The sequence below is a fragment of the Parabacteroides sp. CAG:2 genome (assembly GCF_000436315.1).
Taxonomy (GTDB): Bacteria; Bacteroidota; Bacteroidia; order Bacteroidales; family Tannerellaceae; genus Parabacteroides; species Parabacteroides distasonis.
On record NZ_FR885283.1, the window covers coordinates 1 to 57,671 of the forward strand.

Consider the following 57,671-nt stretch of genomic DNA (forward strand, 5'->3'; position numbering starts at 1 on the left):
GGGCTTTAATTTACGTATTCCCATTTCTCTTTTTAGATATTACTAAAGAAATCAATTGTTTCTCCTTCTTTCAACGTTACGATCGCTTTCTTGAAAGCAGCTTGCTTGCCGTTGATGATACCTGATTTTGTATAACGGCTTTTACGCTTTCCAGAGTAGTTGATGGTGTTAACATCAACTACTGTAACACTGTACATATCCTCTACAGCTTTCTTAATCTCCAATTTGTTGGCATCAGGAGAAACACGAAAACCATAGCGATTCGGAAATTTCTCTGTGATCGCTGTTTGTTTCTCAGTTACTATAGGCTTAATAATAATTCCCATTATTCTACTCCTTATGCTTTAAAATTTTGTTCAACAACAGCGACTGAACTTTCCGTTAAAACCAAATTAACAGCGTTTAACACAGCGTATGTATTTAGTTCAGAAGCAGTTATTACACTTGCCTTCTCTAAATTTCGAGCGGACAAATATACTAAATTATTCTTCTCCGGTAAAACCATAAGTAACTTTTTATCAGCCACTTTCAAGTTTTTAGCAATTGTTATAAATTCTTTAGTCTTAGGAGCTTCCATTGTGAAATCCTCTACGACAACAATCGCATTGTTCTTTGCCTTGTAGCTCAATGCTGACTTACGAGCCAAAGATTTTACTTTCTTGTTCAGCTTGAACTCATAATCACGAGGCTTCGGACCGAATACACGGCCACCACCAACCAACACCGGAGAGTTGATATCACCACGACGTGCGCCACCACCACCTTTCTGACGGATCAGCTTACGTGTACTACCAGATACTTCGCTTCTCTCTTTAGACTTATGCGTTCCCTGACGTTGATTTGCCAAATACTGCTTTACGTCCAAGTAAATAGCATGATCGTTGGGTTCAATGCCGAAGATCGCATCGTTCAAAGTTACCTTTCTTCCGGTATCTTCACCTTTAATATTAAATACGCTCAGTTCCATTACTTTTCAATTAATAAGATTGAACCTTTTGCTCCTGGAACAGATCCCTTTACCAATAAAAGGTTGTGTTCCGGCATTACCTTGATCACTTGAAGATTCTGAACGGTTACACGTTCGTTACCCATCTGGCCGCCCATTCGCATGCCCTTAAATACCTTTGCGGGGTAAGAACAAGCACCGATAGAACCCGGCTTACGAGCACGGTTATGCTGACCGTGAGTAGTCTGACCTACACCACCAAAACCATGACGTTTTACTACACCTTGGAAACCTTTACCTTTTGATGTACCCACTACATCCACGAAACCTGCGTCTTCCAAGAAATCTACAGTGATCACGTCACCCAACTTGTACTCAGTTTCGAAATTCTTGAACTCGGCCAAGTGTCTTTGAGGTGCTACACCGGCTTTCTTGAAGTGACCCATCTCAGGCTGTGTCGTGTGCTTCTCTTTCTTCTCTTGGAAACCCAACTGTACAGCTTCGTAGCCATCTTTCTCCAAAGTCTTGATCTGTGTAACCACACAAGGACCCACTTCGATAACAGTGCATGGAAGATTTTTTCCCTCGGCACTGAAAACGGATGTCATTCCGATTTTTTTTCCTAATAATCCTGGCATTTCACTAATTGTTAAAAACTTACACTTTAATTTCTACTTCTACACCGCTAGGTAATTCTAGCTTCATCAAAGCGTCAACTGTCTTCGCAGTTGAGCTATAGATATCGATTAATCTCTTATAAGAAGAGAGTTCGAACTGCTCACGAGATTTCTTGTTAACGAAAGTAGAGCGGTTCACTGTAAAGATACGTTTGTGCGTAGGAAGAGGTATAGGACCGCTAACGATAGCACCTGTAGCCTTTACCGTCTTTACGATCTTCTCGGCAGACTTGTCTACCAGAGAATAATCGTAAGACTTCAATTTAATTCTGATCTTTTGGCTCATATTTATTATATGTTTCTAAATATTATTTGATCAAATCAACGCGACCTTGCACCTCTGTCAATACTTGCTTAGCGATAGAAGAGGATACTTGAGCGTAGTGTGAGAACTGCATTGAAGATGTAGCGCGACCTGAAGTAATCGTACGCAAAGCTGTCACATAACCGAATGTCTCAGCCAATGGAACCTTAGCCTTCACGATACGGGCTCCCGTACGGCTAGTCTCCATACCCTCAACTTGTCCACGACGCTTGTTCAAGTCACCGATAACGTCACCCATGCTCTCTTCTGGAGTAACAACCTCCATCTGCATGATCGGCTCCATCAATACAGGACCTGCCTTGGCGGAAGCGTTCTTGAACGCTTGGATAGCGGCGATCTCGAAAGACAACTGGTCTGAGTCTACCGGGTGGAAAGAACCATCGATCAAAGTCACTTTCAGCTTGTCAAGCGGATAACCTGCCAACACACCGTTCTTCATAGCCTTCTCGAAACCTTTCTGTACGGACGGGATAAATTCCTTAGGAATGTTACCACCCTTCACCTCATCGATGAATTGCAAAGTACCCTCGAAGCTCTCGTCAGCCGGCTCCATACGAACGATGATATCAGCGAACTTACCACGACCTCCAGATTGCTTTTTGTAAACCTCGCGAAGCTCAACCGGCTGCGTGATAGCCTCCTTATAAGTAACCTGCGGACGGCCTTGGTTACATTCAACCTTGAACTCACGACGCAAACGGTCGATGATGATATCCAAGTGAAGCTCACCCATACCGCTAATAACGGTCTGACCTGTCTCCTCGTTTGTCTGTACGCGGAAAGTAGGATCCTCCTCGGCCAACTTAGCCAAGCCCATACCCAACTTATCCATGTCTTTCTGAGTCTTAGGCTCTACAGCGATACCGATAACCGGTTCCGGGAATTCCATAGACTCCAATGTGATCGGATGGTTTTCGTCGCAAAGCGTATCACCTGTACGGATATCCTTGAAACCAACACCTGCTCCGATATCACCACAACCAATCACCTCCATCGGGTTCTGTTTGTTAGAGTGCATCTGGAACAAACGGGAGATACGCTCTTTCTTTCCGGAACGAGTGTTCAACACATAAGAACCAGCGTTGATAGAACCTGCGTATACACGGAAGAAGCACAAACGACCTACATACGGGTCGGTAGCGATCTTAAATGCCAACGCCGTCAATGGCTCCTCGAACAAAGGTTTACGAGTGATTATTTTATCAGGATCTGAAGGATCCGTACCCTCGATAGCCGGAGTATCTTCAGGAGAAGGCAAAAACGCGCAAACTGCATCCAATAAAGTCTGTACACCTTTGTTCTTGAAAGAAGAACCACAAGTCATCGGGTTGATCTGCATAGCCAACGTACCCTTGCGGATAGCAACCATGATCTCCTCTTCCGTGATCGTAGAAGGATCATCGAAGTATTTCTCCATGATAGCGTCGTCGCACTCAGCCAAAGCCTCAAGCATCTTGTCGCGCCACTCCTCAGCCTCAGCTTGCAAGTCTGCCGGGATCTCCTCTACGCTATACTCGGCACCCATAGTCTCATCGTGCCAGAAGATAGCCTTCATCTTGATCAAGTCGACAACACCCTTGAAAGTCTCCTCAGCTCCGATAGGGATCTGGATCGGACAAGGATTAGCTCCTAATACGTCCTTCAATTGGCGTACTACCTCATAGTAGTTAGCACCCGAGCGGTCCATCTTGTTAACGTAACCGATACGAGGTACATTATATTTATCAGCCTGACGCCATACAGTCTCAGACTGGGGCTCAACACCACCTACGGCACAGAATGTAGCAACAGCACCATCCAATACACGAAGAGAACGTTCAACCTCAACCGTGAAGTCAACGTGTCCCGGAGTGTCAATCAAGTTGATTTTATAACGGTTGCCCAAATAGTTCCAGAATGTAGTCGTAGCAGCGGAAGTAATCGTGATACCACGCTCCTGCTCCTGCGCCATCCAGTCCATTGTAGCAGTACCATCATGAGTCTCACCGATCTTGTGTGTCAAACCTGTGTAAAACAAGATACGTTCAGAAGTCGTTGTCTTACCAGCGTCAATGTGAGCCATGATACCGATGTTCCTAGTGAACATCAATTGCTTATCGTTGTTTGCCATATTCTTTTTATTGCCTTAAAAATTAAAATCTGAAGTGAGCGAACGCACGGTTAGCCTCAGCCATACGGTGCATATCTTCTTTTCTTTTGAATGCGCCACCTTGGTTATTGAAAGCATCTACAATCTCTGCAGACAACTTGTCAGCCATAGTCTTACCTCCACGTTTACGAGCGAAGATAATAAGGTTCTTCATAGAAATTGACTCTTTACGATCCGGGCGGATTTCAGTAGGGACTTGGAATGTAGCACCACCTACACGGCGTGACTTAACTTCGACTTGAGGAGTAATGTTATCAAGCGCAGCTTTCCAAATTTCGAGAGCGGACTTTTCCTCGTTAGGCAATTTGCCCTTAACGGTTTCCAAAGCGGAATAGAAAATTTCGAAGGCAGTATTTTTCTTGCCATCATACATCAAATGGTTAACGAATCTCGTAACCTTTACATCACCGAAAACAGGATCCGGAAGGATCTGTCTTTTCTTTGGTTTTGCTTTTCTCATTTTGTTTTCAAAAATTTGTTCTTGTCGTTGGTTGCCTTTAATTTGTCTTCAACGGTTCCGCTGAACCATTTACTCAACCTTATAGCCTATCCAAATAACTCAAACCTGTTTTAATACTTAAATTTAAATCTCAGTTTGAAGGCATGTAATTAATTACTTCTTCTTACCTTTTGCGGCAGCTGCTGCTTGACCCGGTTTCGGACGCTTAGCTCCATATTTGGAACGTCTTTGCGTACGGCCGTTAACACCCGCTGTATCCAACGTACCACGTACGATGTGATAACGCACACCCGGAAGGTCCTTTACACGACCACCACGTACCAATACGATAGAGTGCTCTTGCAAGTTGTGTCCTTCTCCCGGAATATAGGAGTTAACTTCCTTACCATTTGTCAAACGTACTCTCGCTACTTTACGCATTGCAGAGTTAGGTTTCTTCGGAGTCGTAGTGTAAACACGTACGCAAACGCCACGTCTTTGAGGACAAGCGTCCAATGCGGGTGATTTACCCTTCTCCACCAAAGTTTCCCTTCCTTTTCTAACTAATTGCTGAATTGTAGGCATTTCTTTCTTTTTTTAAACTTTGAATGTGTTATTATTATTTATCTAATCTTTTCCTATTTCGAGCCGCAAAGTTACGCATTATTTTCGGACAATCAATAAGTTGTGCCTGTTTTTTTCGTATACTCCGCACTAAAAACGGTGCAAAGGTACATATTTGTTCCCGTTTGGCAAGGTAGGCCCTAGCCGTATTTATTAATATTTAACATTCACTGTCTCTATTTACCTCACTGGCACGTAAAGCGACTGGTGGCGGGTGCCGATATCACGCAATTTACCCGCCTCGACAAATTGATGCAGGCGGCGGCTGGCCGTACTGCTCGTCAGGCCGCAAAGCCGCTGGAAGGCGACACGGGTCATATATTCATGCTCGGCAAAATAACTCGCGAGCAATTGGTCGATACGATCAGGCTCCAATTGGCGGGAATGGGATTTGTACTTGGCTCGTTCCAGCGTCATCGTCTTCAAGCTATCTTTCAGCTCTACCTCGGGACGGAAAGCCACGGACTTGAAACGGATGGACTCCGCACGTATCTCGTGCGTGGATTGTACGGCCGGGCATTGCAACGTGACTTACAAATACCCCAACCCATCGATATGTACACGTTTTCCTTCACGCAAATATTCCGCTGTCACCTCGCTTAAAGAGATAAGCACGGCGGCTACGTCTGCCGGCGTGACGGTACACCGTCCATGGATACGTTTGGCCAGATCATCCGTATCGATCGTGCCGGATGATACGATACGTGCGTGAAAACGAGGACGCTTCGTGCTGTCCTTCGATACCGGAGTCTTGTAAAAGTCATATTTTGCTGCCATATATCTAGTATGAGATTAAAAGGTTATTCATCGAAACATCGTATGCTATTAGTCATTTCACAAGGGTGATATGATCTTTTCACCTATGTGAAACGATCGTTTCATGATTGTGATACGTTCTTTTCACATAGGTGAAAAGATTATAAGCACTTAACAAAGGTACTACATCCATACCACTTAAACAATAGTTTTCCCTAGTATTTCGCACAGATTACTTTTATTTCAAATGACAATATAAACATTTGGAAAACCGCAAGTTAACAGCTTATATCCGCAAAATGAAACAGTAAAAACAACCTCTAAAACATAGCGTCATGAAAACTGTATTGGATTTTTTAGGCCAATTATGGCTTCGCTTCTTAAAACCGGACGGGTCGATCACCGTACCACACCCAAACGAAGGTAAAGCGAAACGATCGAGCAACAGCAACTCTATCCTTCAAAAGAGTCTGGAGACTTTCCTCCAAGAACGGATCGAATTCCACTTCAACTTGTTGAGCGAGGAGACTGAATATCGATACAAACAATTGGAAACGGATCGCTTCTATCCGGTGACGCAACGTGACCTAAATAGCATTTGCATGGAGGCAAGACGGACGGGGATCGATTGCAGGGATCGGGATGTGAATCGTTTCGTATATTCAAAAGAAGTAAAAGAGTATCATCCTTTCCGGCAATATATGGAGTGGTTACCCGAATGGGACGGGAAAGACCGGGTAAGTGATCTGGCACGACGGGTCTCCTCAGAACCGTTATGGGTGGAGGGGTTTCATCGCTGGATGCTCGCCTTGGCCTCGCAATGGATGGGTTCGGACCGAATGCACGCAAATAGCTTGGCTCCCATTTTAGTCAGCGAGCGTCAAGGATGTCAGAAGTCTACCTTTTGCAAGTCGCTGATGCCTTCTTCGCTAGTCCGCTATTACACGGATAGCGTAGACCTTAGCGGCTCGACGCAAATGGAGCAGAAGCTTGGATTGTTCGGACTCATCAACCTCGATGAGTTCGACCGGTTGTCCGACCGTAAAATGGCTTTACTGAAAAATTGGATGCAGATGGCCGGAATGAACGTACGCAAGGCACACGCCAAGCATTTCCCCCCTACCCCGCCTAGCCTCATTTATTGGCACTACGAACCAGAAGAACCTATTAAGCGACCCCACTGGAAGCCTCCGTTTCCTATGCGTGGAGGTGCAAAGCAAGATTAATTGCGAAGGTATCGAGCATGATCAAATCTACGCCCAGCTGAAAAACGAGTTACAAAAAGGAGAGCGCCATTGGTTCACCTCCGCAGAGGAGGAGGCGATCATGCGATCGAATGAGGCTTTCTATAAACGTCCGATCGAGGAAGATGTGTTCCACGCCTGCTTCCGGGCCGCATGTCCGGGAGACCTAAATGTAAATGCAGCCGTGAAACCTATGTCATCGAAATCATCCCTAGCACTTAAATCTTCTCTCCAGCTCCTCATCTGTCAGCATGGAGATAATCGTCTTTCCATCCGGGGTCAGGTTCGAGTCCGAACAAGAGAACAGGGAGGCGATCAGATGATCCATCTCTTCCAAGGATAAGGATTTGCCGGGACGGATAGCGGCGGCTTTGGCTAAAGACAAGGCGATGGCCTCGCAGATTTTCTCATGCACTGCGCATCCGGTCTCGATCGCCCGGTCCACGATATCCTTTACCAAATTTACCGGATCAAGGTTCTCTATACCGGCGGGCAGGCCATTGATCGCGTAATTGTCATTTCCCAGATTGCTCAGATCAAAGCCGACGAAGCACAAATCCTCCAATAAGGAAGGCAGTACAGCCGCCTCGGCAGCGGTAAACTCTACGATCTCCGGGAATAAGACTTGTTGGGATACACCTTGTTGCTGACGGATATTCGACAGGTATTGGTCAAACAAGATACGCACATGCGCACGATGCTGGTCAATAATCGCCAGACCCGATTTCAAGGATGTCACGATATATCGCCCTTTATATTGATAGCAAGGATTGCTTACCTCCGTAAACAGTTTTTCCGGATCCGAAGCCTCGGCCGGCAATTCCTCGATCGGGGCATCCTCGAAAGTCTCGGACTCCCGTTGGACAGCCACTCGGTCGTTCTCAAACCCTTGATATAATTTAGACCAATCGAATTCCGGTTTTTTATAGGAAGTAGTGTCAAACGGATTATAACTGGAATCCACTTGCACTTTCGGGGCCTTATAAGTACTAGGCTCACTTTTCTTGACCGGGTTGTAAACAGGAATATCGATCGCGTCCTCCACATCGAAATCAATCGTAGGGATAGCGCTCGATTTAGCCAACGCCTCCCGGGTAGCGGCCATCAAGATCTGCCAGATCGGTTGCTCGTTCTCAAACTTAATCTCCGTCTTTGTCGGATGGATATTGACATCGATCGAGGAGGGATCCAACGTGAAATAAACAAAATAATTCGGCATATCCCCGGCAGGAATCAATTGCTCATAAGCCTGCATGATCGCCTTATGGAAATAAGGATGCTTCATATAACGACCATTCACAAAAAAAAACTGCAATGCCCCTCGCTTCTTCGCCGAGTCCGGACGCCCCACGAAACCGGAAATAGTCACCATGGAACTTTGGGCATCCAGAGAGAGCAACTTCTGGTTTAAACTCTTACCATATATATTAATGATGCGCTGACGTAACCCCGACTCGGGCAGATTGAATATCTCCGCATCATTATGATAAAGAGACATACCCACCTGCGGATTCACCAAGGCGATTCGCTCGAACTCATTGATGATATTCCGGAATTCCGTCTCATTCGACTTCAAGAATTTCCGGCGGGCGGGAACATTAAAGAAAAGATTCTTTACCGAGAAGATACTTCCCTCGTTACAAGCCTCCGGCTCGATACTCTCCAGATTGGAACCCGCGATGGATAGGCAAGTGCCAAGCTCGGTCCCTCTAGCCCGGGTACGCAACTCTATATGGGCGACAGCGGCGATAGAGGCCAATGCCTCACCTCGGAAACCCATCGTATGCAAAGAGAATAAATCCTCGGCCGTAGAAATCTTAGAAGTAGCGTGCCGCTCAAAAGCCATGCGAGCATCCGTCTCGGACATACCTTTCCCGTCATCGATCACCTGTATCAATGTCTTACCCGCATCCTTAATGTTCACTTGGATATTGGAAGCGCCAGCGTCCACCGCATTCTCGACCAACTCTTTAACGACAGAGGCCGGACGTTGAATCACCTCTCCCGCCGCGATTTGATTGGCGATATGGTCCGGAAGTAAATGAATGATATCGCTCATTACCAGAACAAATACCAAAAGAAAGCAGCCAAGACCGCCAAGGCCACCGCCAGTTTCACATTCTTATACCTACGAGCCCGGGAATCCTCGCCTCGCCCCACGCTTTTCTTCAGATGCGAGGTACCTTCAATGAAAGTTCCCTTGATATGCGGCTTATATTCCTCCAACGGCTCCTCTACACCCATTTCACGTTTGACCTTGCTTATACGTTCCTCCAAGGCTTCCTTATGGGGGTCCCAATAAATAGGCTTATGATCAAATTGACGCGGCTTGCGCATGTTATAAAACGAGAAAAGTGCCATAGCTTTACCTATTAATTATGAATACGACGCTAATGTACGAATTTATTGCTTCTTTTCGGAGCATCTTGAGCTTTTCTTTTCACGACCTGATAAATATCATCCTTGTCTTTAGGACGGATATAATCAAACCAATAAAAGTCTTTCAAGTATTTCTGGTCGGGCTTCAAATCAGGAATAGGGGTCATCGTACCTGTTGGAGTCGGCCAGATTTTCAGTTTATCCAACTTATTGTCTTTTAGCCAGATCGTAAGGAAACCGCTTTTGGTCTCGTTCATGCCGACCATCGAACCGTCCTTCTCCAAGGGGAAAAATATAGATTCGGCGTTGCCCGACACATCGATCTGATTCACGACCTGTCCCTCGAAATAAGCCTTCAAGTCATTTCCCTTTAATTGATTGAATGCGGTAGAATCGATTTGCTGTATTGCGAAAGCGAATTGCTTCACGTGAGCGAAATCGATCGAGCTATCATTCATAAATATCAAGATCGTATCCCCATAGATCTGATACTGTTCATTCCAAACGATAGGGTCCGTATACATATATAATATAGAGTCTCTTGTATTAAACTGCATCGAATCGCAAACACCTTGCATATCCGTCCGATAGAAACGGACGCCGTAATAAGCTTTTACTTCCCGGTAAAGGGAGTCCACCGTAGTCATCTTCAAGGTATCACCATGCAGAAACAATGTATCCCCTTGGCTGAATTCCAAGAAACGGGCGCTATCCGTAGCGAAAGCATACTCGCTCTTCTCATTGTAAAAGCCATATTGGCCTTCCAGCATGACATGCTGCGCCGTGTCTTGCAGACTCATATTACCGAACGCTTCCCCAAAACCCAGTTCCCGGTTGTAGGCGATAGAGTCGCCCGTCAAGATACGGTCGCCGGAAACCACCTGAGAACGATCCAATAGCAAAGAGGTATTATTCACGGTATCGTACCAACCTCTGGAAGAATAGATCGTGCCGCTATCCGAGACGATTATGGATGGTCCGAGGATCGTGGCGATCTTCGAGTCCGTATTATAATGCAAGGTATCGGAATACAACGTGAATTGCTCATTCTCCAGACGGACGCTATCATTGAAGATAGCCAATTTCGTACTAGGCGAATATTGCCCATAAAAAGAAGAGAGCTGATTCAAGGAATCGACAATCAGACCTCCGTCGAAATAATATCCGATATCCGGGATTCGCTCATAGTTCAAGCTATCCGTAAACAGGGTAACCTGCCCATTCTCCATGCGGACATTCTCCCGCAAATAAGCGATCTGGGTATTTCCATCGTAAAACAGGTAATTTCCATACACGAACAAGGTATCCCCTTGTTCCATCCGGACATTACTAAACGCTTCCAAGGAATTGGTCTGCTCAAAGAAATATGCGCTATCGCAATACATATACGAACTATCATGGCGAAAACAAACATCACCATTCAGTACTTGAGCCTCGGCGTTCCTCTCCTTATCGAACGAAAGCGTATTCGCATGCTCCAAAAAGACCTTCGTCTTCTTGGGAGCGACACTATCTTTGGCGGCTACCACCGTGCTATCTTGCGTTTGCGCAAATACGCCAACCGATAAAGCACACGATAAGAGCGCTAGAAATAACCTGTTAATTAGTCTCATTCCTTAATCCAACCCGGATATTTGAAATCACAATTCCTCCAACCGTCACTAATACGCACGTAGGTTGATTTTTGTTTCTTCGTGATCCAGTCGTTCAATAATTCCTCACGTTTCTTAGCCTCTACGATCGCTTTCAAAGCTTGGAAGTCATCGGCCAAATTCGCCTTATGTCCTTCCGTCCGAGCTTTCAGCTTAACAATAGCTACTACCTCTTTCTGCTTGTTCGTCAACATGGTAAAAGGCTTGGAGATCTCTCCGACTTTCATGCCATATACCACCTTACCGATTTCCTGCGGAAGTTCTTGCATCTCGAACTTAGGGGTTCCCATATTGCTGCTCTCGTAATCTTGGTTTACCATCAAACCCTTATTATTACGTGTATCCTTGTCATAAGAGACGAATGTAGCGGCTTCCTCAAACGTGAACTTATTCGCCTGCAAATCATTGTACAATGAATCCAGACGAGTGGTAGCATCCGCCAACTCCTTATCGGAAACCTTCGGTTTCAATAAGATATGGCGGCAGTTGATACGGTCTCCACGCTTCTCGATCAATTGGATGATATGGTAACCATACTCCGTCTGTACGATCTGGGAGACACGTTTCGGGTCTTTCAAGTTGAACGCAACGTTCGCGAACTCCGGCAACAGCTGTGTCTTGCTCATGAAACCTAACTCCCCTCCTCGAGACGCCGAACCCGGATCTTCCGAGTACAAACGAGCCAACGTAGAGAATTCCATCTTACCGGAATTAACTTGCTCCGTGAAATCACGTAAGCGGGCCTTGATGGCGTCTGTTTCCTCAAACGGAATCTTCGGTTCCAAGGTAACGATTTGCACCTCTACAGTCGTAGGGATGTTCGGCAGGCTATCCTGAGACAACTGGCTGAAATATTTACGCACCTCGGAAGGTGTCAGCTTGATCTCGCCGATCAATTGATGCTGCATCTGTTGCACTACCTGCTGCTCCCGCACCATCTCCTTACGCTCATCCTTGATCTGGGAAAATTTCTTACCGAAATATTCCTCCAATTTCTCGCGAGACCCGATTTGGTTCACAGCCATGTTCATCCATTGATCCACGCTCTGGATCACTTGGTTCTCGTTCACGGTAATACTATCGATCTTAGCTTGATTCAGATATAGTTTCTGTATCGCCATCTGCTCCGGGATCACGCAATACGGGTCGCCATCCAAACGGACCCCCTCGTTTTGATTATACAAACGCTGCGTCTCAATATCCGAACGTAAAATAGCGTCATCTCCTACCACCCACACAATTTCATCGATCACATTGTCTTGCGCCATTACAATGCAAGAACAACAGGCAAGAAAGAATACACTTAAAATCTTTTTCATCATGTCTACCCATTTATAAAATTAGAGATCACGGCTCGGAATGGAATTCCACGTCACCGCTCCGGATCGCATCGTTATATAACTCGTCTTCAAATTTTTTCAAGAATTCAACTTTTCGTTGGTTGACCAGCATTTCCGTGACGTGCGAACTGGCATAATCATATGGCTCCACACTGCCGGAAGGTAAATATTCCTTGATATTCAACAGATAACAATAACTGCTATCCGCCACCTCAACATACTTATTCGCCTTCAGAAACGCATTCGGATTCGACACATGGATCGGTATATTATCCATTACCTCATCGAAATCAACCCATTTGTCGTAAAAGTACTCATAAATCGTGGCATTTTGCACACTATACTTCTCAATTTTTTCTAAAGAGGCCACATCTGTGGATTTGTACCACTTTTTGACATCGGTAAGTCCCGGGGCATCAACCGGGATTTTCAAGAATAATCCCTTGATCAAGCCTTTATCCAAGATAAACTTTTTCTGGTTTTCCTCGTAATAGTTTAATTTATCACTTTCCCGGATATCAGTTTTCAGCTTCTCCTCCACCAATCGTTCCTGATAACGGTAACGAACCAAGGAACGCCTGTACTCCTCTACCAATTTATCGACCTCCTCTTTCTCATCCCCTAAGTTACGCAAAGCCACATCGTACACCAATACATCCTTTACCCATTTCTTGGTAAAGCCCTCGGCCAGCAACAGACTATCTGCGGAGGAAATCCCCCGGGGTATTAGCTTATTCACCTCCGAACGATTTAGGGTACGTCCTTTCACGCTAACCAAGACATCCGTAGTATCAGCTGGCTGAGAACCTTTACAGGCACCCAACAACACAACGAACGTTAGGAACATGAAGACTATCCTCATATCTATCTTTATTTTATTTCTTTAGTTTCTTCAATAATTTCCAGTTGACAGTCACCGGATATTTTTTATTCAAATCCGCAATCCACTTCGCTTCCAACACCTTCTGCTGGGCGGAGGGTTTGCTCCAGATCTCCCGGTTGCTGACCTCAAACAACAGAATCCCATCCCGGTACTCCTGCATCAAATGAGGGATCTCCGGATGTTTTGTCTCCAGATTCTTACGCTCGGCGGTCGTTACGATATCGCGGATAAACAAATCATAGATCTCTTGCATAAAATCACCCGCATACGTTTTTGTCGAGAACGGACAACGTTGGATATAATAAGCGAACTCCGCTTGCGGGAAATCCTTTCCATCCAATTGCATAAGCGTCTTGTTCATATCCTTCGCTTTCTCATAAAACGCCTCGTCCGTGGGGAAACAATCATTACATAACGCTTGCAGCTCCGCATAGGCTTCCGGATAGAAAACGTATCCGTATTCTTTTTTCATACGATCGTCGAAAGCTTTATATAACTCGAAGTTACGTTCACCCTGCCCCATACGTCTCGACAAAGCTTTTTCCTCTTCCTCAAACGAAGGGCGTCCCTTCTTATCGATCAACTTAATGATATGGTAACCAAAACGAGTTTCCACCACCTCGGATAAATCACCCGGCTTGCTCAACGCAAAAGCGGCTTGCTCAAAAGGCTGGACCATCTCGCCTACCCCAAACCAAGGTAATACTCCCTCTTTCTTAGCGGAAGCAGCATCCCCAGAATATTCTTTCGCTAACTCGCCAAAATCAGCTCCCTCTTGTACTTGCTTATAGATAGCTTGCGCTTTTGCCAGAAAAGCCGATGAGTCCTGAATAGCGGAATCTTTCGGGAAGGCGATCAAGATATGAGCGACATGTATCCGCCCCGGATTGGGTTTACGACTATGGACTTTTATCAAATGAAATCCTAATTTCGTGCGAACCGGTTCAGACACCACGCCAATCGGCAAGGAATAGGCGGCATCCTCAAACACTTTTAGGGATTGCATCGGGAGCAAGCAACGTACATATTCGCAAGCGACATGCTCCTTATCCTTCTCGGCCAAAGCTTTTCCGACTGTTTCCATATCCTCTCCTTTCTGGAGACGTTCGTATACTCGCATGGCTTCTTGATATACAGCTACCGTATCTTTGGAGACCGTCTTCTCCGGCAAACGGAATAAGATGTGGGTCAACTCTACCGAGTGATCCCCACGGTCATATACCGCACGGGCAGCCGCTTTCTCACCCTCCTTATCCGACATATAGCTATCGATCAACTGAGCCCGGTATCCATCCAGCTCACTTTTGAATGAGGATGTCTGGTCGATCCCTAAAGATTCCGCCTCCGCTACTTTTAGCTTAAAATTTTTAAATAGCTCGACATAGTTTTTGACGGACTTTGTATTCGATAAATCCACCTCTCCATTCTTCTCCGCGATAAAAATAAATTCAGATAAAGGCACTTGTTTTCCAGCGACCGTCATAACGACCGAATCGGATGCGGTTTGAGCGTTAACTGTCACACAAGCGAATACCCCTAATGAAATAAGTAACTTTTTCATCAAAAATTCTTTTACCATAGCACGAATATACATTACAAAAATAACACTAATCTAACGGAGAGCCGACAAGAAAAGTATGCTATCCCATTAAATTAGTGTTTTTTATAAAACGTAAAACTTGTATTACTATTCACCGCGGCTATAATTCGGAGCCTCTTGCGTGATCGCTACGTCATGCGGATGGCTCTCTTGCACACCTGCGTTGGTGATTCGAGTAAAACGAGCTTTATGCAACTCCTCGATATTATGAGCCCCGCAATAACCCATTCCCGCACGTAAACCACCTACCATTTGGTAAATGACCTCATACAAAGAACCCTTAAACGGAACACGGGCAGCGATTCCCTCCGGAACCAGCTTCTTCACGTCGTCCTCCACATCTTGGAAATACCGATCCTTGGACCCCTTTTGCATAGCTTCCAACGACCCCATTCCACGGTAAGACTTAAACTTTCGGCCATTGAAGATAATCGTATCGCCCGGCGACTCCTCTACACCCGCCAACAGAGATCCCATCATCACGGAAGATCCACCAGCGGCGATCGCCTTCACGATATCACCGGAGTAACGCAAGCCACCGTCGGCGATCAAAGGCACACCAGTTCCTTCCAACGCCTTCGCCACATCGTAAATAGCCGACAACTGGGGAACACCCACACCAGCGATCACACGAGTTGTACAAATCGAACCCGGACCGATACCTACCTTCACGGCGTCCGCCCCGGCTTCCACTAAATATTTAGCAGCCTCGCCCGTAGCGATATTACCGACCACACAATCAATATGCGGATATTGCGCCTTAATCTGTTTCAAGACATCCACCACACCTTTTGAGTGACCATGTGCCGTGTCGATCACCAAAGCATCCACCCCGGCATCCACCAAAGCGGCTACACGCTCGAAGGTATTGAACGTAACGCCTACACCGGCAGCTACACGCAAACGACCTTTCGAATCCTTGCAAGCCTTCGGTTTATCTTTCGCTTTCGTTATATCTTTATAGGTAATCAAGCCGATCAACTTATTATGGCTATCGACCACCGGTAACTTCTCGATCTTATGTTCCTGAAGGATCTGAGCGGCGGCCTCCATATCCGTAGATTGTCCGGTTACGACCAAATTCTCTTTCGTCATCACCTCGTCGATAGAACGGTTCATGTCCTTCTCGAAACGCAAGTCACGGTTTGTCACGATACCTACCAAATACCCGCCTTCATCCACCACGGGAATACCGCCAATCTTATATTCAGCCATCATTGCCAAGGCATCCGCCACACGCTTGCCCTTCGTGATAGTCACCGGATCATAGATCATTCCATTCTCCGCACGTTTAACGGTCTGGACCTGCTTTGCCTGCTCGGCGATCGTCATGTTTTTATGAATCACACCAATACCTCCCTCACGGGCGATAGCGATAGCCAACTTGGCCTCGGTAACCGTATCCATAGCGGCCGACACCATCGGTATATTCAATGTGATATTACGTGAAAACTTTGTCGTGAGATCGACATTACGAGGAAGAACTTCCGAATAAGCTGGGATTAACAATACATCGTCAAACGTTAACCCATCCATAACTACCCTGTCTGCAATAAATGACATAGAACTTATGCTTTAAAAATTATTGCGCGCAAATATACGACTTTTCACGCAATAAATCGATACGGGAGAAATTAAAAATTCGATTCGGAAGAAAATAAACTTTCATCCGAACGAAAACAAAATTCCTTCCGAAGGAAAAATAAATCTCTTTCGGAAGGAACAATAAGCTTCTTTATTTGTTTTTTCTTTAGAGTGGAACCGGGCCACCCTCCCATTAGTTTGCCATTTCAGACAAGAACTTGATACGGACCAAGCGAATCTCCTCTTCCGTATAGTCACCGCCTAATTCCTCAATGGCGTCTTCCAGACCGTCGGTCTCCGAATCCTTGAAATACTCGTAAATATCCTCGATATGATCCTCATCCATCACATCATTCAAGAAATAATCGATATTGATACGTGTACCGGAATATACGATCGCCTCGATCTCATCCAAAAGCTCGGTGAACTCAAGTCCGTTAGTCAACGCGATCTCGTCCAGCGCCACCTTACGGTCGATCCGCTGAATGATTGAGACCTTCAACTTGGACTTATTAGCGACCGTACGTACGCGCAAATCCTCCGGACGCTCAATCTCGTTCTCCTCTACATGTTTCTTGATCAACTCAATGAACTCCTTGCCATAACGTTTCGCCTTACCAGCGCCCACTCCCGGGATATTCTGCAACTCGTCCAACGTGATCGGATAAGTAGTAGCCATAGCCTCCAAAGAGGGATCTTGGAAAATCACGAAAGGCGGAACTTCCAACCGCTTGGATAATTTCTTACGCAAATCCTTCATCATGGAATAAAGAACCGGGTCTACCGCACAAGAGGCGCCCCCACGAACCGGAACTTCCTCTTCCTCTTCCTCGAATTCATTGTCCTCGGTAATCTTGAACGATACCGGCTTCTTCATGAACTCCTTACCTTTTTCCGTGATTTTCAGCAAACCATAATTCTCAATATCCTTCGCTAAATAGCCAGCGATTAAAGCCTGACGAATAACGGCGTTCCAAGTTTTATCATCCTCGTCCTGTCCGGAACCGAAGACCTCTAATTCATTGTGCTTGTAATTTTGGATTTCGGAGGTTTCGTTACCTACCAAAATATTTACGATATAATCTGCCTTAAACTTTTCTTTCAACGTACTGATAACCTCCAGTACCGCGCTTAACAATTCCTTCGCTTCCACCTGCTTCTTTGGGTTCAAACAATTATCACAATTACCACAATTATCTTCCAGGTATTCCTCACCGAAATAATGCAATAGCACTTTTCTCCGGCAGACGGAAGTCTCGGCATAGGCTGCAGTCTCTAAAAGCAACTGTTTGCCGATTTCCTGTTCGGCCACGGGCTTTCCTTGCATGAATTTCTCCAATTTTTGCAAGTCCTTATAAGCATAGAAAGCGATACATTGGCCTTCTCCGCCATCCCTACCGGCACGACCGGTTTCCTGGTAATAACCTTCTAGGCTCTTCGGGATATCGTAATGAATCACATAACGGACATCCGGCTTGTCGATACCCATACCGAAAGCGATCGTAGCCACGATCACATCCGCCTGTTCCATCAGGAAGGCATCCTGATTGGCGGAACGTACTTGCGAATCCATTCCCGCATGGTAAGGCAACGCCTTTATCCCGTTGGCTTTCAAGATGTCGGCAAATTCCTCCACCTTTTTACGGCTCAAACAATATACGATACCCGATTTACCCTCGTTGGCTTTAATATACTTAATGATCTCGCGGTCTATATTCGTTCCTTTCGGACGAACCTCATAATACAAATTAGAGCGGTTGAAGGATGATTTAAAGACTGTAGCGTCTATCATACCCAGATTCTTCTGGATATCGTGCTGCACCTTAGGTGTAGCGGTAGCGGTCAGAGCGATTAACGGACGTTTACCGATCTCATTGATAATCGGACGGATTCTTCGATATTCCGGACGGAAATCATGTCCCCATTCCGAGATACAATGCGCCTCGTCCACCGCATAGAAAGAGATCTTTACCTGACGCAGAAAATCCACGTTCTCTTCCTTGGTCAAGGACTCCGGTGCTACATACAGCAACTTGGTACGTCCTGATAATATATCCGATTTCACCTGGTCGATAGCCGACTTATTCAAAGAGGAATTGATAAAATGGGCGACCCCATCTTCCTCACTGAAATTCCGCATCGCGTCCACCTGATTCTTCATCAAAGCGATCAACGGAGATATCACGATCGCGGTTCCTTCCATTAGTATGGATGGTAATTGATAACAAAGAGATTTACCTCCCCCCGTCGGCATTAATACAAAAGTATCCTTCCCGGCCAGCACGTTCTCAATAATAGCCTTCTGGTTCCCCTTAAAGGTACCGAAGCCAAAGTGCCGATTTAGCTCTTCTGTTAAATGATCCTTCTTTGCCATACTTCGTATTATTTATAGTAAACCGCCTACGTTTACGCGACCTGTAAACGGTTCACGTCCGATTTTTCAAATTTCTCTTTCGCATACTCCAACGTTACATGGAGTTCCTTTACTTTTTGAGATGGCATACTGTACATAGCGTCCATCATCACGGCTTCTACGATTGAACGTAACCCACGGGCACCCAGCTTAAACTCAAGCGCCTTATCCACGATAAACTCATAGACTTTCTCATCGAACGTCAGCTTAATGCCATCCATCTCGAACAATTTGACGTATTGCTTGATAATGGAGTTCTTCGGCTCGGTCAAGATGTTACGAAGCGTATCACGATCCAGCGGATTCAGATACGTGAGGATAGGTAAACGACCGATAATCTCCGGGATCAAGCCAAACGACTTCAAATCAGTCGGGGTGATGTATTTCAGTAAATTATTCCGGTCTACGGTAGCCGTATCCAAACTAGCCGAATAACCGACCACACGGGTATTTAAGCGTTGAGCGATCTTCTTCTCGATTCCATCGAAAGCACCACCGCAAACGAACAGGATATTCTTCGTATCCACCGCAATCATCTTTTGCTCCGGATGCTTACGTCCCCCCTGAGGAGGCACATTCACGATCGATCCTTCTAGAAGTTTCAGCAAACCTTGCTGTACACCCTCACCGCTGACATCCCGAGTGATAGACGGATTATCGCTCTTACGTGCGATCTTATCGATCTCATCGATGAAGACGATACCCCGTTGGGCCGCCTCCACATCATAATCCGCCGCTTGCAATAGCCGGGTCAAGATACTCTCAATATCCTCCCCCACGTAACCTGCCTCGGTAAGTACCGTAGCGTCCACGATAGCGAACGGGACATGCAATAACTTAGCGATCGTACGGGCTAACAAAGTCTTGCCCGTACCGGTAGCGCCCACCATGATAATATTAGATTTCTCAATCTCTACATCATCGGCGGTAACCTTTTGAAGTAAACGCTTGTAATGGTTGTACACCGATACCGACAGATAACGCTTCGCGTCATCCTGCCCGATCACGTACTGATCCAAGAAAGTCTTGATATCTTCCGGTTTAGGCAGATCTTTCTGCTTCAAACCAAAAGAAGTTTTCTTACCTCCTGTCTGCTCCTTTACGATCTCATACGCCTGCCGGGCACAATCATCGCAAATACAACCAGAGATCCCATTGATAAGCAAATTAACATCACGGCTACTCCTGCCGCAAAACGTACATGTATCGCCTGTTGTTTTGGCCATAGTTTCTTATTGTTGTTTTTGTTATTTACGTGTTAAAACATCGTCGATCATGCCATACTTTTTCGCTTCCTCCGCGGTCATCCAGAAATCACGGTCGCCATCGCGCTCGATCTCCTCATAGGGTCTACCTGAATGATCCGAGATTATGGTGTACAGTTCTTTCTTAACCTTCAAGATCTCGCGAGCGGTAATCTCGATGTCTGAAGCCTGTCCTTGTACGCCGCCAAGCGGTTGATGGATCATTACACGGGAGTGCTTCAAGCCGAAACGTTTTCCCTTGGTTCCCGCCACCAATAAGACAGACGCCATAGAGGCGGCCATACCCGTACAAATCGTAGATACGTCGCTGGAGATAAACTGCATCGTGTCATAAATGCCGTAGCCCGCATATACAGAGCCACCCGGCGAATTGATATAAATAGAGATATCCTTTCCGGGATCACTGGAATCCAGATACAACAACTGCGCTTGAATCACGTTAGCGGTATAATCATCCACTTGCGTGCCCAAGAAAATAATACGGTCCATCATCAACCGAGAGAAGACATCCATTTGAGCGACATTCAGCTGTCGTTCCTCTATAATTGTCGGGGAGATATAGCTACTGGAGATGTTCATATAACTATCCAGAGCCGTACCACTCATACCTAAATGCTTTGTAGCATACTTTCTAAAATCTTCCATATTTTCTCCTATCTTTTATTTACCGAGAAGACGTAAAAAGGGATTTCCCTCTGTGACTTAACGGAAAAACAAAGTTATAAATAAATTTCTGAAAGAAACAATTTATTTCGCTATCCGCTAAGATATTTTTAGAGAGAAATCCCTTTTTTGATATAAAACAACCTCCTAAGAGGCCGAGTAAAGATCTTTTTATTCAAAAAGTTTGTTGAACTCGTCAGCGGTTACCTCCTTAACATCAAGTTCCACTTGCTCTTTCAACCAAGCAGCCAATTTCTCCTCAACCGCACGGTCGATGATGTTCTGAAGTGTTTGCTTATTTTTCAACATGTCTTTAGCGTAGTTGTCAAGTACATCCTCAGGTACAGACAACATGCCGTATTGAGCGAACTGAGCCTTAGCCACACGTTTAGCGAAGTTCTCGATGTCAGCGTCCTCAACCTTCAAGCCGTTCTTCTTAACCAAGTTCTCCTTGATCAACTGATATTTCAAATCCTGAAGGATCTGAGGGAAGTCCTCGTCGATCTTCTCTTTCGTATTCTTCTCGTTAGCGGCAAGCAACCAACGTTTCAATAAATCGTCAGCGAAATTCAACTCGCCAGCTCTCTCAACCAACATATCACGAGTATCTGTCAAGAACTTGAAGTCACTCTGAGGAGCGAATTGCTCTGCCAAAGCTTCCTTGATCTTGTTCTTGAATTCTTCCTCGCTGGTAACCACGTTCTCGCCAAATACCTTGTCGAACAACTCTTGGTTCATCTCTGCGTCTTTATGACGGGTGATCTCCTTGATCTCAAAGCTAAAGTCGCCTGTAGTCTCAGCCACTTTCTCTTTATCGATCTTCAAGAAAGAAGCGATCTCAGCCTCAGCACCCTCGTAAGCCTTATTCGGGTTGAATACCACTACGGCATTTACTTTAGCACCGATAAATTTAGCTTTTTCTTCCTCATCCTTGATATACATAGGCATCAAGACAGCATCCTCAACAACGATACCACCTTCTTTCGGGGCACCATTCTCAAGCTCGGCTACCGTACCTTTTACCATATCTTTTTCCTCAACCTCGTCTACCTTGTCGTAAGAACCGAAGTTTGAGCGATAAGCGTTTACTTGGTTATTTAGCATTTCTTCATCGATAGCGACTTGATAGAACGGAAGTTTATCGTTCTTGCTCAACTCGATATTGATCTCCGGAGCCAAAGCCACGTCAAAACAGAATTCGAAATCCTCTTCCTTATCGAAATCCAACGGCTTTTGCTCAGTCTCGTTAGGCATCGGCTCGCCTAAGATATGCAAATCGTTCTCACGGATATACTTGAACAGATTCTCAGAAACTAATTTGTTTATCTCCTCTACCAGCACGTGCTTTCCGTACATTTTTTTAACCATGCCCATAGGAACCATGCCCTTACGGAAACCCGGTACATTGGCTTTCTGACGAAGGCTACGCAGGCTCTTGTCTACCTGATCAGCATAGTCAGCTTTCACTATTTCTAATTTCACGATACCGCTTACGGCATCATTGTTTTTAAGCGAAACGTTCATTCTGAATGATTTATTTAATTAATAGTCGTATCGAATTTTAGGTCGCAAAATTAGACTTATTCTTTTAATCGTGCAAATTTTGATCTGTTTTTATTCTTTTGTTTATATTTGGCGGCAATTATTTACCCTTTGAATGAATCATTATGAGAATAAAAGGAATATATGCTACCCGTCCGGCGATAATCCAACTTTTGATCCTCTTGCTATTCTTATTGGCTGGAGCCGTTTTATCATCTATTATATCCACGGGCTTATTACTTGCGACCCACGGTTTACAGGCTGATATAACCCAAGACGCTAATTTAATGAGGCTCATTCAGTTCATCTCGGCGATCTGTACCTTTTTGCTACCATCTATCGCCATGGCTTGGATATGTAGTGACAATCCCCGCCATTATCTATCAGTCAAGAAAATCACAGACGGCAGGATCTGGATTCTCACCTTAGTTTGCGTGTTCTTATTTTCTCCGGTTATCAATTTGCTAGGATTGCTCAACAAGCAGATGGAGTTACCCGCGTTTATGGCTCCTATCGAGGAATGGATGCGGGCGCAAGAAACCCTCGCCGAACAACTGACGACGATCCTGTTATCCAGCGATAGCGTTTGGGTAATCCTGGCCAACCTTATCGTTATCGCCGTTACGGCCGGGATAACCGAGGAGTTCCTGTTCAGAGGAGCCTTGCAACGAGTGATCGGGAAATGGACCTCCAACCCTCATACGATCATATGGGTCGCCGCCATACTATTTAGCGCCTTCCATTTACAATTTTACGGATTCTTGCCCCGGATGATACTCGGAGCCTATTTCGGCTATCTACTCTATTGGAGCAAGAGCATCTGGATACCGGTGTTCGCCCACTTTGTCAATAATGCTTTCGCCGTAATAGGGATGTCGGACAGTCGTCTCAAGGATAACGAGTTTATCACAGGCGATATTCCCGCCGAGCATCTTTTGGACTTTTGTCTTATCGCCGCCTTATCTTTCCTGCTGTTCATACTGGTAAACAGGCGATTGAAACGACTGCTATAAGTCTTTCTTACGCAGCACAAAGTCTTTTCCCAAATATTTCTCGCGCACGATCTCGTTCTCGGCTAGTTGTTCGGCGGTTCCTTGGAAAAGGACTTTTCCCTCGAACAGGAGATAGGCCCGGTCACAAATACTCAATGTCTCGTACACATTGTGGTCGGTAATCAAGATTCCGATATTCTTATGTTTCAAGCGAGCCACGATTGTCTGGATATCTTGTACGGCGATCGGGTCTACACCGGCGAAAGGCTCATCCAACATAATGAACTTCGGATCGATCGCCAGACAGCGGGCAATCTCCGCACGACGCCGTTCTCCACCCGAAAGCTGGTCTCCCAAGTTTTTACGAACCTTATTCAAACCGAACTCTGAAATCAAGCTTTCCAGTTTCTCTTTTTGGTACTCAATGCTACGTCCCGTCATCTCCAAGACCGAGCGGATATTATCTTCCACCGTCATTTTCCGGAAAATCGAAGCCTCTTGCGCCAGATAGCCAATGCCGTTGCGAGCCCGCTTATAGACCGGGAATTTCGTAATCTCCATGTCATTCAAGAAGATCTTACCCTCGTTAGGAGTGACCAAACCTACTGTCATATAAAAGGTGGTCGTCTTTCCCGCTCCGTTCGGACCAAGCAAACCAACGATCTCCCCCTGTTTCACGTTAATCGATACATGATTCACGACCGTACGAGTCCTATATTTCTTTACCAAGTCCTCCGTACGGAGCACCATTCGTTGTTCGTCTGACATAAGCTACTTAAAAATTTAACGCGAATGTACGTGATAATCCGCAGATCTACATCACATACATTCGCAAAAAAGCGATAAGAGAATTTAATAACTCCACTCAGATCGCCACTCGATCACGGGTTGCTCCCCCTCGAATCGGATAGGAAGCCAGATATAACGTCCGTCTATAGCGTTCTCCGGAGTCCAACGATCTCCCATATAAATAAAGCGATCCGCATGGCCGGGTACAGGCAATACGTACGTGCTCTGAGAATAAAACGACACCTCCGAGTTCTCTCCCCTAAACGGATTTTCCAATTCCTTCCAAGGTCCCCAAATCGAGGAAGCGACCGCCGATCGTCCCGCATTCGGAGCCCAGCCCGTACAGCCGGACATAATCAAATAATATTTCCCCTTCTGTTTGAACAAGGCTGGAGCTTCCATGAAACGCCCCGGGAAGAAACGGGCGTACTTACCGGAATAACTCGTATAATCATCGGTCAGCTGCGATATATGCAAGGTACTATTCTCTTCCGAGGAATAAATATGATAAGCGATGCCATCGTCATCCACGAAAAGGTTCATATCCCTAGCCATTTGTCCGGAGATTTGGTCACGCCCCAATAAATTCAATCTATCCGGATGGGCAGGTAACTCTCCACCGCTAAAACGTAGATCTGCGGAAAGCGTACAAGGTTGCTTATGTAGTTCCTGTACATTAACCGGCCAAAAACCGGCATTCGGACGGAAAGCGTTTACGAACGAGTAAGGCCCCGCCACGTTTTTACTGACAGCCACTCCACTCAATGCTCCCGAATAGCCAGCACCTCTCGGCTCTAAATGAAACCACATTACATATTGATCATTCTTTTTATTATAAATCACTTTCGGACGCTCCAACACGCATCCCTTAACAATATGGCTCGTCGTATCATCCGGCACGACCGATAAGGCGATTCCCTCGTCTTTCCAATTATATAAATCTTTCGACGAATAGCAATGAACGCCTACTTGAGCCAGATTTCCAGCCGAGCCCTCCGTTTTATGTTCACCAAACCAATAATAAGTATCCCCAACCCGTAGAATACCGCCACCATGAGCGTTTATATGTACCCCTTTATCATCCGGCCAAACTTCCCCCGGCTTAAAAGAAAGATCCTTCCGCAGGCAAGCCACACATAAACACAGCAAGCCGATCACTCCTAAAAGAATTCGCTTCATAAAAGTATTTTTTAGTATTTAAGAAAACAAACATAGTTAAAAAAGAGGGATGTGGCAAACTTTAATACCATAGGATTTACAAATAAAACCAATCTTGTTTCTAAGATGTTATATGGTTATTAGTGGATTTTACGCTATCTTTGCAAATTGAAATCAGAAATTTATCAAGATAAAAATGAATAAAGCATTACACAGAATGGGTGAGTATACCCTACTGATGATGAAGAGTATAACACTTCCAGACCGGTGGAGTATGTTCTTTAAGCAATTGATCAAAGAGATATACAAGCTAGGCGTGGATTCTCTTTGGATTGTCATAATCATCTCGGTCTTTATCGGTACGGTTATCGCCATCCAGATCTCCTTGAATATCAGTTCCCCCTTGATTCCTAAGTTTACGATCGGCTATACCACCCGTGAGATTATCTTGCTGGAATTCTCTTCCTCTATCATGGCACTAATCCTAGCGGGTAAAGTAGGCAGTAATATCGCCTCCGAGATCGGAACCATGCGAGTCACCGAGCAGATAGACGCCATGGAAATCATGGGTGTTAATTCAGCCAACTTCCTGATCCTTCCGAAAATGCTCGGTTTGATGATCTTTATTCCGGTATTGGTTATCTTCAGTATGTTCACCGGTATCATGGGCGGCATATTCGCCAGTTACTCAACGAGTACGGGAATGACTCCTTCCTCGTTCGAGTACGGTTTGCAATTCTACTTCAACGAGTTTTACATTTGGTATTCTATTATCAAATCCGTAGTATATGCGTTCATCATCTCATCCATCGCTGCCTATTTTGGCTATAACGTAAAGGGAGGCGCCCTAGAGGTAGGTAAGGCAAGTACGAATGCCGTGGTCATGAGCAGTATCATGATTTTACTTGCCGACGTAATATTAACCCATTTAATGCTTACTTAAAAATGATCGAAGTTAAGAATATAACGAAGTCTTTCGATGGACGTGTCGTCTTGAAAGATATAAGTACGACGTTCGAGGATGGTAAGACGAATCTGATCATCGGACGAAGCGGTTCGGGTAAAACGGTAATGATCAAGAATATCATCGGGTTAATGAAACCTGATACCGGACAGATATTATACGACGGCAGAGACTTGATCACGATGAACAAGCATGAGTTAAATATGCTGCGTCGGGAAATGGGTATGTTGTTCCAAGGTTCCGCTTTATTCGACAGCATGACGGTAATGGAAAACGTAATGTTTCCTTTAGATATGTTCTCTAAAGACTCAACAAAAGAGCGCAGGAAACGTGCGGAATTCTGTTTGGAACGTGTAAACCTGTCCGAGGCTGGACATCTATATCCTTCCGAGATCAGTGGAGGTATGATGAAACGTGCCGCCATCGCAAGAGCGATCTCCCTAAATCCTAAATACCTGTTCTGCGATGAGCCGAACTCCGGACTAGACCCCAAGACTTCTCTATTGATTGATGATTTGATTCACGACATTACGGTGGAGTACAATATGACGACCGTTATCAATACCCACGACATGAACTCCGTGATGAATATTGGTGATAATATCATCTTTATTAAGGAAGGCGTGAAGGAATGGCAAGGAACAAAAGAGCAGGTAATCACCTCTAATAACCAAGCGTTGAACGATTTCATCTTTGCGTCCGACCTGTTCAGGAAAGTAAAAGAAGTAGAAATGCTCCAAGAGGAAGGGTAAGTTAACATACTTGGCAAAGTATCTTAACTTCATCGGCTAAGTATCTTAACTTAAATGGCAAAGTATCTTAACATACTTCGCCATTTAAGCCAGCTTACTTTTTCCACTTATTTTTTATAGACCAAACACGTCCTTGATCTTATCTGCATAATCCAATTTCTCCCATGTGAATAACTCCACATCACAAGTAACCGGCTTCTGCAAATAACGGGAAGAGAATGTCTTCGTCACCGTCTGGGGTTTGCGTCCCATATGACCATAAGAAGCGGTCTCGAAATAAATCGGGTTACGCAATTTCAAACGCTCCTCGATCGCTTTCGGACGCATATCGAAGATATCCCAGATCTTAGCGGCGATCTCTCCGTCCGTCATATTCACCTTCGCACGGCCAAAAGTATTCACGAAAATATTCATCGGTTTAGCCACACCGATCGCATAAGACACCTGTACCAGCATCTCATCCGCCACACCGGCGGCAACCATATTCTTAGCGATATGACGAGCGGCATAAGCAGCCGAACGGTCTACCTTAGAAGGGTCCTTTCCAGAGAAAGCACCACCGCCATGAGCACCTTTGCCACCGTATGTATCCACGATGATCTTACGGCCGGTCAAACCGGTATCACCGTGAGGACCACCGATCACGAACTTACCGGTCGGGTTCACGTGATAAATGATATTATCATTAAACAAAGCCTGTACATGAGCCGGATATTGAGCCTTCACACGAGGTATCAATATCTTCTTCACGTCTAAGGCGATCCTCTTTTGCATAGCCTCATCCGCTTCCTTCTGTGAAATACCTTTCGGACCGATAAACTCATCATGCTGCGTGGATACCACAATCGTATCGATACGCAACGGCTTACCGTTATCATCGTATTCAATCGTAACCTGACTCTTAGCGTCCGGACGTAAATAAGGCATCAAATCCGGTTCTTCCTTACGGATCTTCGCCAATTCCCATAATAAACTATGAGATAAGTCCAACGCCAAAGGCATGTAATTCTCAGTCTCATTAGTAGCATAACCGAACATCATACCTTGGTCGCCGGCACCCTGCTCATAGGGATCCGCACGCTCTACGCCACGGTTGATGTCGCCACTCTGCTCATGGATAGAAGAGAACACACCACATGACTTCGCTTCAAACTGGTACTCGCTTTTCGTGTAACCAATCTTCTCGATCACGCCACGTGCCACTTCCTGCACATCCACATACGCACTTGATTTAACTTCTCCAGCCAAGACAACCTGTCCGGTTGTAACAAGGGTTTCGCAAGCAACTTTCGAATTCTTGTCATACGCCAAGAACTCATCCAGCAAAGCATCCGATATTTGATCGGCTACTTTATCGGGGTGCCCTTCAGACACCGATTCGGAGGTGAATAAATAACTCATCGTTTTAAATTGAAAAGATTACTAATCTACAACTGAATTGAACTTGGAAGGATTTTTCTGCCGGACGGCAACGAAAAGGATATGTTTTTAGCATTTTTTCCCGTGGTTGCAAGCAATACAAATCTATCCACGTCAATTCATTCGCAAAGATACGCAATAATTGAGAACTGAAAGTTTAAAATTGAGAATTATTTCTTCTTTTTGGAATTACGTAAGGCTTTTTTATATTTAAAGCCAGCCTTCCATTTCGCTGAATCAGAGCCATGTGTCCCTTTCAGGAAATCAGAGAACTTGATTTTCTTACCACTCGGATCCGTTGCCTCACCTTTCGCTTTCTTGAAAACGATCCCTTGCGTCATCGCTTTATTAATTTCTTTATTCATAACTCAAATCTCGTAGTTCATAATAAAAACTTATAATTCGGATAAAAGTTCACGCATCGTCTTGCCAAACACAGGATGTTTCACCAACGGAGCTACTTCTGCCAACGGTTCCATAACAAACGACCGTTTGTGCATCAGAGGGTGCGGTAGCGTCAGCCGCTCCGTATGCAGGATTTGCTCATCCACCATTAACAGATCGATATCGATGATACGGTCATGATACGCACCGTCACTTTTTTCGATACGTCCCATCTCGATCTCGATCAAACGGGTAGCGTCTAATAATTCCATAGGGGAAAGTTCCGTTGTCATAACGATCACGGCGTTCAAGAAAGTGTTGTCCGATTCAAATCCCCAAGGCTCCGTCTCATACATATCAGAAAGGGCAAGAACATCTCCCACCCTTTCAGCCAACAGCGCCGCCGCTGTCACCAAATTTTCTCGTTTATTGCCTACGTTCGTACCTAATCCAAGGTAAGCTGTCGCCATAGAAACCGGATTAAAGGATTAGCATAGCGTCGCCGTAAGCACCGAAACGATATTTCTCTTTCAAAGCGATATCGTAAGCGTCCATGATCAACTCATAACCACCGAAAGAAGCTGTCATCATCAATAATGTAGACAACGGCATGTGGAAATTTGTCACCATGCTGGTAGCCACGCTGAAATCATACGGAGGGAAGATAAACTTATTCGTCCAGCCCTCGAACTCTTTCAGATGACCATCCGTACTTACGGCCGTCTCGATCGCACGCATCACGGAAGTTCCGACCGCACAAACCTTGTGCCCCTCATCCTTTCCCTTGTTCACGATATCCACTACATCGGCATTTACGACCATTTGCTCAGAATCCATCTTATGCTTTGTCAAATCTTCCACGTCGATCTCACGGAAATTACCCAAGCCCGAATGCAATGTCAAGAAAGCGAACTGGCAATCCTTGATCTCCAAACGTTTCATCAACTCACGGCTAAAATGCAATCCCGCGGCAGGAGCCACAACCGCACCTTCTTCCGCGGCGAAAATATTCTGATAACGATCCTCGTCTTCCGGTTCCACCTCACGTTCGATATACTTAGGCAGCGGAGTCTCGCCCAAGGCATACAAAGCCTTCTTAAACTCGTCGTGGTTCCCGTCATATAAGAAACGGAGCGTACGACCCCGCGAAGTCGTATTATCAATTACCTCCGCGACCATGGAATCATCCTCGCCAAAGTATAACTTATTACCGATACGGATCTTACGAGCCGGATCCACCAATACGTCCCACAAACGTAAGTCCTCGTTCAGCTCGCGCAACAAGAACACCTCGATACGCGCCCCTGTTTTCTCCTTGTTACCGTACAAGCGAGCGGGGAAAACTTTCGTGTTATTAAAGATAAACACGTCACCTTTTCCATAATAGTCTAGAATATCCTTGAATTCGCGGTGCTCGATCTCACCCGTATCACGATGAACGACCATCAACCTCGACTCATCTCTGTTCTTCGCCGGATGTAAAGCGATTAATTCCGACGGTAAGTTAAATTTGAATTTCGAAAGCTTCATAATGCACTCTATTTATTTTTCTTCTTCTATTTTTACCACATTCTTCTCTAAGAAATCATCAATCTCCTCTGGAGACATACACATATCCAAGGTTACCTCTCCGATGCGAGTCCGTTCCAAACCAATCAAATGAGCGCCGGAATTCAAGGCCTTCCCGATATCACGAGCCAACGCACGAATATAGGTACCTTTGCTACATACCACCCGTATCTTTATAACAGGCAAATCACACTCCAGCAACTCCAGTTCGTCTATAACCAATGTCTTGGATTTTAGTTCAACCTCCTCTCCTTTCCTGGCTAGCTCATAAGCACGTTTACCTTCGATTTTGCAAGCGGAGAACACCGGGGGAATCTGTTGGATCGTACCCACGAATGTCTTTAAAACCTCCTCCACGAGCTCACGGGTTATATGTTCCGTGGGATACACGGCGTCTATCTCTTTCTCCAAATCGAAAGACGGGGTAGTCTCTCCCAACTTCAACGTAGCGATATATTCCTTCGTCTGATATTGAAACTCATCGATCCGCTTCGTAGCCCTCCCGGTACAAACGATCATCACACCTGTAGCCAAGGGATCCAGTGTCCCCGCATGTCCAACTTTAATCTTCTTTACCTTCAGTTTCCGACTTAGCTTATAGCGAAATTTGTTAACTAGGTCAAAAGAAGTCCACGTTAGCGGTTTATTAAAATATAAAATCTCTCCAGCTATAAAATCCATTCTTTATTTAAGTAATGTACAAGCAATTGTCACCAATCCCGCGATCGCGCAATAGATAGCGAAATAAATCAGTTTCCCCTTTTTCACGATGTTGATCATCCATTTACAGGCCACGCAACCGGAAACAAAAGCGGCCACGAAACCTACCGCTAATGATAACGCAGGAATGTCCCCGGCCACATCTTCACCTTTCACCATCTTCATCACATCCAACAACGCCTCTCCCAAGATCGGAGGTATTACCATCAAGAAAGAAAACTGGGCCAGTTTCGCCTTATTATTTCCCAATAACAAACCGGTAGCGATCGTTGATCCGGAACGTGACAAACCCGGCATCACGGCGCAAGCCTGAGCCAGACCGATAATAAAAGCGTCTTTCATCGAGATCGACTCTTTCTGGCGTGGTTTGGCATAATACGAAAATGCCAGCAAAGCCGCCGTCAATAGCAGCATACAACCAACGACCAATAAACCCGATCCAAAGATTTGTTCTACCGTATCTTTAAAGAATACCCCAACGATCCCGATCGGAATCATGGAAATCAAGATATTGATCACATACTTCGTCTCCGCGTTCATCTGAAATTTAAACAAACCACGGAATATCCAATCGATTTCCTTCCATAAAACCACTAACGTACTGAATACGGTCGCCACATGCACGACGATAGTAAACGCGAGATTCTCCTCTCCCTCTATACCAAACAAAGCGGAACCAATCGCTAAATGACCGCTACTGCTCACCGGCAGATATTCGGTCAATCCCTGTACGATACCCAGTATCAAGGCCTCAAACCAACTCATTCTGTTACTTCTTTATCTTTGCTATTCTTCAAGATTCCAAAAATCATCATCACGAAACCAATAACCGTAACCACCGGAGCTACCACGATACGGCGGGCGCTGAATATATCGGGATTGAACGTATTATCCCCGGAACCTCCACCACTCATCAATATGAAACCAAGCACGATGCAGGCAACCGCTACCGCAATCAGTATAAAATTCTCTTTTCCGAAAGCAAAATCTCTTTTAGCCATCTTTCTCAACTCTTTATTATTCGTACATTAAATATAATACAACTTATCGACCCCCATCCGCAAATATTTATTCACGGCAAAAATGGTCGCGATCACGGACAAGACAATACCTAAAGCAAACACTGCCACATAAACCAATAATAATGTCTGCATATCCAATATCTGGATAAAACCTTTCAATTCATTTTGCAAATAATATAACGCTCCGGTTAGCATCAATATTGCCAAGATAGAGGCGAAAATGCCACTTACTATGTTATATTTCACAAAAGGCCTACGTATAAAGCCGGAAGTAGCCCCCACTAGCTTCATCGTATGAATTAAGAATCGTTTGGAATAAATCAACAGGCGAATCGTATTACTGATCAACACGAACGAGATAATCATCAGTACCGCAGCCAAGGTTAGCAGGATCAAGCCCAACCGCTTCATATTATTATGGACCATCTCCATCATATCCTTTCGGTAAAGCAGCTCCGAGACCGACGTATAGTTTCTAATCTTCTTCTCTATCACTTGGAGGCTATCGGGGTTGGCGTACTCCGAATGCAGTTTCACCTCAATCGAGGCCTGTAAAGGGTTAAAGCCTAAGAAGGTTTCCGGATTCTCGCCCAGTTCTTCTTCCAACTCTTTCGCGGCTTGCTCTTTCGATATATACTCGGTTGATTTTATAAAAGGAAGAGCATCCAAGCTCTTCTGCATTTTCTTTATCTCAGTTTCTTTTTGGTTATCTTTCAGCACGATGGAGAAAGATAAGTTCTCTTTCACATAAACGGAGAGTTTATTACCCAACATCCCTATCAATAGAATGAGTCCTAGCAAGAATAGTACCAAGGAGATACTAATAACAGACGTAAGCCGGGAGTTAAAGAAAGAAACAGAACTAACTTTTTTATTTTCAGCCATCAGACTCTCACTTATTAACGTTAAATAAATTAAGGAGATGCGTACAGAGAACACACCTCCCAATTTTCTTGCAAAAGAACGAATAAAATAAGTAAGCCGAAAGGGTTTTAGAATATTTAACCTCTACAACTCTAACAAAGGCTATTCGTACATATACAATATATAGATTATTTCTGATTGAATACCAAGTCCAACCCTTGACTTCTATAGAATCCGAAACGGGTATCACTTGAAATAAGCGGTAGATGTTCCGTTATGGCATGCGCAATAATTACGTGGTCTGAGGGATCTTTGTGTCCCTGCGCCTCATTGATCTCCATATGCGCATACGTTTGCATATGTTCTTTTTTCAATGGCAATATTTTCACATAAAACTCCTTTTCTATGGCGACGATCATCGCTTCTGCCGACTTCCATCGTTTAGAACACAGTCCTTTATTTCGATAAGCGACAATCAGCTCACGTACGGACTCGGCACTTATATAAAGAAGGGTTTCCGGATCTTGGATAATAGCATCTATATTCCTATTTAGATATTCGGGATCAGATGCCATATATACAAAAATATTCGTGTCAATGAGATATCGCATTTACAGTAAAAATTTGGGGTCATTTACAATCAGACTTCCCTTTAACCGCTGCATAGCTTCCCATGTCTTACTTACCTTTCTTTTTCCAGTCTTCGCCACAGTTGTTTTAGTTTTGGCATTTTCTTCCTTTTTCTTTTCTTCATTTTTTTCCATAAGGCTTTCTGTTTTAATTTTCTATGATACAAAGATAACGTTTTATTTAATTATATCAGAACAAAAACAGATAAAGTAAAGCTTCTAGGATAAAAAAGAAGGCCGCCGGAACAAGATGTTCCTAGCGGCCTTCCCCAACATTAAAGACTCAAGGGTTAGTATTTTTTAATGATATTGCTAGCGAACGTTTACTTTCGTAGTCATGCGCTTTCCATTCTCGATAATCTCCACCAGATAGATGCCGGTAGATACCGGGATACGGGTAGTTCCGATAATTGAGTCGCCATACAGGCTAACTCCAGTCACCGCTATGATACGGATCGAGATTGGACGGGCCGGATGAACGGTTATCGCACCTCGCTCGCAATAGATTTGATGATCGTTGATGATTTGCTCGATACCTACCGTACCGGAGACAGTTACCACACAAGACGCCGTCTTGTTGCCGTCATCGGTAGCCACGGTAATCTTACAGGTACCGATCTTCAGCGCAGTAACGACACCATCCGCGTCAACAGTAGCCACCGTCTCGTCGCTGCTGCTCCAAGAGACGGTTTTCATAGTGGCGTTATCAGGGGTAACTTTCGCTTGCAAGGCAAAAGATTCACCTACGGCCAATGCCTTGGACGTGATATTCAAAGAAACTCCCGTAACAGCCACATCTGTTCCCGGAGGTGTAGAAACCGGCTTGAACTCTGCCATAATAGCCAAGGACTTATCGACTTCAATCTCTACAGGCGAAGTCGTATACTTCTCTTCGCCTATTTGAATAACGGCCAATTCATAATCCGGATAGGCTTCCGCCTCAACGGTTAGCTTAGTCGCTTCCGCCACAGCGGTTCCACTCGTTATCTCGGTCTTCTCACCCTCACCCTTCAACATATAGACTTTCAAAGAGCCATTTTCCGGTTGAGCGAACGTGATAACTAACGCATCCGAACTTTTCACCGTAACCTCCGCTTCCGTAGTCGCATCCTCATAATTCGGATCATACGACGTGAAGATCACTTTCTTTTTCTGGTTATCGCCGGGTTTCAATATAGCTGACGCGTCAGCCCATTCAAATTTACCGGATATGGTAGTCCCATCTTTGGCTTTCGCTACACCACCGGACAATACGGACTCTGAGAGGGCTTGGCCTTCCGTGATCTCCGAAGCGGTCGGAGCGGTCAGAGCGTTCAAATCCACTTTCGCCTTATTGATAACCATTCTCTTTCCTTGGATGTCATTAGCGAAAGGTGCCCAATCATCATCACCCGCATACGATACCACTACTAAGTAAGTGCCGGCATTCATCGGGGTTGCCACTGATCCGTCCAGATTCGTATACTTAACCGTCACGTTTTTCGGATATGGTTTTGCCAATATATCATCCAATCCGACCAAATGGATCGAACCGTCGTATGTGAACGACAAGGGCTCGGTATCCTTCATCTTCACCTCCTGCTTTTTTTCAAATAGAGGGGTGAGAGTAATGGCATTACTCATCGTTACCGTCCGCTCAACATTTGTTCTGTTATCTTCCTTCCATTTTATGAACCGTTCGTTTGCGCCCGGGACCGCTCTCAACCTTAACTCCGTACCTTCGGGGAAGGTACGAGTAGCGACCACCAAGCCGCCGTTCGTTACTTCCGTATTCTCCGTGGTTAGCGCAAAGCTGTTTTCGACAGATCCCCTCAGGATCGAGTAATCAACCGGATTGTAATTTTTAGAGTCAAGCGGCATAAAGCGCAAGCGGTTAACCGCATTCTCTTTGAGGCTTCCGGAGATCTCGCTACCTGTGGCCGCACGGAGAGCCGATCTCTGTTCTGATGGATTCCAGATCGCTCCCGCAAAATCTTGGGTAAGCTCGGCTGTTACCGTATTCCCTTCTACGGAAGGTTCCTCCAGCAAGGCCATGTCCGCTTTAGTGATTATCAATTGGGAGGTTACATTTTCTACTTTCTTGTATAAGTCATCCTCGGCGCGACTAATCGTCACGTCATACGTGCCGGCCGATTTCGGGTTGTCCAAAGGCGCTCCGCCTAGGCTATAGGAGACATCGAAATTCAGGCCGGAATATCCCTCCAGCCTTACGCTGAAACTTCTCGATAGCTTATTATAGACAAGCGTCTGGGGTGCCTTCTCTATCAAGCCTGACAAATCCTTCTTCTCCACGAAATTGGCGGTGACTGTCATCGGGCCCGTCACCGTGAAGCTCTCGCCGGACTTGATCTCGGTAGAGTTCACCATCAAGCTCACGAAGCGATACCCCTCATTGACCGTGACCGTGGCGGTCAATGTTTTTTTGTAGTCCATGCCTGAATTCTCATCGACTTCCACACCTTCAGACTTTAATACGATCGTTCCGGCACCCTCAAGATTCATCGCCTTTTTGACCTCGAATTGCGCAAGTCCAAACGTGACATCCACCTTGACCTCTTCCTTGCCTACCGTGAATGTGCTATCGGCGGGCGAGTAAATCGCGCCCTCCACCTTTACGGAGTTCATCTTATAACCATAATCCGCCTTCGTGATCACTTTCACTTTCACGTCCTCATTCACCGCGTCACCCGGAGTGATAGGCGCCTTCGTCTTCGTGTTTATCAAGGCTACGCTACCGTTTAGAGATGAGCCCACCTTTACCAGATGACCGCTCACGATCCTCTCGAAAGTCACAGCGATATCCGCATCTTGGATCAGCGTATACGAGCCGTTATTCACCAACGCGTCGTTTACCTTTACCGCTTGGACCTTGTAGCCGGCCTTCGGCTCGACCGTGATCGTCAATAAGGTTCCTTGCAACCACTTCTTTCCACTCGTGACACGCTCGCCATTGGCATATACATTCAACGAGCCATTCGACGGGGTATCAAAAGTCACCTCATACTCGATCGGGGCGAACTCGGCGCTTATATTACGGTTCTTGGTCGCCTCCAGCGTACGATTGGCGGAGGTATTCCCATCGCTCCACTTCACGAACACATAGTTCTTATCCGCGATGGCGGTCGCTGTCAACCGGGAATAGCCCGCGTACCGGTCATTGGCCGTACGGCCTTCCAGCTTGACACTTCCGTTACTGCCGGCCGTTACCAACATCGTATAGACAGGTACGACGCCTCTCAACTTGATAAACGTATCTTTCACCGCATACAACGGGCTGCTAGGCTCATATATCAACCCATATTCCGTTGACTCCTCCGCGGAGATGGTGTCGTTCGGGTTCTTCCATGAGAACGTACCGGAAGTAGAGCCTCCCGTCAACACGTAAGCGGACAAGGACTGTCCTTCCTCAATACGACCCGAGATAGTGGGCAATACCAGATTTTCCACCTCTTTCTTGCTCTCCACCACTAACGTAACCGTATCAGAGAGGCTACGGTATGTCAAGTCCTCCGCACGGCTCAAACGGGCCTTATAAGAACCCACAGCCAGCGTGGAAGGCAATGTCGTAACCCAAGCCGTACCGCTCAATTGATATTCGATCTTGATATCCTCCACAGCACTTGTTACCGTGACCGGCTTGATGGAGCCGACCGTCTGGACAAGGTTGTTAGCCACGAACCTCACCGTATCCTTGGAGACGAACGCAAAAGTATAGCTATCGCCACTCGTCAGACTAGGAGTCGTGTACGTGTAAGAGGTATTTCCATTAGCATACGTTCCCTTGATCTTCGAGATATCCACGTCCGAAGAGGCTTGCTTAATAGCCCCTAGCCTATAGTTGGCATTCGATACGATCGAAAAAATGACGGGCTTACCGTAAGCGATCTCACCACCGCTAATGATGTCCTTGTTGTCCATCTTGGCGGTAACCGTGCCCTGTCCACCATCGACAGCGTAAGCCAAGGTATTGGCATTACGGATCGTAAACGTTTTAGAGGAATCCTCTAACGCGGCATACTCCATGGTCTCCGGACTAAATAAGACGATCTTATAAGCTCCGACTATCTGCGGTAACGTGGAAGTCTCCGAACCATCGGCCGCACGATATCGAGCCACTTGTCCCGCTATTTCCGGCGTAAACTTAATAACCGGCAAATTCTTCCCGGCCACGATCTCGTCTTTTGTCGCCGAAGAACCTGTTACACTCACGGAAATCGTTTTCTTCGCGGCGAAACCTACTGACAAGGTCGTAGAGGAGGTTAACGAGGCGGTCGTATAGGTATAAGAGATCGTGTTATCCTTATTTAGCGCGCCTTTTGGCAAGGCTGATACCGCAGTTCCATTCACAACAATCTTATTCAATAGAAATCCGGGGTTAGCGATAATTGTAAATACGGCAGGTTGCCCGTTAATGATCTCGTTACCGCTTGCCATGTCCGTAGAGCCCATCTTGGCGGTAACCGTACCTTGTCCGGCCGTTTCCACGTTATAATTTAATACATTCGCTTTAGATACCGTAAACTTCATGTTCTCATCCTTCAAGGCGGCATATTCCGCGGTCTCGGGACTGGTCGCGACGATCGTGTAAACACCATCCGCCGCAGGAAGTTTATCGGATAAAGCTCCGGAAGCGTTCTTATATTGAACCTTCTGCCCCGCTATCGTATTGGGGGTAAATGTGATAACCGGAAGATTCTTACCAGCCAAAACCTCATCCTTCGTGGCAGATAATGGATTGGCTGTTACAGATACGGTTTTCTTCGCGGCAAATCGCACGTCAATAACCGTAGAAGCGGTCAACGCCGATGTCGTATAATCCGCATAGGAAGTCTCATTCGTAGAAGAATTAAAAGTTCCTTTCGGCAAAGTCACCTCATTATTATCTACGGTAAGTCTGCTCAACACATAACCGGGCTTGGAGGCAATCTTCAATACGGCTGGCTTATTATAAACGATCTCATCACCACTGGCGATAATGGAGCCATCCATAGAAGCGGTTACAGATCCTTGCGCCTCCTCAAACGAGTAAGAAAGCGTATGGGGCGGTTGTACCTTGAATAGAATCTCCTTGTTTATGGCGGCTTGCGTATCAGTCTCCGACTTGGTTACGACAACATAATAAAGTCCAGCCTTTTCGGGTAGTTCATCCGTCAAAGCAGCAGAGCCATCCTCCCTGTATTGTACTTTATACCCCGTAATAACCGGGTCAAAAGTAACCTTGGGCAAATTTACCTTCGCCCTTATCTCATCCAAGGTGGCATACTCAGGAGAGATCGTGACTGTCACCTGCTCTTTCGCCTTGAACACCGCCTTGATTTCCGTACTACCGGTCAAAGCGGTGGAAGTATAGGAATAGGTGGTCGTATTATCATTTTGAAAAGTACCGCTCGGCAACGTGCCAATAGTAGCCGTATTCATCGTTATATCCGACAGGACATATCCGGGCTTCGCCGTGATCGTGAAAACAGGTTTACTATTATATGCCACCTTGGAACCCGTGGCTACCGTACTGGTTATGGTTCCTTGATCCGTATTCGCCGAGCTATAATTCAATGTCACCTTGAACGTCGGAAGATCCGGGGCGGAACGTAAATCTGAATCTTGCGCATGTACCTGTGCCATCGCGATGACAGCAAGGAATATCGCTAATATACTCTTTTTCATGTTTATCTTTGTTTTAATCGTTATTTAACCCTTACTAATTGACCGTTCACGGCATAGATGCCCGAAGAAACCATGATCCGCCGGCCGTCCGTAACCTCGCCACGATAAGCGACCTTGCCATTCATTCCGATGATCACCACGTCCATAGGCTCCGGCGTGTGGATCACGATAGCGCCACGATCGGTAGTCACGTAATAACCATCTACCGGCTCGATCGTCTGGTTACCCGTAACCACGCCATCGCCGATACGTAAAGAGCGAAGCGTACTCAATGTCTTGGCGTCTGTCAAGACAAAGCTTTGGAAAGGCTTGATCTCCGGATTTGCCTCTTGCTCGAAAGAGGTTCCATCCGTTGTCAATATATAAGCAGATTGTTTCAAGGTAATCGTAAATGTATTCGGATTCGAGCACATCAAGAAAGTACCTGTTTCAGTTGGAGCGGCAGGTTCTTCCAAAGTCTTGAATTCAAAAGCTCCTTCAGAAGAGATCGTATAGGTATCGCCATTAGCCGCCCAAAGACCAGCCATGCCAAAAGTACTCTCATCCACCACGAACTCCGGAGTCTTGTTATCCTTCAGCCTAGCGAACCAGATACCATTATCAACATTTTGAGCACTTGGAGCCGAGATCTCCTCCTCCGTAGAGTTCTTGATCACGGCAGAGGCTAATGGCATTCCTAACGCCTTCCACTCAGTACCGGAGAGATCCGGAGAGAAACGAAGAGACTTAGTGGTCACGCTTCCTGTTTGATCCGCAAGATTTGACTTTATTTGCGCACCTTCTCTCATGGTAACGGTATCTAAAGACATTGGAACAGACAACGTCAAAGTCGCGCCATCCAAGACGGTGACCTTTTGATTTGGATGCGGAGTGGCCCAGACCGTATCTTCCGAAATCGTTACCATCTTATAGATTAAGGTACCCAAAGCGACATCCGAATAATATGGGAAATAATCTACAGATCCGTTCGGTGCCCTGCTTTTATCAATCAAGGCAGAAAAATCCGGATTATCACTTCCCCAATAATTATTCGGCGCAACAACCGTTCCCTCTAAATTATTGGGACGAATGGAATATACATATGTCTGGTCGCCCGGGTACATCTTATTATATTGGAATGTTACACCATCCTCAACTTTCACGACACAATTATGGAACTCATTTGATTCAACGACATTCGAGCCGTCATTCTTCGCTACCGAAATATCACTATCCGTAAAAACATTATTCTTGACCATAGCGTTAAGTCGTCCCGCTGAGATCAACAAATTCTTATCATATACATTAAAAGTACTGTTATGAACCAACAAGGTCGCATCTTTAAGAGTACTACCCGGTTCCGAATATAAACCTGTTTGGAGTAGCTTATCCTCAAAAATACAACTATCAATCTCCACCGTACCTCCACCGACAAACAATGCTGTTGGACGATTCGAGCCATCCGTTGAACTCTTGAAAGAAAGATTCATCAAAGTCACCTTATCCGCAGAGATACAAGCTATGGAAGAACCCGTATACTTCTTCGTTCCTTTAATAATCGTTTTTCCATAAACTCCCTTTATCCGGACATCAGCGGTAGTGACATTGAAACCCGCATGTTCTCCCGCCGGAACAGAAATCGTCTCTCCCGCTACCGCATTATCAATCTTATTCTGAATATCTGGCTCTCCATAACAAATAAGACCCGAGGCCGGATCATAAACAGTTCCATTGATCGTCAGCTTGTCGTATTTTTTCGCCTCCTTTTCGCGATGTGAATAGACCCAGTTCTCTCCCTCCTTGCCATTCAATGTAGAATTGTTGATCGTTATCGTATTATCCGCAAATTCCGACTTATCATCCGTTCCACTCCAACCTAGCCGAATAACTCCGGCATGTAAATATCCGTTACTTCCATCCGGGAGATTATTCGTTCCTTCCAAAGAAGACAACGTACAACCTGTAAATGTGATCGTATTTCCATACGAACGTATATCCGTAGCCGTAGCTTGGGTAGCATTTATCAAAGGATCTAATCCATCTACCGCTCGCAACTCGCAATTCGTGAAATCAGCTGTAACTCCGTTGTATTTTTCCTGAAGAATAACAGCTCCATAACTATTGCTTTTCCCATTCAGAAGAGTCCTACTGATGAATGTCGCGTCTTTCGCCGTTATCCGGGTATTCGTATTAGCTAATGTACCATCACTTGGACTCATACTTCCGGCTGATGTCATGATCGCCCCCCATGCGGTAAAGGTTCCTCCCGTAATATCTAAGACTTGCTCTTTATTCCGTAAGCCTATTCCATAATAATTGACATCGATATCCGTATTCGTCAAGCTTAACTCCGCTCCCACTGATTCCATACGGACACCTACGGCAGCGGTTTGAGCGGTAACCGCACCACCATCTAACTTACAATTGGTTAACTTTACGATATTCTTGCCCGTTCCAATCATGCCAATAAGCCCATGCGCAGAGGAATTATCTGTTCCTTTTAAGGTCATGTCGCTTGCGGTCAATGTAACTGAACCGGTGGATGGTGAATTAACGAAAATATGTCCATTTACAATTGTCTGACTTTGCCCAGCTCCTTGAAGCGTGATTGATTTATCCAGAGGCAGCGTCATTGGTAAAGTATATTCTCCTTCCGGGAAAATCACTTTATCCCCCTCCTCTAAAGTCGTATTCGTCAATAATACGTCTAAACTGGATGCCGCATTGTTCAAAGTCCCGTTCTTATGAATCGAGACAATGCAAGGCTTCTCGTTTTCAGCCTTAAACTCAACATATTCAACCCCTAAAACCTCCAAATTTGTTCCTGCATCATCAAAAAATAATGTAGGAGCATATTTGTCATTCTTGGATTGGATTAAAGCCTTAGAGCCATCGGTGGATGTAAACGTCCAAGTACCGGAAGTATTCTTACGGACATCAGCCACACACATATAGGTGATGGGGCTATCTATCGGTGCTTTATTCTCTGAAACGATAGAACTTTTAGAGTCCATCGTCATAGTCAAATTTTGACAATTATCCAAAACGACAGTTCCAAATCCATCACTTGGCCCATTTTGGTAAGAACGTCCATACAAATGAGTATTAGAGATCGCTACATTATGCGGGTAGGCTTCATTTACTAAATCACCTCTTAGAAAAAGTGCGGCCCAAGCAGTTACACTGGAATTGTCGATAGTTATATTTACGGCATTTGTGTACCCCGCTTGGTTGATGGCGAATATTGCATAATAATTCACATCCACTACAGAATTCCTTATATTATAGGTTACCGGATTAGTATTATCAGTTCCTCCCACCCATGAGCAAATGCCGATCACGTAAGGATATAAACTTTTAGCCGAAGGCCCCTCCATCTTACTTCCTATAAAATTGAGTGTATGGCCTCCACCATCACGAAACGCAAGTCCTCTTTCAAAACCATCAGACATATACATACGGGAGTTAATAAAGTTTACGGTGTTCTCATTTACTGTTAATTGAGATACTATACCGAAACAAGCCCCGGAACCACTATCACCCGTTCCCCGACCCTCTATCGTTATCTTACTCTCACTGAAAGACACTGTCGTTTTAGAGGATTTAATATCGACAACTCCTCGTCCAGTCGATGTTTTTGCTGTTAGATGTACCTTTTGGAAAGACACATTCCCTCCGTTTGTTAGCCCAATATCTACCGGAGACTTAATTGTAACTGTTGAGGTATCACCTTCACCAATGATAGCCAATGATGATTTGGTGATAAAATAAGGAGCTGCATTAGCCGAGTATACCCCTTCAGGTAACAATATGATCACACTATCTAATGAAGATAATGCCGCATCAGACAATGCTGTTTCCAAGTTTGTCTTGTAAATGGGTGAACCAGCTGATGATCCATCACCATCTGTTCCTACAGCCACTTTGTAGTATGTAGGGATCATTTGTCCCCACCCCACACTTGCACCCACCATAAAGACGGCGAACAAAAAAAGTAGTCTTCTTTTCATACGATTAATTTTTATAAGTTAGTAATATTCAATTATTTAAAACATTTACCCTATATTCATAAACTCTGTAGTTTCCTGCATATCAGTCTTCTCATAATCATCATTTACAAGCAGTTATGCGAAATCATCGGTTATAAAACGACTAGTCTAAACGATCGTTTTATTCTGGCGTTTTATTGAATTCAACGCATAAGCGTCCATATTTACGTTTATGCGTTGATAATCAAATTTTAAAAGTTTCTCTGGATTTTGTTTTATTCAAAAATATAGCCTATCTTTAACGCCTAGAATAAACGATCGTTTAGACTAGGCGTTTTTATCTATTACAGAATACTTATAGATCAAATATTTTTACGTAAACAAAATTTTCTACCATAAAAACTTTATATCATCACAAGCTATAAGATTCTCTTCTTAAAGCATGTGGAATAGCATAACTAACCAAATATCAGACTGCAACTATACATAATTGAGATAAAAGGAATTCTACAATATTGATTTTATGAAAACATCTACAATATCTACCACTACGCCATGTATGCTTTATAAATCAAAGCATTACATATAGGTTGTAGATAGCCTGACATCTACAATTATCATTCAACATCTACCACTTATACTTGACATTGATACTTTTTCTTTGCATTGGATAAGAAAACGTGTTATTTTTGAAAGACATTTCCCTTAGGGGAACAAAGAGTTTCTCCTAGAGAAAACTAAAGTTTCGTAAGCACAAAACAAAAGTTTTCCGCTATGAAAACTTTTGTTTTATGCCTAAAAAAACTATAAATACCTATTATTCAATACATTAAATAAGTACACAAGGTATACAAATAACCAAGCAGGCAACCTGTTGGCATACCCTCGCAGAACGAGTAATGTGGTTAGCGAATAGTGAACGGCTGCATTTAGTGGTTGAAAAGCAGTAAATAGTGGTAGATGCAAGCTGATAGTGGTAGATGTTTATTATCTACCACCATTCAACAAATTTCTTATAATTAGATACTTATATAGATAATGGCAGATATGGTAGATGATTTAGTTTTTTCATTTCATACTCAAGGTACTGCTTCGGAGAATGGGACAAGCCATAGAATACTTGCTAACTATACCTCTGCGGGAAATCGACTTGAACAGCGAGCTTAAAACAAAATCCCAGATATTAACGAAGATTCCTATATTCGTCAATGTAAGTACCCCAATTGGGTTGTGAAAGGCAGAAAAGCTGCCTACTTCCCGTCTGTTTACTATAAGATTTATGGAAAAGAACTTAAAATGTATGTGGCACAATGATTTTTACGCTGCCTTTTCGATAATTAATTGTAAATTCGCATTTGAAAAATCTTCAAAAATTCAAAGGTCATATGACTAACGAGTATTCTTTAGATAGTACGACTCTTAAGCAGCGCATAATAGCAATGCCAGAAGATCGTATTTTGTTTCGCTCCGACTACCCTGAATATCACACAGAATTCGTGGGTAGCATTTTGTCCGAGTTAACGGCAGAAGGAATCCTCGTAAAAATTGCTCAAGGAATATATGCAAAGCCAAGAAAGAGCCGTTTCGGAGTGGTACTACCTTCTGTTGATAAGATTGTGCAGGCTATCGCAACTCGTGATAATGCAGAGGTATTACCATCTGGTATGACTGCTTTGAACGTATTAGGACTGTCAACTCAAGTACCGATGAACTATACGTATTTGACTACTGGTAGTGAAAGAACAATCAAATTGTCAAATCGGAATGTGATATTGAAACGTGGAGTTCCTAAAAATTTTTGCTATTCCACTCGTCTTATTTCGTTACTTGTGCAGGCTTTAAGGACATTGAAGAAAGAAAATGTCAGACAGGGGGAATTACAGACAATACGACAGTTGATATCAAAAGAACCAGACAAGGCCGCCTTAATGGGGGATGTTGATATGATGCCTGCATGGATGAAAAGAATTGTTAAACCGATGCTTAATGTTTAAAGAGAAAGGATTTATGGGAAAACTATGGCTTAATAACGAATTGATCGATCGCTTGGCTATGTTGCAACAGACAGAGATAGAACATCTTGGTATCAATCAAGTGGCAATAGAAAAAGATTGGTGGGTAACTGCCACTTTAAAAGCATTATTTCAAACAGATTATCATGAATCGTTGATATTTAAGGGAGGCACATCCCTTTCTAAAGGATTCAATATTATTGAGCGCTTTTCTGAGGATATTGACTTGGCTATAAGCCATTCATTCTTTGGTATAGAAAAGACAAGTAAAAATCAACGTGAGAAATTGCGTAAAATAGCTCGTGCATATATACATAACACGCTTTCTTTTCAATTAGATGCCAAATTGAAGGGAATGGGTATTACAGGCTATAGCATAGAAAATGTGACAAAAGTACAGGACAAGAATGGAGAATGGCGTCCGATAGATTCAGATAAGGATCCTACGGTCATTCTTTTACATTACCATTCTATTGTTGAAGATATAATAACCTACATTCCTCCACGTGTAAAGATTGAAATTAGCGTTCTATCTATGGATGAACCAACAGAGTTGCGAGACATTCATTCTTTGATAGAAGAAAGCTTTGAAGGTGAAGATTCCGATTCAAACTGCAAGGTAAAGACAGTTGTACCTACTCGCACTTTCTTGGAGAAGTTGTTTTTACTTGCAGAGGAGTTTCAAAAGGAGAAGCCACGAAGTGTACGTATGTCACGACATTTGTACGATTTAGAAAAACTTATGGATACTAAATATGGACGTGAGGCTTTGTCTGACATTTCCTTATATAATACCATAGTGGAGCATCGTAAGGCATACTACGCCCTGAAATATGTCAATTATGACCACCACAATCCTAAGACGATTAATTTCATGATTCCAGAGTCGGAAATGGAAGTATGGAAAACAGATTATACAGACATGCGACGTTTCTTCATCTATGGAGAATCTCTGGAGTTTGATACACTGATGCAAAGAATGAAAGAATTACAAGAACAAGTTAGAAGCATGAGATAGCTCATGCTTATGTCAACAACCTAATTCTCGTCTATCAATCATTTAAAGAACAATATATATGCTCTATCATTATACATCTTTTGACGCATTAAAAAATATCCTTCGATATGCTAAATCCCAGGAGCAAATGTGCTTCTGGGCTACAAGGTATGACTGTTTTGCAGATACCGATGAATTTAAGTTGGGGGTTGAGACCATAAGGAGGTTGTTGCCAGAGATGGAAAAGGAACTGCAGCCAGATCGGCAGATTGCGCCTCTGTTTGATTGGAACGAGATTAAAGATAATAAGAATCTCCCTTATCCCTATATTGTGTCATTCACTTCACGAACAGACAATGACTACATGTGGAAAAAGTATGCAAAAACGGATGGGGTGGTTATGGCAATTGACGATACACAATATGTGCCGGTTCCTGATGCTCCCATGATTAGGCTTGTATCATGTATTTATACTGATGATAAGTCTGACGATAAGTTGGTCGATATGCTGCACAAGGAATATACCAACATAGGATATGGCCTTCTTGGAGGTCCGCAAAAGAATATGGCTTTCAGATTACTCAAGGGCTATCCTCAGTTTTTCGTCAAACTGATAGCCATGGGTTTGCTCTCTCTCGCTGCTCCTCGCATCAAAGGGGCGAAGGATTATTGGATGGAAGAAGAAACTCGTGCTATCATCCCAATACCTGTTTCCGATTATCAATCTCTTATCAAAGGGTATGGCGATGAAATGATAAAGTTGGGACTGTCTCCAGCTGAGATATCTAAAATCGTCGCTAATGAATATGTTCGCCAACGAGATGATGGCTCAACGGTGTATTATCGAGAGATGCATCTGACTGTTGATCTCCTCAAAGGAGTGTATGTACGAAATACTGAAACAAAGAAAAAAATAGAAATATTCTTAAGAAATATGGGATTGACAGTTCCAGTAAGGCAAGTATAAACTTTATTATCATTTTTTCTATTCTAAAAAACATGACAGATAGCATAAAATATGGAGACTTGGTGATGAACCAAGGAACTTCAAATCACTTTCAAAGTAGTACTGACTTTGAGAAGAATCTAAATTTGCTGAAAGATAAAATCTGGGAATTCTTTAACTTGAAGAATGTTAATTTTCTATTTGGCTCCGGTACCAGCAATGGGGCTATCCCTACCATTGCCAAGCTATATACCTCGTTGGAATTTACCCATGAGGAAGAAAAAACAGAATCCGAGTTCAATATTATTGCTACAAAATGCTAAGATAATCTCGAATAAGGAATGAAAAGAACACATATGAAAATCCTGCTAAGTTTACTATGCTGTGTCGGTGTATTCACCCTATCAGCACAAAGTCGTTATTTCAAAGAAAGCGCTTCATGGCTTCAAAAGAGTGAGGCCTGCAAGCCAGTGTTAACCTATACGGAACATAAGCCGGTCAAACGGGTCACTTCCATCAAAGACGCGTCAGCCTACCAAGGTTGGCGCATGCGGGACGAAGGAAGCACGGATCTGTTATTCAATGAGTCCCTGAAGAAACATCCATCGGTTATAGTTGACTTCGGTGAGCATCTGACGGGTTATTTGGATTTCTCGCTCAAGCTCCTTAGCCAACAGGTTTCGGACGCTCCGGTACGTATCAAATTCACGTTCGCCGAAGTTCCCTCGGAATTGAACACGCCTTTCGATCCTTATCCGGGCGGTTTGTCAAGGGCTTGGCTACAAGATGAGGTGATGACGTTAATGACCGTACCCATCGAGGCCTCCATCCCCAGAAGGGTGTCTTTTCGGTATCTCAAGATAGAGTTGCTAGGCGCTTCCAGTTTCGATTTCGCCTTCGACAAGCTAACGTTCCGTGCGCAGACATCGGCTAAGACGGCTCCATTGCCACTGGCTTCCACGACCGATCCCTTGATCCGTAAAATCAATGAGGTAGGATTGCTTACATTAAAAGAATGTATGCAGACCGTCTATGAGGATGGCCCGAAACGGGATCGCCGGTTATGGATCGGAGACTTGTATCTGGAGGCGCTAGCGAACGCATGGTCGTATAAAAACCACGACTTGACGAAACGTTGTCTCTATTTATTAGCGGCTCTAGCCAATGATGAAGGACTGCTGCACGCCACCGTATTGGAGACACCGACCCCTCATCCGCAAAACGGTACGCATTGCTTGGACTATTCCCTGCTGTATAACGTAGCGTTGCTGGAATACCTGAAAGAGACCGGAGACAAGGAGGTCGCCTTGGACTTATGGCCGGTAGTGGTCCGCCAAATAGAGATGGCCTTGCGTCAATACTCGGACGATTGGATCTACGATATGCAAAAGAAGCCGATTTATTGGTTGGTATTCGACTGGAAAGATAATTATGATCGCCAAGCATCCATGCAGGGACTTACGGCATTCTCATTAGAGAAAAGCTATGAGCTAGCTAAAATGCTGGGAAAAGAGAAGGAGGCTAGAGATTGGCCTCGTATCGCCGGCCAGATAAAGAAAGCCGCCCGGAAAACATTCTATGACCAAAAGAACGGGGTGATCGTAAGCGGCCCTAACCGTCAGGTGTCTTACCTATCACAAGTGTGGATGGTCCTATCGGAGACGCTTACCGCCAAGGAAGGAGCAAAAGCGATGGCCACCGTCCTATCGATGCCCGACGCATGCTATCCGGGATGTCCGTACGCTTATCATTATGTAATGGAAGCCTTGTTGAAATGTGGAATGCGGCAAGAGGCCCGTTCACTCTTAACCAGTTATTGGGGCGGCATGGTGAATAAAGGAGCCGATACATTCTGGGAGGTATATGATCCGAACAATGACGAATTATCACCTTACGGATTTTTCCCGATCAATAGTTATTGCCACGCATGGAGTTGCACGCCGGTTTATTTCATCAACAAATACCCGGAGATATTCCAAAGATAGAAGATAATAAGAGAAACGCCAATATCGCTCGAAATGGAACGTATTGGCGTTTTCTTTTTCTTATTCCTCCACAGGTTCCCCGAACAGGGTAGCCGAGGAAGCCTTATGGATCTTGACTTTTATGAATTGACCTACATGATAGTTCTTCTTATCAAAGATGACCACCTTGTTTTGGCTGGTTCGTCCGAACAACTGCTCACGGGAACGTTTCGAGAATCCTTCTATCAGAACCTCGAAAGTCTTGCCTATATCCCGCAAGTTACTTTCCTCGGACAACTTATTTTGCAAATCGATCATACCTTGCAAACGGCGTACCTTCTCTTCTTCCGGTACATTATCCTCCAAATGGCTAGCGGCATATGTACCCGGACGTTCGGAATATTTAAATAAGAAAGCACTATCATATCCCACTTCACGCATCAAGGATAAAGTCTCTTGATAATCCTCCTCGGTCTCGGAATGGAAACCGCAGAATAAATCAGTCGAGATAGCGCAATCCGGTACGATACGACGGATCGCCGCTATACGGTCCAGATACCATTCACGAGTATATTTACGATTCATGACCTTCAAGATGCGACTGCTGCCGGATTGGGCAGGCAGATGGATAAACTTACAGATATTGTCGTTTGCGGCAATCACACGTAAGGTATCATCGCTCATGTCCTTCGGATGGGAGGTCGTAAAACGAATTCGCATATCGGGAACCTCTTTCGCCACACGATCCAACAAGATCGGGAAGGTTATGGTCTCACCTTCTTTCTCGAAAGAATAGGAGTTTACATTTTGTCCCAACAACGTAACTTCCTTAAAGCCTTTCTCATGCATATCCCGTATCTCATTCAAGATACTCTCGATGTCCCGGCTACGCTCGCGTCCTCTTGTATAAGGTACGATGCAATACGTACAGAAATTATTACAACCGCGCATAATAGACACGAAACCGGAGATATGTACGCCCGGTAACTTCAAAGGAATAACATCCTTATAGGTCTCTTGGGTAGAAAGCTCCACGTTGATCGCTTTCTCTCCGTGCTCTACCGCTCCCACCAAGTTCGGCAAGTCCAGATAAGAATCCGGTCCTACCACCAAGTCGGCATGATGCACATGGATCAGGTCTTCCTTCACTCGTTCGGCCATACATCCCAATACACCGACAATTAATGACTTCTTTTTCCGTTTTAAAGACTGGAAATACTGTAGCCGCCCATAGATTTTCTGTTCGGCGTTGTCGCGTACGGAGCAAGTATTCACGAAGATGGCATCCGCCTCCTCGATATTCTCCGTCATACTATAGCCATCCATCTTCATGATAGAAGCTACAACTTCGCTGTCCGCCACATTCATCTGACAGCCGTAGGTCTCGATAAACAACTTTCGTTCATCGCTTTGGGTAGCGGATTTTAAGTCCACACCGTTTTCTTGATTTACCATACTATATGTTAATAGAATTTAAATAAGCAAGATTCTTAAAAATAATTACGCAAACGCTTGCATAGTTCGAATCCCACCGTTATATTTGCATTCGAAAAACGTAAATTTTTTCATAGTTAAGGTTTTGGTTAAATCGAATAAGGGTGGCTGTGAAGTTACCCTTATTTACTTTTATACCTATCTGATGTTTTATATACTCCCATCTTTTCACTTCTCAATTATTCTTCTTACATTTGGAGGTGCAAAAATAATCAAAGTTTATGGATAACGTAGGAGATTGGTTATATATTGTTTTCCTGATTATCGCCGCCGTCAGTGGCTTATTCAGTTCGAAAGACAAAAAGAAGAAGAGTCGCCCCGATATATTGGGGCAACCCGACAGGGAAATTGTGCCTAATGACCAGCCTACAGAAGGAAAAGGCTTCTGGGAGATATTGGAGGATATGCAAAAGGAAACGCAAAAACCTAAGCCCGCTCCCCGACAAAAGCAGGTAAAGTCAAAGGTTGAGAAACCGCAAGTCGTAACCTCATCGCCTGCCTCATCTCCATTCCTTTCCGCCGAGAAGAATATCCCGAATCATATCGCGACCCAGCCATCCGTAAGGATGAGTGCTATCGAGGAAGAACCGGGGCTTATGCCAGAAGATACCTTCAGAGACATCGAGGAATTGAAGAAAGCGATCATTTGTGCGGAGATTCTAAACCGGAAGTATTAATTTACGCCACACTTATATTCGATTCAGCGTAATTTTATGTAAGTTTGCGCCCGAAATATTGAACAGTAAGTATTTACCTAAAAACATAAAAACTAATTATCATGGCATTAAAATTTATTACAGCTGAAGAAGCCGCATCTTATGTGCATCATAATGACAATGTAGGTTTCAGTGGTTTTACACCCGCAGGATGCCCGAAAGTCGTTCCCGGAGCTATCGCCCGGAAGGCAGCGGAAGAACACGCTAAAGGTAACCCTTTTCAAATCGGTATGTTTACCGGCGCTTCTACTGGTGATAAGCTAGACGGAGAGTTGGCTCGCGCTAACGCCATCAAATTCCGTACACCGTACCAATCTAACAAAGACTTACGTGCCGCATTAAACGCTCATCAGGCACAATATTTCGATTTGCACTTGTCTGAATTGGCACAAAGCTTGCGTTACGGATTCTTGGGTAAGATTGATGTCGCAATCGTAGAGGCTGCCGATGTTACTGAGGATGGTGAGATCGTTCCGACTTCAGGTGTTGGTATCTTACCTACTATCTGTCGTATGGCAGACCGTATCATCGTTGAGTTGAACTGCCGTCACCCGAAAGAAATCCGCGGTATGCATGATATTTACGAGCCGGCTGATCCTCCTTTACGCCGTGAGATCCCTATCTACACTCCTTCTGACAGGATCGGTAACGATTGTGTAAAAGTAGACCCGGCTAAGATCGTTGGTGTGGTAAGAACCGATGAGCCGAATGAAGGTGGAAAATTCTCTCCGCTGGATGATGTTACGATGGCGATCGGTAAAAACGTTGCGGACTTCTTGGTTAGCGAGATCAAGGCCGGCCGTCTTCCGAAAGAATTCGTTCCATTGCAGAGTGGTGTAGGTAACGTGGCTAACGCAGTCTTGGGCTGCATGGGAGCTAATGAGTCTATCCCCGCATTCAATGTATATACTGAGGTTATTCAAGATGCGGTTATCGAATTGATGAAACAAGGTCGCGTTAAATTCGCCAGCGGTTGCTCTTTGTCCGTAAGTAATGAGGTAATCCGTGAGATCTACGCAAATCTCGATTTCTTCAAGGATAAGATATTGCTTCGTCCGCAAGAGATCTCTAACAATCCGGAGGTTGCCCGCCGTTTAGGCTTGATTGCTATCAATACGGCTTTGGAGGCTGATATCTTCGGTAATATTAACTCTACGCACGTATCCGGTACTCGTATGATGAATGGTATCGGTGGTTCCGGCGACTTTACCCGTTCGGCTATGTTATCGATCTTCACGACTCCGTCTACAGCGAAGGAGGGTAAGATCAGCGCGTTCGTACCGATGGTATCTCACTTGGATCATAGCGAGCACTCCGTGAAGATCATTATCACGGAATATGGTGTAGCGGACTTACGCGGTAAATCTCCGATCCAACGCGCTCGTTGCATCATCGACAATTGTGTTCATCCGGATTACAAACCGTTATTGGAAGAATACCTCGCTATGGGTATCAAGGGACATACGCCTCAAAACCTGAAATGCTGTTTCGCTTTCCATGAGGAACTAGCGGCCAGCGGCGATATGCACAATGTGGATTGGAGCAAGTATAATAAGTAATACAAACATATTACAGGCATAATTCATAGGGCATGGGTTCAACCGAACTCATGCCCTATTCTCATAGCAGACAATGCGTAATACATTTGTAATAATTTTGAAACAATTCTTTCAAGCGGGTTTAATCTCTCCTTAATATAGAGGCTCTTTCTTTGCAGCAGAATAAATAGGCAAAGATTGTGAGAAAGTTTATAGAAAAATTAGTGGAAGGAGGATTCTTGATCAGTGGAAGCGTCAGTAGCTTTACGATCTTGTTGATCATTGTCTTCTTATTTAAAGAGGCCGCAGGTCTTTTTAACAGCCCGGAGGTAGAGGAAGGATATATATTGGCTGTGAATCAGGAAAATCCAGTCGAACATTTGTCTCCCGAGCAAATCATGGATGTCTTCGATGCCAATATCACCAATTGGGAAGATTTAAACGGAGAAAATCAAGATATACTTGTCTTCCGTTTCTCGGACCTAACCAACTATTATACGGAAGAAGAGCTAGGTGAAGAATTTCAATATGTTCCCGAGAAAATCAATGAACTTATCCATAAAGAGCCGGGGATTATCGCATTCTTTCCGGAACAATACAAGTCGGAGAACTTTACGGGAAAAATCATATCGGGAGCCACGATCAAACCTTCGGAGTTCTTTGGAGGGACGAAATGGTATCCTACCTCCGCTCCCGCTCCGATCTTTGGCTTGATCCCTCTATTACTAGGCACACTTTTAGTAAGTATAGGCGCGATCGCCTTATCCCTCCCCTTCGGAGTAGCGGTAGCGATCTATATGGCAGAGATTGCCAATACAAAAACCCGTAATTTGCTAAAGCCTATTATCGAGTTATTGGCAGGTATTCCCTCAGTCGTTTATGGTTTCTTCGGATTGGTGGTGATCGTTCCCCTTATCCAAAAGACCTTAGACCTTCCGGTAGGCGAGACCGCTTTCGCCGGAAGCGTGGTTTTAGCGATCATGGCGTTGCCGACCATCATCACGGTAGCGGAAGATGCCATGCGAACTACCCCACGAGCCATGAAAGAGGCCAGCTTGGCATTGGGAGCCACGCAATGGCAAACCATCTACAAAGTAATAATCCCCTACTCCATATCCGGTATCACGTCCGCTGTCGTATTAGGTATAGGACGTGCGATCGGTGAGACGATGGCCGTATTGATGGTAACCGGAAACGCCGCCGTTATCCCTACCTCGTTCTTCGAACCGGTACGGACAATTCCTGCCACGATAGCAGCGGAATTAGGTGAGGCTCCCGCAGGTGGAGCGCATTACCAAGCCTTGTTTATGCTGGGAGCCGTGTTGTTCCTCATCACCTTGGGGTTGAGCATCGCCGTAGAATATATTTCATCCAAACGTAAAATTTAATTAAAGATATGGCACCTATTCAACATTTAGGGAATATAGACAAGAGGAAACGGACCTCTCAACAGGTTGCTTTCGGTTTCTTTTCTTTCCTGAGTTATTTGGTCGTAGTGATCTTATTCGTAATACTGGGATTCATTATCTTAAAGGGAGCGAGCGTGATCAGTTGGGATTTCCTGACACAAGCACCCCAAGAGGGCATGACCTCCGGGGGGATTTTTCCGGCTATCGTAGGTACACTCTATTTAGTGATCGGAAGTAGCTTGATTAGTTTTCCCATCGGCATCATGAGTGGTATCTATATGAACGAGTACGCCACAAACGGGAAACTCATCCGTTTCATCCGTATCATGACGAATAACCTAAGCGGTGTCCCATCCGTTGTTTTCGGGTTATTTGGTATGTCTCTATTCGTAAGTACCTTGGGATGGGGAGACTCTATTATAGCGGGTTCGTTTACCTTGGCGCTGATGTCCTTGCCACTTATCATCCGCACGACGGAAGAGGCTTTGAAAAGTATCGATGATTCTTTCCGTCACGGTAGCCTAGCGTTAGGGGCTACGAAGTTGCAGACCATCCGCAGGGTCGTGCTACCGATGGCGTTCCCCAATATTATTACGGGATTGATTCTTTCGATCGGGCGTGTGTCCGGAGAGACCGCTCCTATCCTTTTTACGGTGGCCGCTTATTTCTTGCCGCAATTGCCGAAAAGTATTTTCGACCAATGTATGGCATTACCTTACCACTTATATGTTATCTCTACAAGCGGTACAGATATCGAGGCTTCCCGGGGGATGGCTTATGGCACGGCGCTCGTGCTGATCGTCATCGTATTATTAGTAAACCTTTTAGCGAACGCTTTACGTAGTTATTTCGCCAAGAAGGTAAAAATGAATTAAAAAAATAAGACAATTATGATAAAGATTGATGCTAAAAACGTAGACTTTTATTATGGGGATTTCCATGCATTGAAGAACATTTCCATGGAGATAGAGCCGAATACGTCCACCGCTTTCATAGGACCGTCCGGTTGCGGAAAGTCTACTTTCCTCCGCCTGTTCAACCGCATGAATGATTTGATTCCGGACACTCGCATGGAAGGTCAGATCCTGATTGATGGAAGGGATATTTATACGAAAAGCGAGAGAGTGGATCGCTTACGTAAAAACGTGGGGATGGTTTTCCAGAAACCGAATCCTTTTCCTAAGACGATTTATGAGAATGTCGCTTATGGCCTGCGGGTAAACGGTGTCAACGATGAGAATTATATTGAGGAGACGGTGGTCAAGACTTTAAAGCAGGTCGTCCTTTGGGACGAGGTAAAGGATAAACTGAAAGAATCGGCATTCGCTCTTTCCGGCGGACAGCAACAACGTTTATGTATCGCCCGTGCCTTGGCGATCTCGCCCTCCATCCTATTAATGGATGAGCCGACTTCCGCATTGGACCCGATTTCAACCAGCAAGATCGAGGATTTGATACATGAGCTGAAAAATGATTATACGATCGTAATCGTTACCCATAATATGCAACAAGCGGCTCGTGTTAGCGACAAGACCGGATATTTCTATTTAGGGGAATTGATTGAATATGATAATACCCGGAAGATTTTCACCAATCCGGAGAAAGAGTCTACACAGAATTACATTACCGGACGGTTTGGGTAATTGAAAATTAAAAATTGAAAATTAGAAGAGTATGAAGGTTATAGAGCAGGAGATTCATTCTTTAAAAAATAGTATCAGCGAGATGTGGGCATTGGTTCACCAGCAATTATACAACGCAGGGGAGGCTATGCTTACCGGAGATAAGGAACTCGCTTATAAGGTAATCAGCCGGGAACGCCGGGTAAACGCTTTCGAGCTAAAGATCGACAGTGATTGCGAGGATATCATCGCTTTATATGCGCCGGTAGCGATCGACCTACGTTTCGTATTGGCGATGTATAAGATTAATACAAACCTAGAGCGTCTGGGAGATTTCGCCGAAAGCATCGCCCGTTTCGCCGGAAACCTTCCCGAGGGGGAACCGATTGACCCGCAACTGGTCAAGGAAACCCGGGTAGAAGAAATGCTGTCGGAGTTATTAAGCATGATCTCACTCACCAAAGAGGCTTTTGAGAAAGAAAGCTCAGAGATCGCTTCCCGTATCTTCTTGAAGGATAATTTGATCGATGAGATCAATCATAATTCTACCGCTATTATCGCCAAATATATAGAGGAGCATAAAGGTAGTGCGTTGGCAGGGTTATATATGGCCGGTGTTATCCGGAAAATGGAACGTTTCGGAGATCATTGTACGAATATAGCGGAAGAGCTCATTTTCTATCTGGACGCTAAAGTCATGAAGCATATGGGCAAAACCGAGCAATAATTCGTATCTTCGCGGCCACTTTAACAATCAACATCAGTAAATGAAACGACTCACAGTGGCTTGGCTGTCGGCCTTCTTATTGAGCGGTTCCGCGTTAACGTCTTACGCTCAGACAAATTCTCCTATCCCGGAGCGGGATTCTTCTTCGGTATCTCTTTTTGAATACGCGACTAAGATTCCGAAACGCAACAAGGTTTTCAATCTGGACTTGGAGATGCACGCAGGATTCAACGCAGACTTTTTCTCGGGGAAGCTGGATGAAGCCGCCTTTCGTTTCAGGGATGTCAAAATTGATGTTACCGGAGAGGTGAACGATCGGTTATTCTATTGGTATCGCCAAACGCTGAATGGCGGTTATGAGGGACAAGCCTTGGAGAATTTGAATGAGTCGATCGAATATGCGTATATCGGCTATAAACTGAATGAGCGTTTTACCTTAACCGCCGGAAAACAAGATGTGTTCTACGGTGGTTTTGAGTACGACGAGAATCCTTTGCTTATTTATGAGTATAGCGATATGAATGAATACTCCCTTTGCTACCTTACGGGAATCGGGCTGGGGTATCAGCCGAATGAGTCGCAAGAGATCCGCTTACAGGTGACGAACAGTCGTATGGGATCGATGGAAGATGAGTATGGACGTCTGCCGGAAGGATTTAAGAAACCGAGAGTTCCCTTGTTTTACACATTGAACTGGAACGGTAACTTTCTGGATGAGTTGATTCATTTACGGTACTCCGTATCCGCTGCGGAACAAGCCCAAGGGAAATATATGTATAGCGTCTTTACCGGTCAAAGTATAGAGGCCGGACCGGTCTATGCTTATTTCGATGTCATGTATTCACGAGGAAAATTAGACCCATTAGGATTA

At 44.7% G+C, this 57,671-nt stretch carries 49 protein-coding genes and 2 pseudogenes (1 of these 51 running past the window's edge); 17 read left to right on the forward strand and 34 right to left on the reverse strand.

Annotated elements, in window-relative coordinates:
* Positions 1–32: 32 nt before the first annotated feature.
* The 8 genes and pseudogenes from rplW to QVP94_RS06900 all read right to left on the reverse strand — a co-directional run bounded on the left by rplW (position 33) and on the right by QVP94_RS06900 (position 5,937).
* On the reverse strand, positions 33–326 hold the full coding sequence (gene rplW, locus QVP94_RS06865) for a 50S ribosomal protein L23 (protein WP_005853968.1): 294 nt from the start codon (positions 324–326) through the stop codon (positions 33–35).
* An 11-nt stretch (positions 327–337) separates the two neighbouring features.
* Positions 338–967, reverse strand: coding sequence for a 50S ribosomal protein L4 (gene rplD, locus QVP94_RS06870; protein WP_005853966.1), 630 nt, complete (start codon positions 965–967; stop codon positions 338–340).
* Entirely contained in the window at positions 967–1,584 is a 618-nt protein-coding gene (rplC, locus tag QVP94_RS06875) for a 50S ribosomal protein L3 (protein WP_005853963.1), read from the reverse strand. Before rplC ends, rplD begins: the two co-directional genes overlap by 1 nt.
* 19 nt (positions 1,585–1,603) lie before the next feature.
* Complete coding sequence (gene rpsJ / locus QVP94_RS06880) at positions 1,604–1,909, reverse strand: 30S ribosomal protein S10 (protein ID WP_005853961.1); 306 nt, start codon at positions 1,907–1,909, stop codon at positions 1,604–1,606.
* A gap of 22 nt (positions 1,910–1,931) precedes the next feature.
* The gene (gene fusA / locus QVP94_RS06885) at positions 1,932–4,058 is read right to left on the reverse strand and encodes an elongation factor G (RefSeq protein WP_005853959.1); all 2,127 of its coding nucleotides are present in this window, start codon (positions 4,056–4,058) and stop codon (positions 1,932–1,934) included.
* Positions 4,059–4,080: 22 nt separating this feature from the next.
* Positions 4,081–4,557, reverse strand: coding sequence for a 30S ribosomal protein S7 (rpsG, locus tag QVP94_RS06890; protein WP_005853957.1), 477 nt, complete (start codon positions 4,555–4,557; stop codon positions 4,081–4,083).
* A gap of 153 nt (positions 4,558–4,710) precedes the next feature.
* The gene (gene rpsL, locus QVP94_RS06895; RefSeq protein ID WP_005853956.1) at positions 4,711–5,121 is read right to left on the reverse strand and encodes a 30S ribosomal protein S12; all 411 of its coding nucleotides are present in this window, start codon (positions 5,119–5,121) and stop codon (positions 4,711–4,713) included.
* 219 nt (positions 5,122–5,340) lie between these two features.
* Positions 5,341–5,937 (reverse strand): annotated as a pseudogene (locus QVP94_RS06900) (HU family DNA-binding protein).
* A 314-nt stretch (positions 5,938–6,251) separates the two neighbouring features.
* On the opposite strand from QVP94_RS06900, the gene QVP94_RS06905 reads away from it, so the two are divergent.
* Together QVP94_RS06905 and QVP94_RS19405 are read left to right on the forward strand one after the other, a co-directional pair.
* On the forward strand, positions 6,252–7,142 hold the full coding sequence (locus QVP94_RS06905) for a VapE domain-containing protein (protein WP_022192246.1): 891 nt from the start codon (positions 6,252–6,254) through the stop codon (positions 7,140–7,142).
* Positions 7,090–7,203, forward strand: a pseudogene (locus QVP94_RS19405) (hypothetical protein); the annotation flags it as partial. The gene QVP94_RS06905 and the pseudogene QVP94_RS19405, both read left to right, overlap by 53 nt.
* Positions 7,204–7,371: 168 nt before the next feature.
* On the opposite strand, the gene mutL reads toward QVP94_RS19405, so the two are convergent.
* The 11 genes from mutL to tig all read right to left on the reverse strand — a co-directional run bounded on the left by mutL (position 7,372) and on the right by tig (position 22,463).
* Positions 7,372–9,219 (reverse strand): DNA mismatch repair endonuclease MutL, encoded by a 1,848-nt coding sequence (gene mutL / locus QVP94_RS06910; RefSeq protein WP_005853950.1) that lies wholly within the window; start codon positions 9,217–9,219, stop codon positions 7,372–7,374.
* Positions 9,219–9,521 (reverse strand): hypothetical protein, encoded by a 303-nt coding sequence (locus QVP94_RS06915; RefSeq protein WP_005853948.1) that lies wholly within the window; start codon positions 9,519–9,521, stop codon positions 9,219–9,221. The genes mutL and QVP94_RS06915 overlap by 1 nt, the downstream gene beginning before the upstream one ends.
* A 29-nt stretch (positions 9,522–9,550) precedes the next feature.
* Positions 9,551–11,152, reverse strand: coding sequence for an OstA-like protein (locus QVP94_RS06920; RefSeq protein WP_005853946.1), 1,602 nt, complete (start codon positions 11,150–11,152; stop codon positions 9,551–9,553).
* On the reverse strand, positions 11,149–12,513 hold the full coding sequence (locus tag QVP94_RS06925) for a peptidylprolyl isomerase (RefSeq protein ID WP_008778716.1): 1,365 nt from the start codon (positions 12,511–12,513) through the stop codon (positions 11,149–11,151). Before QVP94_RS06925 ends, QVP94_RS06920 begins: the two co-directional genes overlap by 4 nt.
* A 25-nt stretch (positions 12,514–12,538) precedes the next feature.
* Positions 12,539–13,393: a hypothetical protein gene (locus QVP94_RS06930; protein WP_022192247.1), complete on the reverse strand. Its 855-nt coding sequence runs from the start codon at positions 13,391–13,393 to the stop codon at positions 12,539–12,541.
* A gap of 13 nt (positions 13,394–13,406) precedes the next feature.
* A complete protein-coding gene (locus tag QVP94_RS06935) occupies positions 13,407–14,993 on the reverse strand; it encodes a peptidylprolyl isomerase (protein ID WP_022192248.1) in 1,587 nt (528 codons plus the stop codon).
* A gap of 108 nt (positions 14,994–15,101) precedes the next feature.
* Entirely contained in the window at positions 15,102–16,577 is a 1,476-nt protein-coding gene (guaB, locus tag QVP94_RS06940; RefSeq protein WP_005853938.1) for an IMP dehydrogenase, read from the reverse strand.
* Positions 16,578–16,791: 214 nt separating this feature from the next.
* Positions 16,792–18,972 carry a DNA helicase RecQ gene (gene recQ / locus QVP94_RS06945; RefSeq protein ID WP_005853936.1) on the reverse strand — a complete coding sequence of 727 codons (2,181 nt, stop codon included), beginning with the start codon at positions 18,970–18,972 and terminating at the stop codon, positions 16,792–16,794.
* 32 nt (positions 18,973–19,004) lie between these two features.
* The gene (clpX, locus tag QVP94_RS06950) at positions 19,005–20,237 is read right to left on the reverse strand and encodes an ATP-dependent Clp protease ATP-binding subunit ClpX (RefSeq protein ID WP_005853934.1); all 1,233 of its coding nucleotides are present in this window, start codon (positions 20,235–20,237) and stop codon (positions 19,005–19,007) included.
* A 21-nt stretch (positions 20,238–20,258) separates the two neighbouring features.
* Positions 20,259–20,921: an ATP-dependent Clp endopeptidase proteolytic subunit ClpP gene (gene clpP / locus QVP94_RS06955; protein ID WP_005853931.1), complete on the reverse strand. Its 663-nt coding sequence runs from the start codon at positions 20,919–20,921 to the stop codon at positions 20,259–20,261.
* 189 nt (positions 20,922–21,110) lie between these two features.
* On the reverse strand, positions 21,111–22,463 hold the full coding sequence (gene tig / locus QVP94_RS06960) for a trigger factor (RefSeq protein ID WP_005853929.1): 1,353 nt from the start codon (positions 22,461–22,463) through the stop codon (positions 21,111–21,113).
* A 143-nt stretch (positions 22,464–22,606) separates the two neighbouring features.
* Here tig and QVP94_RS06965 point away from each other — a divergent pair, with 143 nt between their 5' ends.
* Positions 22,607–23,494 carry a CPBP family intramembrane glutamic endopeptidase gene (locus QVP94_RS06965; protein ID WP_009017964.1) on the forward strand — a complete coding sequence of 296 codons (888 nt, stop codon included), beginning with the start codon at positions 22,607–22,609 and terminating at the stop codon, positions 23,492–23,494.
* Here QVP94_RS06965 and lptB read toward each other — a convergent pair.
* Complete coding sequence (gene lptB, locus QVP94_RS06970; RefSeq protein ID WP_008779931.1) at positions 23,489–24,241, reverse strand: LPS export ABC transporter ATP-binding protein; 753 nt, start codon at positions 24,239–24,241, stop codon at positions 23,489–23,491. The genes QVP94_RS06965 and lptB overlap by 6 nt on opposite strands.
* A gap of 84 nt (positions 24,242–24,325) precedes the next feature.
* Positions 24,326–25,441, reverse strand: a complete 1,116-nt coding sequence (locus QVP94_RS06975) for a glycoside hydrolase family 43 protein (RefSeq protein ID WP_022192249.1) — start codon at positions 25,439–25,441, stop codon at positions 24,326–24,328.
* Between the two features lie 175 nt (positions 25,442–25,616).
* Here QVP94_RS06975 and QVP94_RS06980 point away from each other — a divergent pair, with 175 nt between their 5' ends.
* Together QVP94_RS06980 and QVP94_RS06985 are read left to right on the forward strand one after the other, a co-directional pair.
* Entirely contained in the window at positions 25,617–26,363 is a 747-nt protein-coding gene (locus QVP94_RS06980; RefSeq protein ID WP_008773770.1) for an MlaE family ABC transporter permease, read from the forward strand.
* 2 nt (positions 26,364–26,365) lie between these two features.
* A complete protein-coding gene (locus QVP94_RS06985; protein WP_005853918.1) occupies positions 26,366–27,136 on the forward strand; it encodes an ABC transporter ATP-binding protein in 771 nt (256 codons plus the stop codon).
* A 114-nt stretch (positions 27,137–27,250) separates the two neighbouring features.
* On the opposite strand, the gene metK is transcribed toward QVP94_RS06985, so the two are convergent.
* The 12 genes from metK to QVP94_RS07045 form a co-directional block, all read right to left on the reverse strand.
* Complete coding sequence (metK, locus tag QVP94_RS06990; protein ID WP_005867099.1) at positions 27,251–28,537, reverse strand: methionine adenosyltransferase; 1,287 nt, start codon at positions 28,535–28,537, stop codon at positions 27,251–27,253.
* 188 nt (positions 28,538–28,725) lie between these two features.
* Entirely contained in the window at positions 28,726–28,920 is a 195-nt protein-coding gene (locus QVP94_RS06995; RefSeq protein WP_008773773.1) for a hypothetical protein, read from the reverse strand.
* A gap of 30 nt (positions 28,921–28,950) precedes the next feature.
* Complete coding sequence (gene folK / locus QVP94_RS07000) at positions 28,951–29,409, reverse strand: 2-amino-4-hydroxy-6-hydroxymethyldihydropteridine diphosphokinase (protein WP_005853912.1); 459 nt, start codon at positions 29,407–29,409, stop codon at positions 28,951–28,953.
* A 10-nt stretch (positions 29,410–29,419) separates the two neighbouring features.
* The gene (gene queA, locus QVP94_RS07005) at positions 29,420–30,469 is read right to left on the reverse strand and encodes a tRNA preQ1(34) S-adenosylmethionine ribosyltransferase-isomerase QueA (RefSeq protein WP_005853911.1); all 1,050 of its coding nucleotides are present in this window, start codon (positions 30,467–30,469) and stop codon (positions 29,420–29,422) included.
* A gap of 12 nt (positions 30,470–30,481) precedes the next feature.
* Positions 30,482–31,189, reverse strand: a complete 708-nt coding sequence (gene truB / locus QVP94_RS07010) for a tRNA pseudouridine(55) synthase TruB (RefSeq protein WP_005853910.1) — start codon at positions 31,187–31,189, stop codon at positions 30,482–30,484.
* A gap of 3 nt (positions 31,190–31,192) precedes the next feature.
* Complete coding sequence (locus QVP94_RS07015) at positions 31,193–31,993, reverse strand: undecaprenyl-diphosphate phosphatase (RefSeq protein WP_005853909.1); 801 nt, start codon at positions 31,991–31,993, stop codon at positions 31,193–31,195.
* The gene (locus tag QVP94_RS07020; RefSeq protein ID WP_005853907.1) at positions 31,990–32,229 is read right to left on the reverse strand and encodes a DUF3098 domain-containing protein; all 240 of its coding nucleotides are present in this window, start codon (positions 32,227–32,229) and stop codon (positions 31,990–31,992) included. The genes QVP94_RS07015 and QVP94_RS07020 overlap by 4 nt, the downstream gene beginning before the upstream one ends.
* Positions 32,230–32,256: 27 nt before the next feature.
* A complete protein-coding gene (locus QVP94_RS07025) occupies positions 32,257–33,135 on the reverse strand; it encodes a cell division protein FtsX (RefSeq protein WP_005853905.1) in 879 nt (292 codons plus the stop codon).
* A gap of 167 nt (positions 33,136–33,302) precedes the next feature.
* Positions 33,303–33,725, reverse strand: a complete 423-nt coding sequence (locus QVP94_RS07030) for a type II toxin-antitoxin system VapC family toxin (RefSeq protein WP_005853903.1) — start codon at positions 33,723–33,725, stop codon at positions 33,303–33,305.
* Complete coding sequence (locus QVP94_RS07035) at positions 33,726–33,878, reverse strand: hypothetical protein (RefSeq protein WP_005853901.1); 153 nt, start codon at positions 33,876–33,878, stop codon at positions 33,726–33,728. It abuts the gene before it with no gap.
* 177 nt (positions 33,879–34,055) lie between these two features.
* Positions 34,056–39,407, reverse strand: coding sequence for an Ig-like domain-containing protein (locus tag QVP94_RS07040; RefSeq protein WP_022192250.1), 5,352 nt, complete (start codon positions 39,405–39,407; stop codon positions 34,056–34,058).
* 20 nt (positions 39,408–39,427) lie between these two features.
* On the reverse strand, positions 39,428–43,396 hold the full coding sequence (locus QVP94_RS07045; RefSeq protein WP_005853896.1) for a right-handed parallel beta-helix repeat-containing protein: 3,969 nt from the start codon (positions 43,394–43,396) through the stop codon (positions 39,428–39,430).
* Positions 43,397–44,760: 1,364 nt separating this feature from the next.
* Here QVP94_RS07045 and QVP94_RS07050 point away from each other — a divergent pair.
* Genes QVP94_RS07050 through QVP94_RS07070 form a run of 5 tightly spaced genes read left to right on the forward strand, consistent with a single transcriptional unit; the run spans position 44,761 to position 49,315 of the window.
* Positions 44,761–45,369: a DUF6088 family protein gene (locus tag QVP94_RS07050; protein WP_005853894.1), complete on the forward strand. Its 609-nt coding sequence runs from the start codon at positions 44,761–44,763 to the stop codon at positions 45,367–45,369.
* A 13-nt stretch (positions 45,370–45,382) separates the two neighbouring features.
* Positions 45,383–46,405, forward strand: a complete 1,023-nt coding sequence (locus QVP94_RS07055) for a nucleotidyl transferase AbiEii/AbiGii toxin family protein (RefSeq protein ID WP_005853892.1) — start codon at positions 45,383–45,385, stop codon at positions 46,403–46,405.
* 58 nt (positions 46,406–46,463) lie between these two features.
* Entirely contained in the window at positions 46,464–47,351 is an 888-nt protein-coding gene (locus QVP94_RS07060; protein ID WP_005853890.1) for a hypothetical protein, read from the forward strand.
* Positions 47,352–47,383: 32 nt separating this feature from the next.
* Positions 47,384–47,653 carry a hypothetical protein gene (locus QVP94_RS07065; protein ID WP_005853888.1) on the forward strand — a complete coding sequence of 90 codons (270 nt, stop codon included), beginning with the start codon at positions 47,384–47,386 and terminating at the stop codon, positions 47,651–47,653.
* 18 nt (positions 47,654–47,671) lie between these two features.
* On the forward strand, positions 47,672–49,315 hold the full coding sequence (locus QVP94_RS07070; RefSeq protein WP_005853887.1) for an alpha-L-rhamnosidase-related protein: 1,644 nt from the start codon (positions 47,672–47,674) through the stop codon (positions 49,313–49,315).
* A 60-nt stretch (positions 49,316–49,375) separates the two neighbouring features.
* On the opposite strand, the gene miaB is transcribed toward QVP94_RS07070, so the two are convergent.
* A complete protein-coding gene (gene miaB, locus QVP94_RS07075; protein ID WP_005853885.1) occupies positions 49,376–50,749 on the reverse strand; it encodes a tRNA (N6-isopentenyl adenosine(37)-C2)-methylthiotransferase MiaB in 1,374 nt (457 codons plus the stop codon).
* Between the two features lie 260 nt (positions 50,750–51,009).
* On the opposite strand from miaB, the gene QVP94_RS07080 reads away from it, so the two are divergent.
* The 7 genes from QVP94_RS07080 to QVP94_RS07110 form a co-directional block, all read left to right on the forward strand.
* Positions 51,010–51,465 carry a hypothetical protein gene (locus tag QVP94_RS07080; RefSeq protein ID WP_005853883.1) on the forward strand — a complete coding sequence of 152 codons (456 nt, stop codon included), beginning with the start codon at positions 51,010–51,012 and terminating at the stop codon, positions 51,463–51,465.
* 101 nt (positions 51,466–51,566) lie between these two features.
* The gene (locus tag QVP94_RS07085; RefSeq protein ID WP_005853881.1) at positions 51,567–53,063 is read left to right on the forward strand and encodes a butyryl-CoA:acetate CoA transferase; all 1,497 of its coding nucleotides are present in this window, start codon (positions 51,567–51,569) and stop codon (positions 53,061–53,063) included.
* A 179-nt stretch (positions 53,064–53,242) separates the two neighbouring features.
* A complete protein-coding gene (gene pstC, locus QVP94_RS07090; RefSeq protein ID WP_005853879.1) occupies positions 53,243–54,430 on the forward strand; it encodes a phosphate ABC transporter permease subunit PstC in 1,188 nt (395 codons plus the stop codon).
* Between the two features lie 8 nt (positions 54,431–54,438).
* Positions 54,439–55,326 carry a phosphate ABC transporter permease PstA gene (pstA, locus tag QVP94_RS07095; protein WP_005853877.1) on the forward strand — a complete coding sequence of 296 codons (888 nt, stop codon included), beginning with the start codon at positions 54,439–54,441 and terminating at the stop codon, positions 55,324–55,326.
* Positions 55,327–55,341: 15 nt separating this feature from the next.
* Positions 55,342–56,094 carry a phosphate ABC transporter ATP-binding protein PstB gene (gene pstB, locus QVP94_RS07100; protein WP_005853875.1) on the forward strand — a complete coding sequence of 251 codons (753 nt, stop codon included), beginning with the start codon at positions 55,342–55,344 and terminating at the stop codon, positions 56,092–56,094.
* A 31-nt stretch (positions 56,095–56,125) separates the two neighbouring features.
* Positions 56,126–56,800 carry a phosphate signaling complex protein PhoU gene (phoU, locus tag QVP94_RS07105; protein WP_005853873.1) on the forward strand — a complete coding sequence of 225 codons (675 nt, stop codon included), beginning with the start codon at positions 56,126–56,128 and terminating at the stop codon, positions 56,798–56,800.
* Between the two features lie 40 nt (positions 56,801–56,840).
* Positions 56,841–57,671: the 5' portion of an OprO/OprP family phosphate-selective porin gene (locus tag QVP94_RS07110; protein ID WP_005853871.1), read on the forward strand. It continues 384 nt past the right edge of the window; 831 of the gene's 1,215 nt are visible here — the first part of the coding sequence; it begins with the start codon at positions 56,841–56,843; its stop codon lies off the right edge, out of view.

Bases quoted from the DNA above. Each gene is read 5' to 3' on its own strand.
- pstA (WP_005853877.1), top strand. From the start codon at position 54,439: ATGGCACCTATTCAACATTTAGGGAATATAGACAAGAGGAAACGGACC.
- QVP94_RS07085 (WP_005853881.1), top strand. From the start codon at position 51,567: ATGGCATTAAAATTTATTACAGCTGAAGAAGCCGCATCTTATGTGCAT.
- QVP94_RS07055 (WP_005853892.1), top strand. From the start codon at position 45,383: ATGGGAAAACTATGGCTTAATAACGAATTGATCGATCGCTTGGCTATG.
- phoU (WP_005853873.1), top strand. From the start codon at position 56,126: ATGAAGGTTATAGAGCAGGAGATTCATTCTTTAAAAAATAGTATCAGC.
- rplW (WP_005853968.1), bottom strand. From the start codon at position 326: ATGGGAATTATTATTAAGCCTATAGTAACTGAGAAACAAACAGCGATC.
- QVP94_RS07060 (WP_005853890.1), top strand. From the start codon at position 46,464: ATGCTCTATCATTATACATCTTTTGACGCATTAAAAAATATCCTTCGA.
- QVP94_RS07045 (WP_005853896.1), bottom strand. From the start codon at position 43,396: ATGAAAAGAAGACTACTTTTTTTGTTCGCCGTCTTTATGGTGGGTGCA.
- QVP94_RS07015 (WP_005853909.1), bottom strand. From the start codon at position 31,993: ATGAGTTGGTTTGAGGCCTTGATACTGGGTATCGTACAGGGATTGACC.
- QVP94_RS07065 (WP_005853888.1), top strand. From the start codon at position 47,384: ATGACAGATAGCATAAAATATGGAGACTTGGTGATGAACCAAGGAACT.
- QVP94_RS07050 (WP_005853894.1), top strand. From the start codon at position 44,761: ATGACTAACGAGTATTCTTTAGATAGTACGACTCTTAAGCAGCGCATA.
- QVP94_RS07040 (WP_022192250.1), bottom strand. From the start codon at position 39,407: ATGAAAAAGAGTATATTAGCGATATTCCTTGCTGTCATCGCGATGGCA.
- metK (WP_005867099.1), bottom strand. From the start codon at position 28,537: ATGAGTTATTTATTCACCTCCGAATCGGTGTCTGAAGGGCACCCCGAT.
- lptB (WP_008779931.1), bottom strand. From the start codon at position 24,241: ATGTCAGACGAACAACGAATGGTGCTCCGTACGGAGGACTTGGTAAAG.
- clpP (WP_005853931.1), bottom strand. From the start codon at position 20,921: ATGGAAGATTTTAGAAAGTATGCTACAAAGCATTTAGGTATGAGTGGT.
- QVP94_RS07030 (WP_005853903.1), bottom strand. From the start codon at position 33,725: ATGCGATATCTCATTGACACGAATATTTTTGTATATATGGCATCTGAT.
- truB (WP_005853910.1), bottom strand. From the start codon at position 31,189: ATGGATTTTATAGCTGGAGAGATTTTATATTTTAATAAACCGCTAACG.
- QVP94_RS06935 (WP_022192248.1), bottom strand. From the start codon at position 14,993: ATGGTAAAAGAATTTTTGATGAAAAAGTTACTTATTTCATTAGGGGTA.
- rplC (WP_005853963.1), bottom strand. From the start codon at position 1,584: ATGCCAGGATTATTAGGAAAAAAAATCGGAATGACATCCGTTTTCAGT.
- recQ (WP_005853936.1), bottom strand. From the start codon at position 18,972: ATGGCAAAGAAGGATCATTTAACAGAAGAGCTAAATCGGCACTTTGGC.
- QVP94_RS06915 (WP_005853948.1), bottom strand. From the start codon at position 9,521: ATGGCACTTTTCTCGTTTTATAACATGCGCAAGCCGCGTCAATTTGAT.
- QVP94_RS06980 (WP_008773770.1), top strand. From the start codon at position 25,617: ATGAATAAAGCATTACACAGAATGGGTGAGTATACCCTACTGATGATG.
- miaB (WP_005853885.1), bottom strand. From the start codon at position 50,749: ATGGTAAATCAAGAAAACGGTGTGGACTTAAAATCCGCTACCCAAAGC.
- rpsG (WP_005853957.1), bottom strand. From the start codon at position 4,557: ATGAGAAAAGCAAAACCAAAGAAAAGACAGATCCTTCCGGATCCTGTT.
- QVP94_RS07025 (WP_005853905.1), bottom strand. From the start codon at position 33,135: ATGGCTGAAAATAAAAAAGTTAGTTCTGTTTCTTTCTTTAACTCCCGG.
- rpsJ (WP_005853961.1), bottom strand. From the start codon at position 1,909: ATGAGCCAAAAGATCAGAATTAAATTGAAGTCTTACGATTATTCTCTG.
- QVP94_RS06975 (WP_022192249.1), bottom strand. From the start codon at position 25,441: ATGAAGCGAATTCTTTTAGGAGTGATCGGCTTGCTGTGTTTATGTGTG.
- queA (WP_005853911.1), bottom strand. From the start codon at position 30,469: ATGAAGCTTTCGAAATTCAAATTTAACTTACCGTCGGAATTAATCGCT.
- clpX (WP_005853934.1), bottom strand. From the start codon at position 20,237: ATGGCCAAAACAACAGGCGATACATGTACGTTTTGCGGCAGGAGTAGC.
- folK (WP_005853912.1), bottom strand. From the start codon at position 29,409: ATGGCGACAGCTTACCTTGGATTAGGTACGAACGTAGGCAATAAACGA.
- QVP94_RS06925 (WP_008778716.1), bottom strand. From the start codon at position 12,513: ATGATGAAAAAGATTTTAAGTGTATTCTTTCTTGCCTGTTGTTCTTGC.
- mutL (WP_005853950.1), bottom strand. From the start codon at position 9,219: ATGAGCGATATCATTCATTTACTTCCGGACCATATCGCCAATCAAATC.
- QVP94_RS07020 (WP_005853907.1), bottom strand. From the start codon at position 32,229: ATGGCTAAAAGAGATTTTGCTTTCGGAAAAGAGAATTTTATACTGATT.
- pstB (WP_005853875.1), top strand. From the start codon at position 55,342: ATGATAAAGATTGATGCTAAAAACGTAGACTTTTATTATGGGGATTTC.
- rplD (WP_005853966.1), bottom strand. From the start codon at position 967: ATGGAACTGAGCGTATTTAATATTAAAGGTGAAGATACCGGAAGAAAG.
- tig (WP_005853929.1), bottom strand. From the start codon at position 22,463: ATGAACGTTTCGCTTAAAAACAATGATGCCGTAAGCGGTATCGTGAAA.
- QVP94_RS07035 (WP_005853901.1), bottom strand. From the start codon at position 33,878: ATGGAAAAAAATGAAGAAAAGAAAAAGGAAGAAAATGCCAAAACTAAA.
- QVP94_RS06920 (WP_005853946.1), bottom strand. From the start codon at position 11,152: ATGAGACTAATTAACAGGTTATTTCTAGCGCTCTTATCGTGTGCTTTA.
- QVP94_RS06965 (WP_009017964.1), top strand. From the start codon at position 22,607: ATGAGAATAAAAGGAATATATGCTACCCGTCCGGCGATAATCCAACTT.
- QVP94_RS07070 (WP_005853887.1), top strand. From the start codon at position 47,672: ATGAAAAGAACACATATGAAAATCCTGCTAAGTTTACTATGCTGTGTC.
- QVP94_RS07080 (WP_005853883.1), top strand. From the start codon at position 51,010: ATGGATAACGTAGGAGATTGGTTATATATTGTTTTCCTGATTATCGCC.
- QVP94_RS06995 (WP_008773773.1), bottom strand. From the start codon at position 28,920: ATGAATAAAGAAATTAATAAAGCGATGACGCAAGGGATCGTTTTCAAG.
- QVP94_RS06985 (WP_005853918.1), top strand. From the start codon at position 26,366: ATGATCGAAGTTAAGAATATAACGAAGTCTTTCGATGGACGTGTCGTC.
- QVP94_RS06930 (WP_022192247.1), bottom strand. From the start codon at position 13,393: ATGAGGATAGTCTTCATGTTCCTAACGTTCGTTGTGTTGTTGGGTGCC.
- rpsL (WP_005853956.1), bottom strand. From the start codon at position 5,121: ATGCCTACAATTCAGCAATTAGTTAGAAAAGGAAGGGAAACTTTGGTG.
- guaB (WP_005853938.1), bottom strand. From the start codon at position 16,577: ATGTCATTTATTGCAGACAGGGTAGTTATGGATGGGTTAACGTTTGAC.
- QVP94_RS06905 (WP_022192246.1), top strand. From the start codon at position 6,252: ATGAAAACTGTATTGGATTTTTTAGGCCAATTATGGCTTCGCTTCTTA.
- fusA (WP_005853959.1), bottom strand. From the start codon at position 4,058: ATGGCAAACAACGATAAGCAATTGATGTTCACTAGGAACATCGGTATC.